At 31.5% G+C, this 42,051-nt stretch carries 36 protein-coding genes, 6 tRNA genes, 2 pseudogenes and 1 riboswitch (1 of these 45 running past the window's edge); of the genes and pseudogenes, 26 read left to right on the plus strand and 18 right to left on the minus strand.

Annotation, left to right across the window (positions count from 1 at the left end; all coding sequences use genetic code 11):
• A protein-coding gene (locus tag G0Q09_RS01195) for a serine hydrolase domain-containing protein (protein WP_219033709.1) crosses the window boundary here: on the minus strand, positions 1-1,261 show its 5' portion. The gene continues 8 nt to the left of window position 1, outside the view; 1,261 of the gene's 1,269 nt are visible here — the first part of the coding sequence; its start codon is at positions 1,259-1,261; its stop codon lies beyond the left edge, outside the window.
• A gap of 88 nt (positions 1,262-1,349) precedes the next feature.
• Positions 1,350-2,093 carry a TrmH family RNA methyltransferase gene (locus G0Q09_RS01200; protein WP_219033710.1) on the minus strand — a complete coding sequence of 248 codons (744 nt, stop codon included), beginning with the start codon at positions 2,091-2,093 and terminating at the stop codon, positions 1,350-1,352.
• 4 nt (positions 2,094-2,097) lie between these two features.
• Between G0Q09_RS01200 and tamL the strand changes: the two genes are divergently transcribed.
• The 6 genes from tamL to G0Q09_RS01230 all read left to right on the plus strand — a co-directional run bounded on the left by tamL (position 2,098) and on the right by G0Q09_RS01230 (position 7,080).
• Positions 2,098-4,701 (plus strand): translocation and assembly module lipoprotein TamL, encoded by a 2,604-nt coding sequence (gene tamL / locus G0Q09_RS01205; RefSeq protein WP_219033711.1) that lies wholly within the window; start codon positions 2,098-2,100, stop codon positions 4,699-4,701.
• A gap of 37 nt (positions 4,702-4,738) precedes the next feature.
• The gene (gene fbaA, locus G0Q09_RS01210; protein WP_219033712.1) at positions 4,739-5,806 is read left to right on the plus strand and encodes a class II fructose-bisphosphate aldolase; all 1,068 of its coding nucleotides are present in this window, start codon (positions 4,739-4,741) and stop codon (positions 5,804-5,806) included.
• Positions 5,807-5,849: 43 nt separating this feature from the next.
• Positions 5,850-6,698, plus strand: coding sequence for an acetyl-CoA carboxylase, carboxyltransferase subunit beta (gene accD, locus G0Q09_RS01215; RefSeq protein WP_219033713.1), 849 nt, complete (start codon positions 5,850-5,852; stop codon positions 6,696-6,698).
• 87 nt (positions 6,699-6,785) lie between these two features.
• Positions 6,786-6,858: transfer RNA gene (locus tag G0Q09_RS01220), tRNA-Gly, on the plus strand.
• A gap of 35 nt (positions 6,859-6,893) precedes the next feature.
• Positions 6,894-6,977: transfer RNA gene (locus G0Q09_RS01225), tRNA-Leu, on the plus strand.
• A 30-nt stretch (positions 6,978-7,007) separates the two neighbouring features.
• Positions 7,008-7,080: transfer RNA gene (locus G0Q09_RS01230), tRNA-Gly, on the plus strand.
• A gap of 191 nt (positions 7,081-7,271) precedes the next feature.
• Here the strand turns inward: G0Q09_RS01230 and G0Q09_RS01235 are convergent.
• The 8 genes and pseudogenes from G0Q09_RS01235 to G0Q09_RS01265 all read right to left on the minus strand — a co-directional run bounded on the left by G0Q09_RS01235 (position 7,272) and on the right by G0Q09_RS01265 (position 17,107).
• Entirely contained in the window at positions 7,272-7,583 is a 312-nt protein-coding gene (locus tag G0Q09_RS01235; protein ID WP_219033714.1) for a DUF3817 domain-containing protein, read from the minus strand.
• A 655-nt stretch (positions 7,584-8,238) separates the two neighbouring features.
• Positions 8,239-9,336 (minus strand): glycerol dehydrogenase, encoded by a 1,098-nt coding sequence (locus tag G0Q09_RS01240; protein ID WP_219033715.1) that lies wholly within the window; start codon positions 9,334-9,336, stop codon positions 8,239-8,241.
• Between the two features lie 284 nt (positions 9,337-9,620).
• A pseudogene (locus G0Q09_RS01245) lies at positions 9,621-11,111 on the minus strand (DHA2 family efflux MFS transporter permease subunit); the annotation flags it as partial.
• Positions 11,112-11,162: 51 nt separating this feature from the next.
• Positions 11,163-11,744, minus strand: a pseudogene (locus G0Q09_RS14910) (glycosyltransferase family 2 protein); the annotation flags it as partial.
• 2 nt (positions 11,745-11,746) lie between these two features.
• Positions 11,747-12,262 carry a HEAT repeat domain-containing protein gene (locus G0Q09_RS01250; RefSeq protein ID WP_219033717.1) on the minus strand — a complete coding sequence of 172 codons (516 nt, stop codon included), beginning with the start codon at positions 12,260-12,262 and terminating at the stop codon, positions 11,747-11,749.
• 3 nt (positions 12,263-12,265) lie between these two features.
• Complete coding sequence (locus G0Q09_RS01255; RefSeq protein WP_219033718.1) at positions 12,266-12,811, minus strand: hypothetical protein; 546 nt, start codon at positions 12,809-12,811, stop codon at positions 12,266-12,268.
• Between the two features lie 4 nt (positions 12,812-12,815).
• The gene (locus G0Q09_RS01260) at positions 12,816-13,172 is read right to left on the minus strand and encodes a response regulator transcription factor (RefSeq protein ID WP_180905097.1); all 357 of its coding nucleotides are present in this window, start codon (positions 13,170-13,172) and stop codon (positions 12,816-12,818) included.
• Positions 13,173-13,183: 11 nt separating this feature from the next.
• A complete protein-coding gene (locus tag G0Q09_RS01265; RefSeq protein WP_219033719.1) occupies positions 13,184-17,107 on the minus strand; it encodes a response regulator in 3,924 nt (1,307 codons plus the stop codon).
• A gap of 146 nt (positions 17,108-17,253) precedes the next feature.
• Here G0Q09_RS01265 and G0Q09_RS01270 point away from each other — a divergent pair, with 146 nt between their 5' ends.
• From G0Q09_RS01270 to cobC, 4 genes are all read left to right on the plus strand, one after another.
• Complete coding sequence (locus tag G0Q09_RS01270; RefSeq protein ID WP_185144211.1) at positions 17,254-17,877, plus strand: hypothetical protein; 624 nt, start codon at positions 17,254-17,256, stop codon at positions 17,875-17,877.
• Positions 17,873-17,986, plus strand: a riboswitch (cobalamin riboswitch). It overlaps the preceding gene by 5 nt.
• A 102-nt stretch (positions 17,987-18,088) precedes the next feature.
• Entirely contained in the window at positions 18,089-19,108 is a 1,020-nt protein-coding gene (gene cobT, locus G0Q09_RS01275) for a nicotinate-nucleotide--dimethylbenzimidazole phosphoribosyltransferase (protein WP_038333038.1), read from the plus strand.
• A complete protein-coding gene (locus G0Q09_RS01280) occupies positions 19,102-19,878 on the plus strand; it encodes an adenosylcobinamide-GDP ribazoletransferase (RefSeq protein ID WP_038333036.1) in 777 nt (258 codons plus the stop codon). The genes cobT and G0Q09_RS01280 overlap by 7 nt, the downstream gene beginning before the upstream one ends.
• Positions 19,863-20,423 carry an alpha-ribazole phosphatase gene (gene cobC, locus G0Q09_RS01285; RefSeq protein ID WP_219033720.1) on the plus strand — a complete coding sequence of 187 codons (561 nt, stop codon included), beginning with the start codon at positions 19,863-19,865 and terminating at the stop codon, positions 20,421-20,423. Before G0Q09_RS01280 ends, cobC begins: the two co-directional genes overlap by 16 nt.
• 1 nt (position 20,424) lies before the next feature.
• On the opposite strand, the gene G0Q09_RS01290 is transcribed toward cobC, so the two are convergent.
• Both G0Q09_RS01290 and G0Q09_RS01295 read right to left on the minus strand, forming a co-directional pair.
• Positions 20,425-21,141, minus strand: a complete 717-nt coding sequence (locus G0Q09_RS01290) for a DUF2071 domain-containing protein (RefSeq protein ID WP_038333029.1) — start codon at positions 21,139-21,141, stop codon at positions 20,425-20,427.
• Entirely contained in the window at positions 21,138-21,470 is a 333-nt protein-coding gene (locus G0Q09_RS01295; protein WP_219033721.1) for a hypothetical protein, read from the minus strand. Before G0Q09_RS01295 ends, G0Q09_RS01290 begins: the two co-directional genes overlap by 4 nt.
• 143 nt (positions 21,471-21,613) lie before the next feature.
• Here G0Q09_RS01295 and G0Q09_RS01300 point away from each other — a divergent pair.
• From G0Q09_RS01300 to G0Q09_RS01310, 3 genes are all read left to right on the plus strand, one after another.
• Positions 21,614-21,686 (plus strand) — tRNA-Gly (locus G0Q09_RS01300).
• Between the two features lie 32 nt (positions 21,687-21,718).
• A tRNA-Leu gene (locus tag G0Q09_RS01305) sits at positions 21,719-21,802 on the plus strand.
• 26 nt (positions 21,803-21,828) lie between these two features.
• Positions 21,829-21,901: transfer RNA gene (locus G0Q09_RS01310), tRNA-Gly, on the plus strand.
• 118 nt (positions 21,902-22,019) lie between these two features.
• Here the strand turns inward: G0Q09_RS01310 and G0Q09_RS01315 are convergent.
• Positions 22,020-22,331 (minus strand): DUF3817 domain-containing protein, encoded by a 312-nt coding sequence (locus G0Q09_RS01315; protein ID WP_219033722.1) that lies wholly within the window; start codon positions 22,329-22,331, stop codon positions 22,020-22,022.
• A gap of 138 nt (positions 22,332-22,469) precedes the next feature.
• Here G0Q09_RS01315 and G0Q09_RS01320 point away from each other — a divergent pair, with 138 nt between their 5' ends.
• The 6 genes from G0Q09_RS01320 (at position 22,470) to G0Q09_RS01345 (ending at position 30,816) form a co-directional block, all read left to right on the plus strand.
• Complete coding sequence (locus tag G0Q09_RS01320; RefSeq protein ID WP_257467997.1) at positions 22,470-24,068, plus strand: BamA/TamA family outer membrane protein; 1,599 nt, start codon at positions 22,470-22,472, stop codon at positions 24,066-24,068.
• Between the two features lie 234 nt (positions 24,069-24,302).
• Positions 24,303-25,496, plus strand: a complete 1,194-nt coding sequence (locus tag G0Q09_RS01325) for a C1 family peptidase (protein ID WP_219033724.1) — start codon at positions 24,303-24,305, stop codon at positions 25,494-25,496.
• Between the two features lie 113 nt (positions 25,497-25,609).
• The gene (locus G0Q09_RS01330; protein WP_219033725.1) at positions 25,610-27,178 is read left to right on the plus strand and encodes an NAD(P)/FAD-dependent oxidoreductase; all 1,569 of its coding nucleotides are present in this window, start codon (positions 25,610-25,612) and stop codon (positions 27,176-27,178) included.
• Between the two features lie 70 nt (positions 27,179-27,248).
• Positions 27,249-27,455, plus strand: coding sequence for a hypothetical protein (locus G0Q09_RS01335; RefSeq protein ID WP_125349604.1), 207 nt, complete (start codon positions 27,249-27,251; stop codon positions 27,453-27,455).
• On the plus strand, positions 27,455-27,832 hold the full coding sequence (gene crcB / locus G0Q09_RS01340; protein ID WP_125349605.1) for a fluoride efflux transporter CrcB: 378 nt from the start codon (positions 27,455-27,457) through the stop codon (positions 27,830-27,832). The genes G0Q09_RS01335 and crcB overlap by 1 nt, the downstream gene beginning before the upstream one ends.
• A gap of 71 nt (positions 27,833-27,903) precedes the next feature.
• Entirely contained in the window at positions 27,904-30,816 is a 2,913-nt protein-coding gene (locus G0Q09_RS01345; RefSeq protein ID WP_219033726.1) for a M16 family metallopeptidase, read from the plus strand.
• Between the two features lie 81 nt (positions 30,817-30,897).
• On the opposite strand, the gene G0Q09_RS01350 is transcribed toward G0Q09_RS01345, so the two are convergent.
• From G0Q09_RS01350 to G0Q09_RS01360, 3 genes are all read right to left on the minus strand, one after another.
• Positions 30,898-32,097 carry a ComEA family DNA-binding protein gene (locus G0Q09_RS01350; RefSeq protein ID WP_219033727.1) on the minus strand — a complete coding sequence of 400 codons (1,200 nt, stop codon included), beginning with the start codon at positions 32,095-32,097 and terminating at the stop codon, positions 30,898-30,900.
• A 133-nt stretch (positions 32,098-32,230) separates the two neighbouring features.
• A complete protein-coding gene (locus G0Q09_RS01355) occupies positions 32,231-32,452 on the minus strand; it encodes a PspC family transcriptional regulator (protein ID WP_125349608.1) in 222 nt (73 codons plus the stop codon).
• The gene (locus tag G0Q09_RS01360; protein WP_125349609.1) at positions 32,453-33,724 is read right to left on the minus strand and encodes a DUF2851 family protein; all 1,272 of its coding nucleotides are present in this window, start codon (positions 33,722-33,724) and stop codon (positions 32,453-32,455) included. It abuts the gene before it with no gap.
• A gap of 105 nt (positions 33,725-33,829) precedes the next feature.
• Between G0Q09_RS01360 and G0Q09_RS01365 the strand changes: the two genes are divergently transcribed.
• From G0Q09_RS01365 to G0Q09_RS01385, 5 genes are read left to right on the plus strand one after another with little or no spacing between them, the layout of a single operon-like run.
• Positions 33,830-34,459 (plus strand): TetR/AcrR family transcriptional regulator, encoded by a 630-nt coding sequence (locus G0Q09_RS01365; protein ID WP_219033728.1) that lies wholly within the window; start codon positions 33,830-33,832, stop codon positions 34,457-34,459.
• Positions 34,449-34,850 (plus strand): TolC family protein, encoded by a 402-nt coding sequence (locus G0Q09_RS15285; protein ID WP_219033729.1) that lies wholly within the window; start codon positions 34,449-34,451, stop codon positions 34,848-34,850. Before G0Q09_RS01365 ends, G0Q09_RS15285 begins: the two co-directional genes overlap by 11 nt.
• A gap of 21 nt (positions 34,851-34,871) precedes the next feature.
• Positions 34,872-35,744: a TolC family protein gene (locus G0Q09_RS01375; protein WP_219033730.1), complete on the plus strand. Its 873-nt coding sequence runs from the start codon at positions 34,872-34,874 to the stop codon at positions 35,742-35,744.
• 11 nt (positions 35,745-35,755) lie between these two features.
• Positions 35,756-36,949, plus strand: a complete 1,194-nt coding sequence (locus G0Q09_RS01380) for an HlyD family secretion protein (protein ID WP_038332984.1) — start codon at positions 35,756-35,758, stop codon at positions 36,947-36,949.
• A 21-nt stretch (positions 36,950-36,970) separates the two neighbouring features.
• Entirely contained in the window at positions 36,971-38,542 is a 1,572-nt protein-coding gene (locus G0Q09_RS01385; protein ID WP_219033731.1) for a DHA2 family efflux MFS transporter permease subunit, read from the plus strand.
• Positions 38,543-38,773: 231 nt separating this feature from the next.
• On the opposite strand, the gene G0Q09_RS01390 is transcribed toward G0Q09_RS01385, so the two are convergent.
• Entirely contained in the window at positions 38,774-39,475 is a 702-nt protein-coding gene (locus G0Q09_RS01390) for a DUF6261 family protein (RefSeq protein ID WP_219033732.1), read from the minus strand.
• 18 nt (positions 39,476-39,493) lie between these two features.
• Positions 39,494-39,811 (minus strand): hypothetical protein, encoded by a 318-nt coding sequence (locus G0Q09_RS01395; protein WP_219033733.1) that lies wholly within the window; start codon positions 39,809-39,811, stop codon positions 39,494-39,496.
• A gap of 158 nt (positions 39,812-39,969) precedes the next feature.
• Here G0Q09_RS01395 and G0Q09_RS01400 point away from each other — a divergent pair, with 158 nt between their 5' ends.
• Positions 39,970-41,664 carry an AAA family ATPase gene (locus tag G0Q09_RS01400; protein ID WP_219033734.1) on the plus strand — a complete coding sequence of 565 codons (1,695 nt, stop codon included), beginning with the start codon at positions 39,970-39,972 and terminating at the stop codon, positions 41,662-41,664.
• On the plus strand, positions 41,553-42,051 hold a 499-nt coding region (locus G0Q09_RS01405), incomplete at its 3' end, for a transposase (protein ID WP_219033735.1). The genes G0Q09_RS01400 and G0Q09_RS01405, both read left to right, overlap by 112 nt.

The following is a 42,051-nucleotide window of genomic DNA, read 5'->3' on the forward strand; positions in this document are numbered from 1 at the left end:
AAACTTTGGTCGAAAGTTTTGCTGTTGTTTTTGGTACAATTGGTTTTTGATGCAATCTCATCGAATCTTTATTTGGTGCTTTTAGCGGATAAGTTCCTGTAAGTCCAGCCAATTTAAATGCACTATATATATTCTTATTCTGCTTGTTTCCTAATGCAATTACCGTAAATTGATTGTTAACATCGTGTACAAAAACTGTGTTATTCCCGTGCCACCAACCATTGTGATACAATAATTTTTTACCATTGTCATATTCTAACAAGCGCATTCCAAGCCCATAATTTTTGAAACCTTTCTGCTCGTAACTATATCCTTTGAAAGCTTCTTTCTTGATCTTCTTCGGTAAAAAATCGTCTGAATACATGGCAACATCTAACTTGTAAAGATCTCTTGGCGTTGAGTAGATATTTTTGTCTCCATATGTGCGGTCAAAATCATCCCAAGCCCACTCGTAACCATTGTATTTGTAAGAACGAGCTACTGTATCTTTATCGCGATCATACTCAAAAACAAAGGTGTTATTCATCTCAAGAGGGTCAAAAACCATGTATTTCATTGCTTTCGGATAAGGTATTTTCATAATCTTTTCGATTACTAAAGCAAGGAAAGCGAAGTTGGTGTTCGAGTAATAAAACCCTTTGTCTGCGGGACGAATTTGTTTAACGTCAAATTCTCTAAAGATATCTAACACATCTTGATTAGAAATTGGTTTCTCGCGATCCATCATTACCTTCTTGTTATTCCACAAAACGTTGGCATAATTTGGCAAACCACTGCGGTGATTTAGCAAATTACGAACCGTGATATCATCGTAAGGAAAACCTTCTAATATTGTATTTACTTTTTGATCTAATTTGATTTTACCTTTCTCGACCAGCTTAAGTATCGCCATAGATGTAAAGACTTTCGAGATAGATGCTATATGAATTGGCGTTTCGGCAGTGATTGGACGCTTATGTCTTTCGTCTGCCATCCCTTGATATTGCTCTAAAAGTACTTGCCCGTTCTTCACAACCAACAAACCTCCGCTCACTTTCCCGTTAACCCAAAAGTCTTTATAATAGGTGTTTAGTTTATTTCTGTAATCATTAAGTTCTGCTTGTGTGTACTTCATTGGCTTGAAATCTGCTTTCCAATCCAACGAATCATAGCGCAAAGCATGAGGATCCTTCTTTCTAACTTCTTCTTTTTGTTCGTTTTTCTTGCTACAGCTTCCCATAAACAGCATTGCAGAAGCAAGAACAACCGCTACATATTTCATGTGTTTTTTCTTAATCTTATTGTTTGTTTCTACTAAAGTATATATTTATTTGTGGAATAGTTACCCGTTTAGAAACATTAAGTTTTTTTTATGATTTGTGCGAAAGTTGAGACTTAAACTCGCCTAAGATGACACTTGTTGCAACAGCTACGTTGAGACTTTCGGTAGAACCATTTTTCCCAAAGAACGGAATACTTAGTTTGTTTGTCGTTAACTTCTCGATTTCTGGAGAAATTCCATTCGCTTCGTTCCCCATTACCAAGATACCTTCTTGTGGAAGTATTTGTTCATAAATAGATTCTCCTTCCATAAAAGTCCCGAAAATGTTTCCTTTATAGTCAGACAAGTATTTCTCCAAATCGATATAATGAACTTTCACTCGTGTAAAAGAGCCCATTGTCGACATCACAACTTTTGGGTTGTACATATCAACAGATTCTTTGGTACACAAAATATCCTCTACACCAAACCAATCAGCCAAGCGGATAATTGTTCCTAAATTACCTGGATCTCGAATATCATCCAACGCAATCGACAAACCTTTTAATTGGATATTTTCATCATAATTTGGTAATTCACAAAGTGCAAGACCAACATTAGGAGTTGTTAAGAAACTGATCTTTTTCAACTCTTTTTCTTCTATAAATGTCTTTTTTATGTGTGTTGCTTCGGGCCAAAAGTCTTCAATTATAAATAATTCTTTAATATTTATAGAACTTTTTATAACTTCCCCAATATTTTTAACACCTTCTACGACAAACAAATTATATTTTTGTCTATATTTTTTAGAACCCAGAGAAGTTATTATCTTAATAACGTTATTTGATAACATATTTATGCAAAAAAAAATTACAACAAATATAACACTTATCTCTTGTTTAGGTTTACTTTTTTATAGCTGTAGTACAACTAAAAAAGTACCTGAAGGAGAATATTTGTTTGTAAAGAACAAATTTATCTACGATAAAGAAGATCCCGATATTAAGAAGAAAAAAACTATAATCAACAAAGATTTAAGTGATTATGTGAAACAAAAACCAGCTGGTAAGTTCCTTGGTTTTTTCCCTCTTTGGCAATGGGTTTATAATTGGTCTCCTGCAAAATTTGATGAAACTTTTCAGGAATATTATCGACAAGATGCTTCGGTTCGTAACCAAAAATTATTGGACAGTTTACTAACGAAGAATAATCTTAGCGAATATGTTGGGCACAGTTTATGGAAAGAACGTCTTTATTATAGTCAAGGTGAGGCTCCAGTTTTGTTGGATGAACAACAATCAGAATTTTCGGCAAAGAACTTAAATAGATTATTTCATGACAAAGGTTATTTCGATTCGAAAGTAGCTGTTTCTTATGACAAAGATTCTGTTGCGAAAAAAGCAGAAACTATTTATGATATTAAGTTAGGGGAACCTTCTTATATCGAAACATATGATCAAAAAATATCTGATCAAAAAATAGAAGAATATCTTAATTCTTCTATTGGAAAACAAACTGTTTTGCATGCTGGAGATCAATATAATTTTGACAAATTTGAAGAAGAACGCGATCGTATCATCGATTTGTTAAAGAATAGAGGTTACTATGATTTTAATGATTTGGGCGAAGATTTATATTTTGAAGCGGATACATTAAAAAGTAATAAACGCCTTGATGTGACGATGTTTATTGATAAATATATTCAAGATTCGTTGAAAACGGATAGTATTACACCTTTTACACAATATCGTTTTGGAAAGATAAATATTTATGCAGATTCTCGCAGTTTTGTTGATGATGAAAGTAAATTAATCAAAGAAGAATATAAAGATTATAACGTTTTATATACAAAAGAGCCAGAATATCGACCAAGATATTTTACAGATGCATTTGTAATTCGTCCTGGTCAACTGTATCGTCAACGACAAGAAATTCAGACAAAACGTAATATTTTCAAGAAAGAGAACATTAACTTACATGGATTTCGAATTAATAAACAAGATTCTATACTAAATGTAGACGTTTTCTTTACGCCAAAAAAGAAATATGACTTGAATCTCTTTGTCGAAAGTTATGCTTCTCGCTACATGAACTTTGCAATTTCTCCCGGGATGACTTTAACTTCGAGAAATTTATTTGGAGGAGGAGAAAATTTAGAAACAACTTTGAAAGGAACTTTAGGTTCTGTCAACAAAGATTTCTCAATGAATAAAGCATTCTTAAATGCTTACGAAATCGCTATCGAAACAAAGTTGAAATTTCCTTATTTATTAACACCAATTAATCTTGATAATATTTTACCAAAACGTTTTACTGCCGAATCTGCTATTCGAATGAATGCAAGTACGCAGAAAAATGTAGGTTTAGACAAAACGACTTATGGTTTTGGTTTTGATATGGATATTTCGAGTTCGGAGTTTCAACACAAAGTTTCTTTGTTTAACACAGAATTTATTAGTAACCGAAAAAAAGATCGCTATTATGAAGTGTTTACAAAAGATAATAATACAAAAAACGAAGTAAAAGATTTATACTACGCATACAATCCTAATGCACCAATTTATCTAACGGACGATGAATTAACAGACGCAATCGAGGCTGACAAAGGATTCCAAAGTTCATTAACTGGAGAAAACGCAAAGTTGTATGTTGATTTTGAGAATATGTTATATAGAAAAGCTAATATTTCCCAAAATGTATTAATCAACTCTTTTATCTATCAATTTACATTTAATCAAGAAAATTCATTTCGACCAAAAAGTAATCCTTGGTTTATTCAAGCGAGAATTGAATTAGCCGGAAATGTATTAAGAGGTTTAGACAAAGCTTTTGGCTTTAATAAAGCTGAACCTGATCGAGACGGAAATCAAGCAGGTTTGATCTTTGGAATTCCTTATTCTCAATTCGTAAAATTTGATGTGGATGTTAGACGAAAATTCAAATTAAATTCAAATTCTAGCGTAGCGGGACGTTTCTTATTCGGAATCATTCAACCATATGGAAACTCAGATGTTGCACCCTTCGTAAGAAGTTATTCGGCTGGAGGAGCAAATGATGTTCGTGGTTGGGCACCGTTAACTTTAGGTCCTGGAAGTAAACCACGTATCGATTCTAAAAATCAAAGTTTAGAATTTGAAAGCATGAAATTATTATTCAATGCTGAATATCGCTTCAATCTTTTTGGAAGTTTGGAAGGTGCTTATTTTCTTGATGCTGGTAATATTTGGGGTGTTAATAAAAATCGTCCAGAAACATTATTTAAGTTCAAAGATTTTTACAAAGAATTCGGAATTGGTTCTGGATTAGGTTTCCGTTATCACATTGGTACGTTTGCAATTGTAAGATTTGATTTGGGTTACAAAATTTATGACCCTTCTTATGAATTAGGTGATCGCTGGCAATTTGACAATTTTAATTTGCTTAAACCAAGAATCCACTTCGGAATTAATTATCCTTTCTAAAAAAACATCTATATTTGTTTCACAAAATACTAACATAATGAGCAGAAAATTTCCTGCCGGTGTTGCTACCGGTTCATTAGTTCAAGACATTATCAATGATGCAAAAGCAAATCAATACGCTTTACCAGCGTGTAATGTCATCGGTTCAGATACTATTAACGCTGCAATGGAAGCTGCAGTTGAAGTAAACTCTCCGGTTATTATTCAATTTTCTAACGGAGGTGCTGCTTTTAATGCCGGAAAAGGATTAAAAGGAGAAAATCAACTTTCTGCTATCAAAGGTGCTATTGCGGGAGCAAAACATATTCACACTTTAGCTGAGTCTTACGGAGCTACTGTAATTTTACATACAGACCACTGTGCAAAAAAATTATTGCCTTGGATTGATGGAATTATGGACGCTAACGAAGAACATTTTAATAAATTCGGAAAGACTTTATTTAGTTCTCACATGTTAGATTTATCTGAAGAGCCTTTAGAAGAAAACGTAGAAAAGTGCAAAAGATACTTAGAAAGAATGTCTAAAGTTGGAATGACTTTGGAGATGGAATTAGGTATTACAGGTGGAGAAGAAGATGGTGTTGACAATTCTAATGTTGACAATTCTTTATTATACACTCAACCAGAAGAAGTTGCTTACGTTTACGAAAACTTAAAATCTATTTCTGATAATTTCTGGATTGCAGCAGCATTTGGTAATGTACACGGTGTTTACAAACCAGGAAATGTTGTATTGACTCCAAAAATTTTAGATAACTCTCAAAAATACATCAACGAAAAGTATGGTGTAGACAACGCTGTAAACTTCGTATTCCACGGAGGTTCTGGTTCTACGTTAGAAGAAATTAGAGAAGCAATTAGCTACGGAGTTATCAAAATGAACATTGATACAGATTTACAATATGCATTTATGGAAGGAATTCGTAAATATTTTGACGAAAATGCAGCTTATTTACAAGGACAAATTGGAAATCCTGAAGGTCCAGAATCTCCTAACAAAAAATATTATGATCCACGCGTGTGGTTAAGAGCTGGAGAAGTTACTTTCAAAGACAGATTAATTCAAGCTTTTCACGATTTAAATAATGTTAATACTTTAGGATAATCTTTTCACTAAGATTATTCTTACCCAAATAAAAACAGAGAATATGCCTTGGTTTATTAGAAGCAAGAAAAATATTACAACGCCTACAGAGTCTAAAAAAGACGTTAAAAAAGGCTTATGGTACAAAACACCATCAGGAAAAATTATTGAAACTGAAGAACTAAAAGCAAATGCGTATGTAAGTCCAGAGGATGATCATCACGTACAAATTGGTTCTCAAGAATACTTCGATATCTTATTTGATGATAGTAAATTCACAGAATTAGATACAAAAGTAGAAAGTAAAGACCCATTAAATTGGACAGATACAAAACCTTATAAAGATCGTTTAAAAGAGATTAAAAAGAAAACAGGTCTTACAGATTCTGTACGCAATGCTACCGGAAAAATACACGGTAGAGACATCACGATTTCTTGTATGGATTTCAAATTTATTGGAGGGTCTTTAGGTTCTGTTATGGGAGAAAAAATTGCTCGTGCTATAGACTATTCTATCGAACATAAAACACCTTTTGTTATTATTTCTCAATCTGGTGGAGCTCGTATGATGGAAGCTGCTATTTCATTAATGCAATTGGCAAAAGTAGAAGCTAAATTAATACAATTAGCAGAACATAATATTCCATATATTACAATTCTAACAAACCCTTCTTTTGGAGGAATCACAGCCTCTTTTGGATCTATAGGAGATGTAATCATGGCAGAACCTGGTGCATTAATTGGATTTGCTGGACCTCGTGTTATCAAAGAAACTATTGGTAGAGATTTACCAGAAGGATTCCAAACCTCTGAATTTTTATTAGAGAAAGGATTTGTTGATATGATTGTTCATCGTAAAAAAATGAAAGATAAAATTAAAAACGTGGCAGATATGTTAATGCCTATCAATTAATTATAATGAGTGCAACTATATAAATTCAGCTTTTTTTAAAATAATTTTTATTTTTAGAATTTGATTTTATATATTTGCACTCCAATCGCGAGAATAGCTCAGCTGGTAGAGCACGACCTTGCCAAGGTCGGGGTCGCGGGTTCGAGTCCCGTTTCTCGCTCTTTGAAATATCAAAATTCAAAAAAATCAAATTTTGCCTTGGTGGTGGAATTGGTAGACACGCAGGACTTAAAATCCTGTGTCCATTAGGACGTGCGGGTTCAAGTCCCGCCTGAGGTACTTTTTAATTTGATTTTTTACAATTTTTACGCGGGAATAGCTCAATTGGTAGAGCGTCAGCCTTCCAAGCTGAATGTTGCGAGTTCGAGTCTCGTTTCCCGCTCATAAAAAAGCCGAAGAAAATTTTCTTCGGCTTTTTCTATTTAGAGTCTGTTTAAATTTATATTGCAAAAATGTTTATAAGTTATTTTTTAGTGAATAGAGGCAAATTTTGTAGTGATAGTGATTTACTATCGTTAAAAATTTAACGAATATGCAGCAAAAAAGAAGTATAAACAAATTATCAAATGAATTTTAATTCTCTTGCTCCTCTAATATTTTCTTATACTTCTTCCCTTCTATAAATTTTTTCTCAGCCCAAATTGTCCCACCTGGAACAACTCCAGCAAAAAAGAAAATAAGAAATATCGTCATATTCCAATTATACTTCTCCTTTACCAAATAAAGAACCGCAACATATAAAAGAAATAAAACACCATGTATTTTCCCTGCATAAGGAACCCAAGACGGATCATCAAAAATATATTTTAAAGGCATAGCTATAAAAAACAATACAACTGCAGATATAGCTTCTACATATCCAATAATCTTAAAGAATTTCAACATTACTTTTAAATTTTTAAAAACAAAAATAATTTTTAAATATTAGACTACTACTATACTTCCCAATAATTAAAAATACTCTAAATAACTTCACACATTATAACAAAACAATAAAACACTTTTTATTACCATATTATTTCTCATTTCTTTCTAAATATATTCTTGGGCAATCCCTACGGGTCGCGCTATTCATTTCAATCTTTTATAAATAAGCACGAAAATGATAACAAAGTACAGTTTGTTACCTATTTAAAAAAGGATTTACATTACTATCGCTATTGCATGTTTAGATTTTGAAAAATTAAGAGCTTATTTAAAATTCATCTAATAATTTGTTTATACTATTTTTTGATAAAAATGAATAGAATATGAAGAAAAATAATTCCTTAAAATAGGAATATATATAAGATAAAGTTGTTTGCTTTTGTTAGTTCTAAATAGAACAATTCATAAACTTTTATAAGAATATTACTTGGATACAAATTCTTTGCCCATAAAACTTATTTTAAATTATTGAATATAAGTTATAAAACTTCGTATTTAACTGTATATAAGAGACACACTAAATATAAACTATTCTATTTACTTCCAAACGAAAAAATAAATAAGCTCGCTTGGTTCAAGCGAGCTTATCTAATTATAAAATATTAATAATTAATTATTTAATTGAAGTGCTTAAAAGATCAAGACCTATTAAAGCATTTGCGATTTGTTCTGCTGTAAAATTAGGGCTTAGATTATGCAATGTATCATTTTCATCATTTGCTTTTTCTCCTATTTTCACTAATTCCTTATAATCCAATTTATCAAGATGCATTTCCTTTAATGTAGTAGGCATATTAATTGAACGATAGAATTTAATATACTTTATAATTTCTTTATCCGAACGAGCTTCAAGAACCATTTGAGTAAGTGTACCATAGGCAACTTTTTCTCCATGTGTTAACTCATGTATCTTTCCAGAAACAGCAGTAAAACCATTATGAATAGCATGAGCTGCTGCTAGTCCTGCGTTTTCAAATCCCAATCCCGAAAGTAAAGTATTTGCTTCTATTACAGCTTCTACAGCAGGTGTCACTATTTTCTTTTCAACTGCTTTATAAGCGCTATATCCATATTCTAATAATGTTTCTTCACAAACTTTAGCAATAGCTAAACCTGCTATACTTTGTTGTCCACCAACCATAGATTGTGAATTTGTACGATTTACAGCTTTTGCTTCTACATATGTTGCTAATCCATCTGCTATACCCGATGCAAAAAAGCGAACAGGAGCTTGCGCACAGATATAGCTATCTACAAACACTAAATCAGGGTTTTTTCTGTAAAAACGATAATCTTCAAAAATACCTTTATCAGAATAAATAACGGACAATCCACTAGTAGGAGCATCTGTAGATGCTAACGTTGGAACGATAATAACAGGTAATTTCAAATCATCAGCAATAGCTTTGGCAGAATCAAGTGTTTTTCCTCCACCTAATCCTATAATCATATTGACATTTTTTTCTTTTGCAATATCTGAAAGTCTAGAAATTTCCTTTTTTGAAGATTCTCCTCCAAAAATTTCATAATGGTATTCTACTTTTTCTTTGTCTAACGATGAAGCGATACTCTTTTTAACAAGTTTCCAAACAACATCATCCGCAATTAAAAATGCTTTTTTACCAAATGGAACAATATGTTCACCTAATTCTTCAATAATGTTCATTCCCTGAATATATTTACCTGGGGAAGAAAAAATTATTTTGTTCATATTTTTAAGTTTTCAACAAAGTTAAAAAAAATAATGTTAAAACACAGTTAAAACACAGTTAAAACACAGTTAAATCCTTTAGTGTTTTCAATATAAAAACACACAATATCAGTTATTTAGAAAATAATAATTTGATAAAATCATAGATAATAGAAGTAAATAAAGGTGTCATCTACATTAATAAAAATTCAAGATAACAATAACAGTGATATTCTATTTTGTATAAAAAAGTCACAAAGGACATAACATCCTTTGTGACTTTTTTATATGAATATTAATATTTTTTAGTGTCCTGCACTAATTACTCTTCCTGCTCCTTTTTTAATAAAGAACAAAATGAATGGAATACACACAAGAAAAATAATTCCTAAAAATAGGAATACATCCATATATGTAAGTACAGTTGCTTGTTTTGTTACTTGTAAATCTAACAATTCATAAGCTTTGGCAAGTGCATCGTTGGGTGCAAAACCTTTACTTATGAAACTCATTTTTAATTGCTGAATATAAGTTTGAACTTCATATTTAGTTGTATCTAGATGAGATACTAAATTTAAGCGATGTCCTACTGTCCAACGAGAAATAAACGTTGTTATGATTGCAATACCAAATGAACCTCCTAATTGACGCATCATTCCAGTAAATGCTGCACCTTCACCTATTTGTTGCCCTTTTAAACTAGACAACGACAATGTTGTAATTGGTACAAATAGTAATCCTAAACCAACTCCACGAACTACTAATGGCCAAAAGAAATGTTCTGAGCCTGTGTCTGGTGTAAGAATGTTATATGACCAAAAACTATAACAAAAAAAGATAAAAAATCCTCCTGCAACAAGATATTTTGGTTCTACACCTTTTTGTAACATGGTTGCTATAATTGGCATCATAAAGGCTGTCATAAGCGAAGATGGTATCAATAACAATCCTGCATCTGTTGCTGTCCATCCAAGGATAGATTGTGTATAAATTGGAATAACAAACGTAGAACCGTATAATCCGAAACCTAAAATAAAAGACAAAATAGTACCTATTGCAAGATTACTATCTTTTAATACTTTTAGGTTTACAATTGGGTATTTAAATACTAATTGACGCCATATAAATAATATAAATCCAAAGAAACAAGTTATAGTCAATATCAAAATTGTACTATTGGAAAACCAATCGTCTTGCTGACCATGTTCTAATACATACTGTAAAGAACCTACAGAAACAGCTAACAAAATGATTCCAATAAAATCTACTTGATTCAATTTAGATTTCTCTGCATATTTTGGACTTTTAACATACGAAAGTGTTAGTAATGTTGCTATAATACCAATTGGAATATTGATATAGAATATGTAGGGCCAAGACCAATTATCTACTATATATCCCCCTAATGGAGGACCAAGTGTAGGGCCAACAATTACTCCCATACCATATATAGCTTGTGCTAACCCACGTTTTTCTGGTGGGTAACTTTCTGTAATAATTGTTTGAGACGTTACTAATAATGCTCCACCTCCAAGACCTTGAATAAAACGAAAAAGAATAATTTCCCACATTGTTGATGCATTTCCACAAAGAAATGATGCAACAGTAAAGATAATGATAGATGTAGCAAAGTAATTTCTTCTTCCGAATTGTTGGGATAGCCAACTTGTCATAGGAACTACAATAACATTGGCAATTGCGTAAGCTGTTACAACCCAGGCAATATCGGTTAATGACACACCTAAACTACCTTTCATATCATTCATAGCAACGTTAACAATTGTAGTATCTACAATTGTACAATTATTCGCCAAACGAATTACGCCTCCACATGCAATTACTTTTGCTTTTGCTTCATCCATAAACGGTTTTGCTAGCTTCAGAATCGCATCTTGTTCTAAAATACAATCGACATCAATACAAACAATATAATCGTTTGCTGCAATATTAATTCCGACATTTAGCGCATCCGATTTTCCTCCATTTACTTTGTCAACAATAATTAATTTCTTGAAAACAGGATTTGTACTTTTATAAATTGCATTAATTGGTTTCGTTTCTATATTTCCTTCAACGAAATAATCAATTTTAATCAAATCATACGCTTCAATTAATCGTTGCAACGAATCATCTTTGGAACCATCATTTACAATAATAATTTCGAGTTGATTGTAATACAACGACAACAAAGAACGCACGTTCTCCACAATCGTTGCACCTTCATTATAAGCGGGCGCAATAAGGCTAAAAGTTGGCGCATTTGGCGATGTTGCAATAAGCGAATAATCTGTAAAACTGTTTTTTCGTATATAAGATTTTATCGCTCCTTTTGCATAAAAACCTATCCATCCATAGACTAAAATTAATAGGATTGAATAAAAAAGGAAGCCGTAAATAAAAAAATCGAAAGCCGTTTCTAGCCAATTCATGATTAGTTTTCTTGGATAATTTGATTAATAATTTGTTTTAATTCAGGAGAGTTTGATTGATGTGCAAGTTTTTGTAAATTGGTTTTTGAACAACAATTATTTAACGCTCTTACACTTGCTTTTTTGACAGAAAATGATGGATTTTCCTTTGCTTGAGTTTCTAAAAATGTGTTATTTTCTGGATTTGAGATTTTTTCTAAAGCTTTTAAAATTTGAATTTGAAACTTTTCGTTACACGTTTCATATTGCTCAATCAATAATTTTGATGTTGAATCATCTTCGATTCTGACTAATGTTTTAATCGTTTCTTCCACAACTTTTTCATCAGAATCGTGCAAATTATCTGCAACCAAATCGTGCATTTGCAACAATTGAAACTTGCGAATTAATTTCATTGTTAGAATTTTCACACTTTGATTAGGTGATTTCAACCAATTCGAAATTATGACATAAACCTCATCAAGATTTGGTAAAATTGTAATTGCATCCAACAATTTCAACTGTTGCCAATCCGTCAATTGCTATTGTAAATTATCCAAAAAATATAAACCTTCGAAACCAGCAAATTTCGTTAAACCATATTGCGCTTCAGATCGTACTAAATCATTTTTATGTTGTAACATACTTTTGATTTTTGGTAAAGTTTCAACATGATTCATCGTCGTAACTTCTTGTATTGCCTCGGCTATTTCATGATTTTTTTGACTATTTAATTTCTGTAAGGATATTTTTTTTAATTGATAATGGTCAAATAAATTTTGAATACTTTCTTTTGAATTTCCAGAAAAATTTTGTTCCGCTTTTAATAATTTTTTGATAAAATAATGTTTGAATGAACTTGATTTCAAATAATCCGTAAAATCAGTATTCGAATTGGATTGCTCATCCAAAATTGTTTCATAAATTTCTTGATCAATAATAGCATTCCACTTATTTTTCTTTGTAATGGTTTTATATTCAATTATACTTGTCAATAACGTATAAATAATTGTCAAAAAAAGTAAAATAAGTAGAACGTAGATTCCTACGATTAACTCGGTATAGGTTATAATTTGTAGGATAATCATGCTTTTATTTTAGTAATTTCTTCACGCGAACAGACAATTCAATAGGGCTAAATGGTTTCACCATAAAATCATTTGCACCCAAATTAAATGCTTCCACCACCACATCTTCTTGCCCTAAAGAAGACAAAATAATCATTGGTGTTTCGGAATTCTTACTTTTTCTAACAGCACTAATAATCTCCAAACCAGACGCAAAAGGCATCATAATATCGGTAATAATCAAATCAATATCTTCAGTCTCAATCTTACTGATTGCTTCTTTTCCATTTCGTGTTAAAACAACTTTGTAACCTTCTTTTTTCAGTTTGTGCTCAATTGTTTTTAAAATCAATTCATCGTCTTCGGCAATTAAAATCTGCATAATATTGGTTTTTAAATATTTTTTAAATAGTTAATAACTAATTCTATTTCGGTTTTTACTTTAATAATCAGCTGGTTTTCTTGTAGGTAATTGATTGAAGTTGATTTTTCTATTTGTTCGGTTAAATCAGCCAAAATTGTTAGTCCAGCAGTTTTTGCTGTTCCTTTTACTTTATGACCTAATTGATTTAATCCTTCTAAATTTTGTTTGTTGAAATAAGTTTCAAATTCTTGTACAGATTTTTCTAACTCATTAATAATTATTTCTATAAACATTTTTCTAAACGATTCGTCGTCTTTCGTATAATTATTTATCATAGAAAGATCAAGGTGATTTCCAAAATCGTTGGTTTCATTCTTTTCTTTTTTAGAAAAATCTAACCATTTTTCTAGGACATCAAAAATATCTTTTTCTCGAATTGGTTTTGCTAAGAAATCATTCAATCCAGCATTAAGACATTTTTCCTTTTCGCCTTTTACATTTCCCGCTGTCACTGCAATAATCGGAGTTTCTTGAAAATTGTTTAATAAACGAATAACCTTAGTTGCTTCAATACCATTCATTTCTGGCATTTGAATATCCATCAAAATTAAATCAATCTTATTTTCTTGACAAATTGATACGGCTTCCGCTCCATTCGCAGCCGTATACAAAATAGAATTTGGTGCAATATTTTTGATAATCTGCTGATTTAAAGCCATATTAACTAAATTATCATCAGCAATTAAAATATGAAATTGTTTCGAAAAATCTTGCGAAATTTCTTCTTGATTTTCAATTTCTATGGTTTGAATTTCTTTCGAATCAATAATCGTTTTACGCAGCGTATCAAACAATTCTTCCGACTTAATTGGTTTCAATAATCGCGAAGTAATTCCCAATTCTTTTGCTTTCTGAATTAGATATTCATCCTCAGAAGAACTATGCAATAATACTAAAGGAATTTTTGTATTCTTAGTTACAAAATACTCTTTTATTTTCTGAATTGTTTCTAAACCATTTAAAACTGGCATGTGATAATCCATCAAAATAACATCGTAAACATTGCCATTCAAAACTTTCTGAAGCGCTTCCATTCCATTGTTCGCAATATCAGACGTTATATTTTTGAACTGCAACATATGCTGCAAAATCATTTGATTACTTTGATTATCATCTACAATCAACACATGATTTATTTCTTCCAAATGATCAAATTGTTGCTCAATATTATATTCGTAATCAACTTCTAAATCAAAGAAAAATGTAGAACCTTTATCTATTTCGCTTTGCAATTCTAGATGACTTCCGAAATAATTTAATAACTTATTCGAAATTGTTAAACCTAAACCAGTTCCTCCGAAACGTTTACTAACAGTACTATCCTCTTGAGTAAATGCATCAAAAATCTTGACTTGTTTTTCTGGTTTTATACCAATTCCTGTATCACGAACAGAGAATCTCAATTTTGCTTTTTCTCCTTTCACAATTGGTTCAACTTGACTAATTTTTAGTTCTATTTCTCCACTATCCGTAAATTTCACAGCGTTTCCAAGTAGATTAATTAGCACTTGTTTCAATCGAGCTTCATCAATCCAAATAAATTGAGGTAAATTATTATCTATATTCAACAACAATTCAATTTTTTTGTTTTCGGCTTGATAAAGAATCACATTGATTACTTGATTTCCTAACTCGAACAAATTATTTTTTTCTATCGAAACATCCATTCGACCCGATTCAATTTTAGAGAAATCTAAAATATCATTTATTATTGACAACAATGAATTTGCAGAATCATTAATAAAATTCAAATATTGTTTTTGAGTCGGATTAAGTGGCGTTTTCAACAATAAATCAGAGAAACCAATCACACCATTTAAAGGTGTTCGAATCTCGTGACTCATATTGGCTAAAAACTCAGACTTTGCCTTACTAGCGATATCCGCATTCTTTTTGGCTTTTTTAAGTTCTTTATTTTTCTTGACAGATTCTGTTATATTTTGCGAAAACATAATCAGACCACCAATCTGTTTTTTGTTGATATACCACGGATGAATCGCCCACGAATAGTGTTGATCTGTATCATATTTTGGTGTACGATAAATCATATCTTCATTCGAATAATTTTCGCCTTGCAAACAAGCTTCATAAATCGCTTTTCTTTCTGCTGGAACATTGTACATTTCGTAATGAGATTTTCCGATCACATTTTTCTTTTTTATCACAAATTCATCACACCATTGATTACTCAAAGTCAGATAATTCATTTCATTATCAAACATAGCAACAGAAGCAGGTACGTGATTAATAAATGTTTCGAAAATAGCTTTTTGTCGAGCCAACTCTAACGTATAACGTTTTCTCTCATTAATATCCTGAAAAATTCCAAAAACGCTAACACATTCACCATTTACAAATTCTGGAATTCCTTTGCATCTTACCCAAATTGTTTTTCCATTTTGCGTAACGATTTGCAATTCCATATCATATTCAATCCCTTTTTCTACGGCATCTCTAAAGGCTTTCTTGATTTTTGGATAACTACTTTTAGCTTCATAAAAATGAAGTGCAGTTTCTACATTTGGTTCATAATCTGGTTCAACTTCGTGGATTTTTTTCGTCGTATCTGCCCAAATTAATTTTTGTTGAATCAAATCATATTTCCAACCTCCAACATTTGCAACTTCGTATGTATGATCTAACAATTGACGAACACGATTAAGATCTCTTTCCAACAAAGTTCTTTGCGTCATATCCACCGCAGTGCTCATTACAACAGGATTTCCTTCGTTATCTTTGTCCAAAATATTGCTGTATAACCAATATGTCAACGAACCATCTTTCTTAATCAAACTCATCAATCCAGAATCTTGCTTTTTACTCAAAATTGTTTCGATATAGGTTTGATATTCTTTTTGATTAGCTTTTGGAATTAAATTTTTCAGATTCAAATCTTTTGCTTCACTTTCTGAATAGCCCATAGATTCTAATCCCGTCTTATTTATCGACAAAATATTTCCATCCAAATCGTGAATCGTCATCAAACCAAGCGAAGAATTGAAGAAATTTCTAAACTTACGTTCGCTGTTTTCTAATTCTACTTTTTTCGAATTTTCTAGCGTGATATCTCGACCAAAGAAAAAGATTTCGTTATCAATTTTTAAATTCGATTTTGTGTACCATTCCACCAACTTCTCTTCTTGAGATTCAGGAGAACACATCAAACATTTAAAATTGATAGAATCTGTATTATTTTTAAGATTTGATAAATAGGTATTGACTTTCGTTTTATCCTTTTCAGCAACAAAATCTATAAAATTTCTTTCTACAATAGGAAATTCTTTTTTCATCCCCAAAACCTCTTTGAAAGCAGGATTTATAGATTTTAAAACACCATTAATATCAGCAACTCCAATCAGATTATTAGATATTTTATAGATATTTTGAAAGTAAGCCGCATCTTTTTTGCGCTTTTTACTCACCAATAATTTGGTAATATTTTTCCCAAGTTGAATCAATAAATTACGTTGTTTTTCGTCCAACGTTCTTGGATAATGGTCGTTTACACATAATGTTCCCAACGCATTCCCATTGTCATCAATCAACGGAACACCAGCATAGAACTGAATATTTGCAGCTTTTACACCAGCAATATTTTTTGCAGGTTCAAATTTCGTCACATCATCAATCACCAAAATTTCATTTTCTACCAAAGAAAATTGACATATTGTTTGTTGACGCGGAACAATATCTACCTCGATTCCACAATTTGCTTTAATCACTTGATAGTTTTCATCAAAAACAGAAACTAACGCAATTGGCGCATTACAAATCAAACTCGCAGCATTTGCAAAAACCTCTAATTCTTCGTCTTTATCATGTTCTTGTAAATTATAATCGTAAACCGCTTGCAATCTTTGCTTTTCGTTCGTTGGGATGGGAAAATTTTTCATTAAAAATTGATCTTATTTAATAGGAAAGTAGAGGTGGTTAAAGATATTACATAAATCCAAATATTCTAAATCAATTATTTCTAAAAATAAAACCAACCTTTTTATTCATAAAATCATCTCTATTATAAATCTAAACTTTAAAAAATATGAAAATCACAATTCCAATTCCTTGCAAAGAGAAATTAACAAACGAAAATTTCTGTGCAAAATGTCAACATAAAATCACTGACTTTTCTAATTTGACAAATGACGAAATTTCGAATGAATTTCAGAAAAGCAACGTTCATTGTGATATTTTTCATCCAAGTCAATTAGGTCAAAATCTTTTTAAGAAAACGATTTCTAATGTCATGATTTTTTCTGCTTTTGGGTTATTAAATTCATGTACAAATGGACAGGATAAACCAAATTGTAAAGAACCTTTAGTTGCAAAAAATGATTCAATTCACAAAGAAAAAATAAAATTCAAAATAAAAGTTAATTTTGGAAATTCTAACTTAGAAATCAAAACATATCGTTTGTTAATTAATGATGAATTAGTAGAAAGTAAATTAAACGTTGGCGAGGAATATACAATACAATTTGAGACTTTAAAAAATACTGAACTTAACCTAAGATTAGCTTCAAATGAAATAAATTCAGAAGTTTATAAATCTTATTCATTTAAAAAATTTCCGAATAAAGTTAATTTAAACACTTCTGATTTTGAAGAGCAAGTCGTTTTGATGGGAGATATAGTGATTGATGAAAATTTTGTCCCAGAAAAATAATTTATTACCTTGCTTGCACAAAAGGGAATCGAGTGCAAATCTCGAGCTGTCGCGCAACTGTAAGTAGAGAAAAACTATAAGCCAGACCACTTTTTAGATGATGCTTTCGCGATTGAAGCTCAATCAAAACTACATATATTTTTATTATTTGTTGAATTGATTGCACTTGATTTCGAAAGCATTTTTTTATTAAAATTTAGTTTAGTATAAAATGCAAAAAGAAGAAATTCAACACATTATTGATCTTAAAACAAAACCGCTTGGAGCTTTAGGTTTATTAGAAAAAATCGCACTTAAAATTGGTTTGGTTCAGCAAAAAAATCATTTAGAATTAATAAAACCTCATCTAATCGTTTTCGCAAGCGATCACGGAATTGCACAATCTGGTGTTAGTGCGTATCCAGCAGAAGTTACGCCTCAAATGGTTTTAAATTTCCTAAATAATGGAGCAGCTATTAATGTTTTTTGTAATCAAAATGAGATTAATTTAACGATTGTTGACGCTGGTGTAAATTATGATTTCGAGGATTATTCGGTTTTGAAAAATTGTAAAGTAGCCAAATCAACCAAAAATTTCTTGCACGAACCTGCAATGACCTTAGATCAATTGGAACAATGTTTTGATTATTCGAAGACAATTGTGAACGAAATCGCTCAAAATGGAACAAATATTATTGGTTTTGGCGAAATGGGAATTGGGAATACCTCTTCTGCATCGATGCTTGTACATTATTTGACCGATTTACCGCTTGAACAATGTGTAGGACGTGGAACAGGTTTGAATGATGAGCAATTACAAAATAAAATCAATATTCTAAATCAGGTTAAAAATACACATAGGAAAATTACTGATCCAAAAGAAATTTTAGCCACTTTTGGAGGTTTTGAAGTTGCTCAAATGACAGCTGCAATGTTATCTGCTTATGAACATAATATGTTGTTGATGATTGATGGATATATTGCTTCGTCTGCGATTTTGGTTGCGTCTAAATTAAACCCAGAAATTTTAAACAATACAATTTTCTGTCATCAAAGTGATGAATCTGGACATCAATATTTATTAAATTATTTCAACGAAGAACCAATTCTGAACATCAATTTGCGAGTTGGTGAAGGAACGGGGTGTGCGTTGGCTTATCCAATTATCAAAAGTGCGGTAAATTTCTACAATGATATGGCGAGTTTCGAATCTGCAGGCGTGAGTAACAAAGAAACTGAAGTGAAATGCTAAAAAAAGAAATCGCTTATTTTTTAACCGCATTGATGTTTTTTACGCGAATTCCGATTCCGTTCAAAATTCCATATAGCAACGAAATCATGAATCAATCACAAAAATACTATGCAGCGATTGGTTTATTGGTTGGCGCTTTTAATGCATTGATTTATACAATTTGTCAATTTATTTTACCTATTGATATTGCTATTATTATCACAATGATTACAAGCGTTTTACTGACAGGAGCTTTTCATGAAGATGGTTTCACCGATGTTTGCGATAGTTTTGGAGGCGGTTATGGCAAAGAAAAAATCTTGACAATTATGAAAGATAGCCGAATTGGAGCTTATGGTGTAATTGGTGTTATCTTATTGTTGTTATTGAAATTCACATCACTTCAACATATTGCAGAAAATAATTTTTGGTTGATGATTTTCAGCTTGATTGCAGCACATTCGGTTAGTCGCTTTTTTTCTGGAATGATGATTTATACACACGAATATGTGACAGATATCGACAAAAGTAAATCAAAACCGATGGCAAATAAAGCACTTCCAATAAAAAATCTTATCATTAGTTTTCTTTTCTGTCTTGTGCCTTTTATTGTTTTTGGCGAATGGAAATTCTTGTTGATATTACCACTTTGTTACATAGGAAAAGTTTATTTGGGCTGGTATTTCAAAAAATATATTGGTGGATATACAGGCGATTGCTTGGGAACTGTGCAACAAGTTACCGAAGTTTTGTTTTATCTTGGCGTTTTAATTCTATGCAAGTTTCTGTAATTCGACATACAAAAGTTAATGTTCCTTCATCGGTTTGTTACGGACAAACTGATGTGGAATTAGCTGATACTTTTCATCAAGAAGTAGTACAAATTCATACTAAGATCGAAAACGACTTTGAGATAATTTTTTCAAGTCCACTGAGTCGCTGTCAACGATTAGCAGAAACTTTCTCGAATGAAATTATTTTTGATGAACGATTAAAAGAATTCAATTTTGGAGATTGGGAAATGAAATCGTGGAACGAAATTCCTTCGGAAGAAATAGAACCTTGGTACGCCGATTTTGTCGAAACTAAAACACCAAACGGCGAATCAATGCAAGATATGTCTACGCGACTTTTTGATTTTATGGAAGAGTTACGAAATACTCAACACGAAAAAGTGCTGATTGTTGCACATGGTGGAATCATCCGTTTGATGTGGTGTTATTTGTTGCAAATACCAATCAAAAATGCATTCAAAATACCTATAAATTATGGTGAAATGTTTCAGTTTAATTTAGGAAAAACAAATGAGGAAGATTTTATTTTAAGGAAAGAATAAACTACAAACATTTTATCTTTTCTAACGACTTCCATTCATGTTCGATATTGGTCATCAAAATTGCGTTATCAAACTGAACAGAACCTTTTGGAAAGATTGTTTCATCTTCAAAAAAACTTGATTTCACATGTAAAACTTCCAAAGGTTCTACTCCCCAATTATAGGTTTCGAGTTTTAGACCTTCAAAATTATTTCCATTTGGAGAATAACCGACAGAACCATTCTCGAAGAATTTTGAAACTTCATCCAACGTTTCGAAAATCGAATTAGAATTAAATTCAACAGATTTTTTAGCATCAATTTCAATTCGTGTATCGTCAGAACTCGTGAAATCTAAATGATAATTATCGTTTTCTTCTATAACATTAAACTTCGCAAAATAATGTTTACCAGGAAAAACTCGACCACCAACAAGTGTATTCAATTTTAGAGAAGTATCTCTCCTCGGGATATATACACCTTCTTTTGTCACGCCATTTTCTTCCCATTCAACCGCGATTCGATGCGCTGCATTTTCAGAATTCACTCCTACAAAATCAGGTAAACCTTTTGGTTTTATATCTTTTAATCGAATCAAACAGATTCCAGCAATTGCTTTTCCTTTGTACAATTTTGGGCGAAAAGGTTGAGGTAAAATCTTCTCAATATAGTGTAGTTCTACACAAAAATTGATTAACATTCTACGTTCTATAATACCATGAATTTTGGGGATTTTCATAACTCTATTTTATTATTTTCAATAAATTCATTAATAATTGATTTGAAATTTCTTGTTATATCAAGCTCTAAAATATCTTTTACTGACATCAAGCTTTCTATTTTCCAAGCATTATTTATAGAATTATATGAATCTAACTTAAAAACTAAATTTTGATAAAAAATATCGTCTCCAATTTCCATTTCAACTTTATTTATAAAATCATTTATTGTAATTGATTCCACAGGCCAATCATTTTCCGCATCAAAAAGTTTAATTGCAATCGTAAAATCTACTTTTGACTTGAAATTATTTCTTTCAATTAGTATAGATAACTCATCAAATGTCATTCAAATTATATTTCCCCCTAATTTCTCAAAAAAAATCAACAAGTCAAATATTTCAAAATTAATTTATTAGAAAAAAGTTGTAAAATTTATTCGAAAAACACTTGCAAAAGTAATATTAATGACCTTATATTTGCACTCACAACGCGGGAATAGCTCAATTGGTAGAGCGTCAGCCTTCCAAGCTGAATGTTGCGAGTTCGAGTCTCGTTTCCCGCTCTTTGAAATATTAAATTCAAAAATCAAATTTTGCCTTGGTGGTGGAATTGGTAGACACGCAGGACTTAAAATCCTGTGTCCATTAGGACGTGCGGGTTCAAGTCCCGCCTGAGGTACTTTTTAATTTGATTTGAAAATTTACGCGGGAATAGCTCAATTGGTAGAGCGTCAGCCTTCCAAGCTGAATGTTGCGAGTTCGAGTCTCGTTTCCCGCTCTGTAAAAGCCGAAGATTAATCTTCGGCTTTTTTTATTTAGAAAAATTTGATTCCTAAAACATAAAAAAACCTCAAACAATCACGTTTAAGGTTTTACTTTTTTATCTAATCGTTGTCTTATTTCGCTTCTTCAGCCAACATTTGTTTATATTTTTTGCCTTCGATTAATCTTTTTTCTGCCCAAATTGTTCCTCCAGGAATAACTGCTGCGATAAAAAAGATCATAAAAATTTTCCAAGACCAATTGTATTTTTCTTTCAATAAATAAACCAATATAATATAAGCTATAAACAATCCTCCGTGTACGCGTCCTGCGTATGTTACCCATGTCGGATCTTCCCAAATATATTTCATTGGCATTGCGATAAAAAACAAAACTATCGCAGAAATAGCTTCTAAATATCCAGTAATTTTAAATAATTTCAACATTCATCTTAAATTTGAAGTCAAAAATAATTTTTAATTTCCACATGAACACTAATAGATATCAGTAAAACAAATACTTAACATCTATTTTACACGTTATTATAAGCAACAATGCGATTTTTAGGCTACATATTCTTCTTTTTGATCCAAACTATTTTACTTTTTGGACAAGAAAAAACATATCATTTTTTACGATATAATGATGATACAAAATCGTATACAAAAGATTTCGAAAGCAAAAATCTTGATTCATCTTTAGATTCGCTTCAAAAAACAGGTTATTATACTTTGACGATTGATTCGATAAAAAATGAAAAAGTTTATCTAAATAAAGGAAAATTGTACCAAACAATTTGGGTGAAAAACAATGAATTGTTCGAAAATAAAAATAATTATTTCCCAACAAATAATTTAGATTCTATTCTAAATAAAATAGCAACAACCAACACTAATCAAGGTTATCCGTTTGCGCAAATAAAACTTGTTCCAAATGGTTTTGAACAAAATGAACAGAAAATTGAATTGGTTTTAGACAAAGGAAATCTGCGAACAATAGATGGTGTAAAATTGGTTGGTTACGAAAAATTATCCAAAGGTTATTTGCGTCATGGACTCAATATAAAAACTGGCGAAGTATACAATGAACAGAAGTTGGCAACAATTTCGACATTAATGCAACAAACCAATTATATTGCAGAAGCGCAATTACCACAAACTTTATTTAAGCCTGATTCTACGATTTTATATTTGTATCCTCGCAAAGTAAATTCAAATTATTTTGATGGTGTTTTAGGTTTTGGAACAGATGATAACGGCGATTTTAGATTGAACGGAAATGTACAACTTTCGTTGAACAACGTGTTCAATAGTTTGGAAGAAATCAGGTTAAATTGGATTGGAACAGCAAATAAAAATACGTCGTTGAATATTGGTGTTAAAGTACCTTATTTGTTCAAATCTGCGATTGGTTCGGAAACGAATTTCAAGCTTTTCAAACAAGATTCTGTTTTTGTGAATTTAGATTTTTCGGAGCGATTATTTTATCAACTCAACCTCAACTCGAATATTGGTGTAAGCGGAATTATACAATCGTCTAACTTTTTGTTGGAAGATGATTCCTATCTAAAATCGAGCTACGACGATTATTCGAAAATTGGTTTTGGTTTGAGTTATCACTATTTCCTGAAACATCCTTTTCGTTTGATGGAAGGAAAATCTATGTTGAATGTTGTGGTAAATTCGATTCGTAAAAAGGAAAAGAATTTTTCGTGGACAGAAGATTTGGAAAATAAAACCGTCAATCAAATTGAAGTTGGTCTAAAAACATTTCGTTTATTCGAATTGTCCAAAAAACATTTCTTAAAAGCTGGTGCAGAATTTAGAGGTTTGCTCACGAAAGACGATGATTTCTCCGAAAACGAATTGTACAGAATTGGTGGTTTCGGAAGTTTTAGAGGTTTTAACGAAGAAAGTATTACAACAAATATGTACGGATTTTTGAGTGCAGATTATCGTTTTGTTCCAAGCGAAGCATTCTATATTGGACTTTTCGCCGATTATGGTTTTATAGATAACAAACGCGCAAATCTGAATACGTCTTTGTTAAGTTTAGGAACTGGAATTTCTTTTTTAACTAAAATGGGAATTTTCAATTTGAGTTATGCAGTTGGTAAAACAGACGAAACTTCATTCGATTTTAAAGAATCTAAAATCCACTTTGGGATATTAAGCCAGTTTTAAAAAAACATTACAAAGTTTATTTATCTGTAACCTACATTTATTTAAATCATATCTGTTTGTAATGTCCGTAAAGAAACTTTTATCACAAACAAGTCTGTTTTAATTTACCAAACGTACTGTGTGAATGAATACTAAGAATTTTTATTAAAAAAACTTTAAATTTTTATAGGTTTATTGTTAACATTTTCGTGAAATTAGCTACTTATAAAATACTCACACAAAATAAATTTAAAAATGCGTAAAATTTTTTATCCAGTTTTAGCTTCAGCTTTATTTTTAGCTTCAGCTCAATTGGTGTCTGCACAAGACAATTTAGTTAATTCTTTGAACAAAAATGTTAGTGAAAATAGTAAAGAAGCTTTCAAATTTACTGACGTTATCAATTTAGCTAAAACTCCAGTAGAAAACCAAGGTTCATCAGGAACTTGTTGGTCATATTCAGGAAATTCTTTCTTCGAATCAGAAATGTTAAGAATGGGAAAACAACCTATTCAATTGTCTCCAATTTTCAATGCGAGAAATACATATGTTGAGAAAGGAAAACAATATGTTCGCATGCACGGTGCAACAACTTTAGGTGACGGAGGTTCTTTCTATGATGTTTTGAATACAATCAAAAAATACGGAGCTGTTCCAACTGAAACTTACACAGGTTTGAATTACGGAACAAAAACAAATCAATTTGGTGAAATGGCTGCAATTCAAGAAGGAGTTTTGAAAGCGGTTGTTGCAAATCCAAATGGTAAATTAACTCCAAACTGGGAGAAAGCCTATACAGCTGTTTTGGATAGCTATTTAGGAGAATATCCAAAAGAATTCACATACAACGGAAAAAAATACACACCACGTACATTTGCTGATCAAGTGATAGGAATTAATCCAAACGATTATGTTGCGATTACATCTTTTAAAGATCACGACTATTACAAACCGTTTGTATTAGCGATTCCTGATAACTGGGCGTACGAATCTTTCTACAATGTTCCGATGACAGAGATGACTGATAACATTGATTATGCTTTGAAAAACGGATTTACAGTTGCTTGGGCAACAGACGTTTCTGAAAAAGGATTTAGCTGGAAAAATGGTGTAGCGTATGTACCAGAAGTTGATTTTGCAGATATGAATGCGCAACAAAAAGCAGATATGTTCAAAGGTCCAAAACCAGAAAAAGTAATTACAGAAGATATGCGTCAGGCTGCTTTTGATGATTACCAAACGACTGATGACCACGGAATGCACATTGTTGGTATTGCAAAAGATCAAAACGGAAAAGATTACTACATCGTGAAAAACTCTTGGGGTTTAACTAACGATTACGAAGGATATCTTTATGTAACAAAAGCTTTTGTTCAGTACAAAACAACAAATATTTTAGTTCATAAAAACGGTGTTCAAAAACAAACGTTGAAAAAATTAGGATTATAATCTTAATTTATATAATAATGAAAAGCTGTCTTATGAGACAGCTTTTTTTGTTTAAAAACGAATATTTCAAATGGTTTGATGTACTTTTGCAGTCTAATTTTTAGTCAATAAATATGCCTCAAAATGTAACAATACGCATATCTCCTACAGAAGCTGCAAACGAGAAACTTCTGAAACAACGTTTAGCATCTGCTGTTAAAACAAAACCAGAGAATATCAATGCTTACCAAATTATTCGTCGCTCTTTAGATGCACGAAGCCGAAATATTATTTCCCAATTACAAGTCAATGTTTTTGTAAATGAAGAATTCTCTGATGCTTTCGAGTTTCATCCAAATCTTCAAAATGTAGAAAACAAACACGAAGTTTATATTGCTGGTGCTGGTCCTGCTGGATTATTTGCTGCGTTAGAATTAATAGAACAAGGTCTAAAACCAATTATCATCGAGCGTGGTAAAAATGTTCGTGATCGTCGTCGTGATTTAGCAGCAATGAATAAAGAAGGAAAAGTAAATCCTGAATCAAACTATTGTTATGGCGAAGGTGGCGCTGGAACTTATTCGGACGGAAAATTATATACGCGTTCTACAAAACGTGGAAACATTCTGAAATCATTGCAATGGTTTGTCCATTTCGGTGCAACAGAGCGTATTTTACAAGAAGCGCATCCACATATCGGAACAAATAAGTTACCTGGGATTATCGCCAACATGCGCGAAGCAATTATCGAATGTGGTGGTGAAGTTTGGTTTGATACAAAACTAACGGATATTATCATCGAGAATAATCAAATCAAAGGAATTGAAATTAATCATGATAAAAAAATTAAAACTTCTTCTTTGATCTTAGCAACGGGACATTCGGCTCGTGATATTTTCAGAATGTTAGATGAAAAGAAAGTTTTAATCGAAGCAAAACCTTTTGCATTAGGCGTTCGTGTAGAACATCACCAAAGTTTGATTGATTCTGCTCAATATCATTGTCCAATCGGAACAGAACGCAACGAATTTCTTCCGCCAGCCTCGTATTCATTAGTTTCTCAAGAAGCAGGTCGCGGCGTTTTCTCTTTTTGTATGTGTCCCGGTGGAATTATCGCGCCCGCATCTACAGACGAAGGAGAATTGGTAGTAAATGGTTGGTCACCTTCTAAACGTGACGGATTCTTTGCAAACTCGGGAATGGTTGTAACAGTTGATGAAAAAGATTTTGCTAAATATGGTTTTACTGGACCTTTGGGTGGAATGAAGTTTCAACAAATGGTCGAGCAAAAAGCGTGGCAAGTTGGTGAAGGTAAATTAAAAGCTCCCGCACAACGAATGACTGATTTTGTTTCAGGGAAATTATCCAATTCATTAAATGATTGCTCGTATTTACCAGGTTTAACATCAGGTTTATTGAGCGAAGTTTTACCAAAAGAAGTTCATCAATCTTTGAAATTAGGTTTCCAAACATTTGGTAAAAAAATGAATGGTTACTATACCGAAAATGCAAATATTGTGGCAACAGAATCAAGAACTTCTTCGCCTGTTCGTATTCCGAGAAATGAAGAAACCTTAGAACATACGCAAGTTGCTGGTTTATTTCCTTGCGCTGAAGGAGCTGGTTACGCTGGTGGAATTATTTCTGCCGCAATGGACGGAGCAAAAGTTGCAATTGCTGTGAAGAATTTTATCGGAAAATAGTTTTATATTTAATACTCAAAATAAAATACAGATGTCAAGCTGAACTTGTTTTAGCTTCACATCTTTAGGAATGATGAATTTAGAAAAAGTAAATAATTTCAAATTTTTATTGATTTCAGTAGTACTGATTTTGATAGGTTATTCAATCAACTTAATCGGTTGGAATATTGGAACAATTACAATTGCTTATTTTGGATTAGGTTTATTCTTTTTAGGAATTATTTCATTCATCATTTTACTATTTTTAGCTTTAATTAAAATTGTTAATAGAATTTAATGAATCTCTTAAAATCTATACTATTTGTCGGTTTAGGTGGCGCTTTTGGTAGTGTTGCAAGATTTTTAATTTCGTACGGAATCGGAAAATATTATTCACAACCTTTTCCATTTGCTACGTTTTTGACAAATATTATCGGTTGTTTTTTGATTGGCACTTTATATGGATATTCAATCAAAAATGGTTTAGGAAATACCTATTTCAATTTTTTACTGATAACTGGATTTTGTGGAGGTTTCACGACATTTTCAAGTTTTTCGTATGAAAATTTCAACTTAATTCAACAACAAAATTACATCACACCAATTATTTATATTTTTTTGAGTGTACTCATTGGTTTACTCTTTACAATGATTGGTTTTAGATTAACAAAATAACTCTATATCGAAAATAGTTTTCTCTTATTCGTTTTAATGTATTACTTTTAAGCAACTTAAAAAATTAATACATGAGGAAATCTATTTTGATCTGCGGAATCATTTTTGGTTCTGTATTTACTCACGCACAATTAAAAACAGTGAAAAAAACTGACAATAAAGGATATACCTACGAAATGGTAGAAAATGATCCTTCGAATACAAGAATTTATACGCTAAAAAATGGTTTGAAAATCTATTTGGCTCAAATAAAAGACGAACCAAGAATCCAAACTCATATAGCTGTAAAAACAGGTTCTAACAACGATCCAGAAGACAATACTGGTTTGGCTCACTACTTAGAGCATATGGTTTTTAAAGGAACTTCTAAAATTGGAACACAAAATTGGGCTGTTGAAAAACCTTTGATCCAACAAATTTCAGATTTATACGAACAGCACAAAGCAGAAAAAGATCCTGCAAAAAAAGTAGAAATCTATAAAAAAATTGATCAAGTTTCGCAAGAAGCATCCAAATATGCTGTGGCAAACGAATACGATAAATTAATTTCATCTTTGGGAGCATCAGGAACTAATGCACATACATCTTTAGAAGAAACAATTTATCATAATAATATTCCGAATAATGAATTAGAGAAATGGTTAACAGTAGAATCTGAGCGCTTTAGTGAATTAACTTTACGTCTTTTTCATACTGAATTAGAAGCCGTTTACGAAGAATTTAATCGTTCACAAGACAATGATGGACGTTTAGTTTTTTATAAAATGATGGAAACATTGTTTCCAAAATCGCATTACGGAACACAAACAACTATTGGAACTTCAGAACATTTAAAAAATCCATCAATGGTTGCAATTCATAATTATTTCGATAAATATTATGTAGCGAGCAATATGGCTGTGATGTTGATTGGTGATTTCGATTTTGATACGGCTGTTCCAATGATTGACAAATATTTTGGAAATTATGCTACAAAAGCAGCTCCTGCACAATATGTTGCAAAAGAAGAGTCGATTAAAACAATTGTAACAAGCGAAGTTTTTAGTCCATCTTCGGAACGTGTTCAGTTTGCTTACCGTTTTAACGGAGCAAAAAGTTCTGATGCAAAATATGTAACATTAATTGATTATATTTTAAGTAATTCTACAGCTGGATTAATCGACTTAAATATCAATCAACAGCAAAAAACATTAGGAGCAGGAAGCTCTTCTTCTTTCTTTAGAGATTATGGTATGCATTCTTTTTCTGGATCTCCAAAACAGGGACAAAGTTTAGAAGAAGTACGTGATTTATTAATTGCTCAGATTGAAAAAATCAAAAAAGGGGAATTTGATGATTGGATGATAGAAGCAGTTGTAAATGATTTAAGAAAATCTCGTATGAAAAGCTGGGAAAATACTCGTTCTTTAGCAGCAAGTTTGTACAAATCATATATCAATGATGTTCCTTGGGCAGAAGTTGTCGATCAATACGATGATATGGGTCGTGTAACAAAGCAAGAACTAATGGACTTTGCAAAGAATAATTATACGAATAATTATGTAATTGTTTACAAACGTCAAGGTGAAAACAAGGATTTGGTACGTGTTTCGAATCCTGGAATTACGCCAATTCAATTGAATCGTGATGCTGAATCTACTTGGTACAAAGATTTCATGAAGATTAAATCAAGTGAGATTAAACCAGTTTTTGTTGACTTCAAAAAAGAATTGAACGAAAGTAAAATCAAGAATGCAAAATTCACTTCGATTCAGAACAAGACAAACGATATTAGCTCTGTTTACTATATCGCGGATATGGGATCAGACAATAACAAAAAGCTTGGTTTAGCGATTAATTACTTAAATTATTTAGGAACGTCCAAATATTCGCCAGAAAACTTGAAAAAAGAGTTTTATAAAATTGGTGTTGATTATGGAGTTAATCCTGGTACAGAAAGAACTTCTGTTTATATCACAGGTTTACAAAAGAACTTAACAAGCGGAATCAAATTATTTGAACATCTTTTAAGTGATGCCGTTGCAAATAATGAATCTTACCAAGAATATGTGAAAACAATCTTGAAATCAAGAGAAAATTCAAAAAAGAACAAAAACGTGATTTCTTCTTTGTTGAACACTTATGCGCAATATGGACCAAATAATCGCTCGAGAGATATTATTTCTGAAGCTGATTTGAAAGCTATTGATCCAAAAGAATTAACGCAAATCATCAAAGATTTCTTTAATTACAAGCACCAGATTTTCTATTACGGAAATAATGAAGCGGAAACGAAAAAAGCAATTGAACAAAATCATAATTTCGGGAAAAATTTAGATTATCCTAAGAAAAAAGAATATCCACAACCAGCTACAGATGGCAAAGTATATTTTGCTCCTTACGATATGGTACAAGCGGAAATTAATTTCTTTGCTCGTGATACTAAATATGATCCAACTTTGTTGACATCTACAGGAATTTTCAATGAGTATTTTGGTGGAGGTTTGTCATCTATCGTTTTCCAAGAAATTCGCGAGTCTAAATCATTGGCTTATTCTGCTGGTTCTTATTACATTAATGCAAATAAAAAAGATAATTACAATTATGTAAGAGCTGTAATTGGAACACAAGCAAACAAATTGCCACAAGCTGTTGACGCAATGAAAGAATTAATGAATAATATGCCAAAAGCAGAAAATCAATTCAATAATTCTAAACAAGCAGCACTTAAGCAAATCGCTACAAGTCGTTATACAAAAGCAAATGTGTTCTTTTATTGGTTATCATTACAAGATAAAGGTCTAAATTATGATATCAATAAAGATATTTACGATCAAACATCTAAATTAACATTAGAACAATTGGATCAATTTTTCCAAAAACATATCAAAGGTCAAAACTTCAATGTTGGTTTAATTGGTAAGAAAGAAAACTTAGATTGGCCATCTGTTGAAAAACTTGGACAAGTAAAAGAATTAACGTTAGAAGAGTTGTTTAACTACTAATAATCAAACACATAAAAACAAATAAACGCGTTTAGGAAATCCTACAACGCGTTTATTTTAAAAACTAACCAATGAATGAAATCACTCAAACACCAAATAAGGCTCAATTTCCATAAACTTTTCTTCACTTATTGCATAACATCTTTTCAATGTTTTTGCATCTTTAAAACTCCCACCTAACGAACGTTTAAAATTAAGAATCGTATTTACTTGTTTCTCTGTGAAACCGAGTTTTATCCAATCCTCATGACTCAAATTATTTGGATTAAACTTACCTTTTATTTCTATTTTTTCTGCTACTTTATCTTCACTTTTTGACTGTTCAACTTTTGGCTGCTCAGCTTTATAAATTACATTTTCAGGTAAATCAATATAAGATTCCATTTCTGCATATTTTTCATCCGAAATCATATAACATTTTTTCAATTGTTCTTTCGATTTAAACTGACCTCCCAAAATATTTTTATATTTCATAATTGAAGCAGCTTGTTTAGACGAAAAACCTATTTTTTGCCAATCATTTTCAGAATAACTATTTGGATTAAATTTTACATATTGAATCTTTTTGCCACTTTGTTTTTTCTCATTTTTTTCATCTTCCTTTGATTTTTCTGGTAACAAAATATACGTTTTCATCTCTGCATATTTCGCATCATCAATCACAAAACATTTCCTCAATTGCTCTTTCGAGGTAAACTTTCCTCCAACAATCTGTTTATATTTCATGATTATTTCTGCCTGTTTTGGCGAAAAACCAAGTTTTTCCCAGCCTTGTTGTGGCAAATCATTTGGATTGAAATTTTTGTAAACTATTTTAGTTTTTGGTGATGAATAATCTATAAAACTCGATTTAGATTGTTCTGGTAAAAGAACAAAAGGAGCTAATTCATTATACTTTCCTTCATCGATAACATAACATTTCTTAAGCTGTTCTTTCGATGTAAATTCTCCGCCAACAATTCCTTTATATTTCAAAATGACTTCGGCTTGACGTTCCGAAAACCCTAAATTCATCCAATCTTCTAAAGATAATTCGTTTGGGTTAAAGGGTTTGATTGAATCTTTTACTTGTTTATTTGAAGTAGAATTAAATGTATAATTTTTCGGAGTTTTTTGATAATTTGCTAGCAAAGCTTTATCTGCTTCTGATAATTGATATGTTTCTTTTTCAACTGAAATATGTTGAAAAATCTCAAATAACAAAATCAAAACAAATAATAAATACAAGCCAAATCTTTGCGATTTATTCAGGTAAAAAGTAGATTTTTTTAAATATTTCATCTTGGTTGGAAAAGAAGTGAAAATAATATCCTTATCAAACACTCACGATATCGAAAACGACATAACCATCAAATATTTAACAAATTAAGAAATCTAAAATTAATAAAAGGTTTTAAGTATTTGTAAATATTTTTTACAAATCAAAAACCGATTTTCGTTTGATAACAAAACAATCTTTTACCCAAAAAAAGAATAACATAATAAAATAACCAATAAAGGTTAAACCGAAAGTTGCAAAGGTTAAATAAATGAAAATCAAACGTAATTTTGCAACGCGAATTCCCAATTTGTCTGCAAATCGCGAAATCACATTAAACCATTCTGTTTCGGTAAAATTCCTAATTTGATCTTTCATTTAACGTAAAATTTGTTGTCCGATAGCGCAATTTAAACATTTTTTTTCGGAGCAATATCTTTTTTTAAGTTGAATTAATTGTTGAGAATCTTTTGCGGTTTTATTTTCAAAACCAATTCGTTCAAATTCATCTAAAATCGAGTTATTTTCCGCTTCCATTTCATTTAATAAATCCAAATAAAAATCAATTTCTACCTCATCTTTTTGTCGCTCAAAAGCATAACGAATCGGAATAATAGAATTGATGAGCAAATTATTTATTTTATCTTTTGAAAGATTTTTGAGTTGAAATTTTGATTCGTTCTTAAATGTATAATGCGTTTCCCAAAAAGAATTTAATTCCAAATTTTCGAAGATTTTATAAAATTCTTTCAAATTTTTTGGCTGAATAATTTCAGAAAACAAACTTTGATAATTCACATAAATCGATGCTAATTGCGCCAAACGAATCGTCGGAAAACCAATTGGTCGCATTTTCGAAAATCGGAACAAACTATTTTCAATTGATTCTAATTGATATTTATTTTTCAGGAATTGATATTCGTTTTTTAATTGCTTAGAATAATCATTCTCATAGTTTTCTTCTAAAAAACTGGCTTGTCCAAAAAACAAGGCTTCAACTTTTTGGGCATTAAATTGTATTTTTTGCAAAACTTTGAACGGAAAAGAATTTGCCCAAATCTCAAAAGTTTCTACATTAACTTTTAATCCAAAATTCTTTGCCAAACTTTTGAACAATGTTTCTTCCCAATTGGAATTATTGTGTTCTAAAATTTGTACAATATCGTTTGTTTTTTCTTCGAAACGTTCGATTAAAATTCGTTCAAACCAAAAAGAAAATTGCTTCAAATCAATTGAATCTAAAAATTCTTCACAATAAATTTTATCCAACTTAGAATTAATAATATTTTGATAATTAAAAACAATTTCCGGTTTTACAAAATCTTGTAAAATCAAAGTTTGTACATTACGTTGACGCAAAATATCAACTTCACAATCGTGATTCCATACAACATGCAAAATCACATTTTGATACGATAAATCATTTGAATGTTGATGAAAATTCCAATCCGAAGAATTGACATGCATTTCGACACTTCCAATCCACAATTTATCGCCAATGATGATTTCTGCTTCCAAAAAATCTGGCCCAGCATGATGGTTTAACTTTCCAACTTTCACAATTTCAATGAAATCTCCATGAAAAGTTTGTAAGCTTTGATGTGAAAATTGATTCAATTTCCAAATATGATGTAGAAAAATTTCTTTCATAGACAAAAGTTAATCAATGAATTATAAAAAATCATTAAAATAAATACTTATTTTTTTTAAATTAATTAAACGTTTGTTTAACTTTGCGCGTTCAATTTTTATAAGATGAAATTAAGTGAGAAGCAAATAGAAATTTTGGGCGCGGCTGAACGAGTTTTTGGAAGACGAGGAATTGATGCTGCAAGTGTTCGAGAAATTGCAAAAGAAGCAAACATTAATATTGCGATGATTAGCTATTATTTTGGATCAAAAGATAAATTGGTCGAGAATTTATTTAGTTGGCGTATCACAACTTTCAATGAATCATTGGCCTCAATTTCACAAAATTCTACACTTTCTCCATTTGAAAAGTTACAGTCAATCCTAAAAGCTTATTTGAATAGAATTTTGGATAAACCTGAATTTCATGGAATTATGGCAAGAGAATATTCGAAAAGAGATTCAATTTTAGAAATTGATTGTAAAGTCAATGAGTTAAAAACGAAAAATTTAGAATATATCACTAACATTATTAGTGAAGGATATTCTGAAGGCGTTTTTAAACGAAAAGCTCCTGCCGAAGCTGTTGTAATGGTAGTTATTGGCGGAACATCTTATTTGATTTTGAACGAAAAAACATATATGAAACAATGGGGATTATCTTCTCATGAAGAGTTTACAGAACATATTCACGAAGAATATTACCCTTATTTAATAGATTCTTTAAAAGCAATTTTACTATACGATGAAAAATAAAATTTTCTTACCGATTTGTTTAGTTGTTGCTACTTTCGCTCATGCGCAGGAAACCAACGTTTCTTTGCAGGAAGTTATTCAACAAAGTTTGCAGAACAACAAATCTGTGAAAGTTGCCGAAGCTGCTAAAAATACAAGTGAGTATAAAGTACAAAGCGCGAAAAACAATCGTTTACCAGACATTTCGTTGAGTGGACAATACATGCATTTGTTTACGACAACAAATGTAGACATCAAACTTCCGATGCAATCTTCTGGTGGAGGAATGGGAGTTGAACCGAGCCAATTATTATTAGGACAAGCAAGTGCTTCTGTCCCTGTTTTTGCTGGATTTAAAATTAAAAATGCAATCAAAAGCAATGAATTAATGGTTGATTTATCAAACTTTTAAATCGAAGCAACAAAAGAAAATGTGGTTTGGCAAGCTATTAATTTATATTTTGGATTGTACAAAACGCAACGTTCTATCGATGTTTTGAATGAAAACTTAGTGAGAGCAAATCAACGTGTGAAAGATTTTCAAAACTTTTTGGATAACGGAATCATCGCGAGAAATGATTTGTTGAGAGCAAAATTACAAGCATCGAATGTGCAAGTTGCAATTGATGAAGCCGAAACGCAATACAAAAACATTAATTACCGATTGAATTTATTGACTGGACAAGACGAAAGTAAAATCGTTCATGTTGATAATGTAGAAACCTTGAAAACCATCAATCAAAATTCTCAAGATTACGTCAATCGTACAGATATTAAATCATATGATGTAAAAAATCAGATTGCTGATAGTCAAATCAAAATTGCGAAAGCAGCTTATTACCCTCAATTAGCAGTTTCAGCTGGATATATTGCGATGGATATTGATAAAGTTGCTTCGGTTACAAATGCAACAAATGTTGGTGTCGGATTGAAATATGATTTATCTTCTTTGTATAAAAATAAAGCAGAAGTTGAAATTGCAAAAGCTCAGAAATTAGAAAATGAGATGCAAAAAGAAACGACAATTGATAAAGCTAAAGTTGAAATGAACGAAGCTTTTCAAAAGTATGATTTAGCAAAAAAGAAAAATAATGTTTACAAAGAAGCTGTAGAACAAGCGAACGAAAACTACAGAATTGTAAAAGATAAAAATGACAACGGATTGGCTGATACAGACGATTTATTAGAAGCGGATGTACAACAATTGCAAGCAAAAATCAATCAAGTTGTCGGAGATGCTGACGAACAATTAGCGATCTACGAATATTACTATACTACAGGAATTTTATTAGAAAACGTACAATAACACCTCTCGATATGGAAGAAAATAATCAAGAAAAGAAAAAAATAAATTCAAAATTTATCATCGTTTTAGGAGCATTAATCATCCTTGGAGGTGGATATGGAGTTTATAAATATTTACACGGACAAGCGCACGAAATTACTGATGATGCACAAATTGAATCAAAAATAACACCTGTTATACCTAAAGTTTCAGGATACATTCAGAAGATTTTAGTAGAAGATAACCAAATGGTTCACAAAGGTGATACATTAGTTGTTTTGGATGGATCTGAATTTGCCTTGAAATTGCAACAATCGCAAGATGCTCTATTACAAGCAGAAGGTCAATTAGGAGTTGCTCACGCAGGTGTTTCTCAAGCTGGTGCAGCTATTGGAGTGACAGAAGCTGGTGCAGTTGCAGCAAATACAACAATCGAAACAGCTCAAGCAAGTGTTAATACAGCTCAAGCAAATGTAGAAGCAGCAAAAGTACAAGTTTGGAGAACGAAAAATGATTTTGATCGTTACAATAAATTATACCAAAATCAATCGATCACAAAACAACAATACGAGCAAGCTTTAGCAGCAAAAGAAACAGCTGAAAAGCAATTGCGAATTGTACAAGAACAATTAGGTGTTTCTCGTGCTCAATTAGCTTCTACAGCAAAACAAGCGCAAGCTACAGCAAAACAAGTGAACACTTCGAAAGCACAAGCTGATGCTTCAAAAGCACAAATTAAAGTTGCGGAAGCAGCAATTGGTCAAAGCAAAACAAACATCGATAATGCAAAATTATATTTGTCTTATACGTATGTAATTGCAGCTGAAGATGGACAAGTTTCTAAAATTAATTTACAACCAGGACAATTGGTTCAAGCTGGTCAATCTTTGTTTAATATTGTGACAACAAATAATATTTGGGTTGTGGCAAATTACAAAGAAACTCAATTAGAAAAAATTAGAGTTGGACAAGAAGCCATCATCAAAGTAGATGCATATCCAAACCACGAATTCAAAGCGAAAGTAACGTCTTTATCTCCTGCAACTGGTGCTAAATTTGCGTTATTACCTCCAGATAATGCGTCTGGTAACTTCGTAAAAACAGTTCAACGTCTTCCTATTAAAATCGAATTTATCGATCAAAAAGACGAAATGTTGAAAATGATTCGTCCAGGTATGAACGTGGAAGCTGATATTCTTTTAAAATCGAATACTTCTGCAAAGTAATAACACCTATTCAGAAAAATTATGGAAGAAAATAATTTAGTTGAATATGGTGCAAGACGTGTAATCATCACCATTACCGCCATCATGTGTGCATTGTTAGAGATTGTTGACACAACAATTGTTAACGTTGCGATGAATGACATGAAAGGTAGTTTGGGTGTCTCTTTAACTGATATTGCGTGGGTGGTTACCGCTTACGCAATTGCCAATGTAATTGTAGTACCGATGACCAGCTGGTTGTCGCAACAATTTGGACGACGCAATTATTTTGCGGCTTCGATTATCATTTTTACAGTTGCCTCATTTCTTTGTGGAAATGCAACAACGTTGTGGGAAATTATCTTGTTCCGATTTATTCAAGGACTTGGTGGTGGAGCACTGTTGGTAACTTCGCAAACCATCATTACCGAAAGTTATCCACCCGAAAAGCGTGGTTTAGCGCAGGCAATTTATGGAATGGGAGTTATTGTTGGTCCTACGCTTGGTCCGCCTTTAGGAGGTTATATTATTGATAATTGGTCTTGGCCATATATATTTTACATCAATATTCCGATCGGGATTATTGCCGTATTGTTAACGATATCATTTGTTCGTAGCCCAAAATATGCAGAGAAATCAAAACTAAGTCAAGTCGATTTCTTGGGAATTATTTTGTTAGCCATTGCAGTTGGATCGTTACAATATGTATTAGAACACGGACAACAAGACGACTGGTTCTCAGATTCGACAATTGTAACCTTGAGTATCGCAAGTTTCTTCGGATTCATTTTATTTGTTTGGCGAGAATTAGTTTTCAAACATCCAATTGTAAATTTACGTGTACTGAAAGATAGCAACTTAGCAGTTGGTACTATTTTATCCTTCATCTTAGGATTTGGATTATATGGATCGACATTCATTATTCCAATTTATACACAATCAATCTTAGGATGGACTGCAACTGATGCAGGTTTATTATTAATTCCTTCATCGTTGATGACTGCTTTCATGATGCCAATCATCGCAACAATGTTACAAAAAGGTGTACCACCAAAATACATGGTTGCAGGAGGATTCTTTATCTTTTTCTGTTACAGTTTTTGGTCATACAAAATCTTAACACCAGACACAGGTTCCGAGCATTTCTTTTGGCCATTAATTGTTCGTGGAGTTGGATTGGGATTATTATTCGTACCTGTTACCACACTTTCACTTTCAAGTTTGAGAGGGCAACAAATTGGTGAAGGAGCTGCCTTTACAGGAATGATGCGTCAGTTAGGAGGATCTTTTGGTATCGCGATTATTACAACATTTATTTCTCGTTGGACAGTTGGACACCGAACAAATTTAGTTTCGCATCTTGATACATCCGATTTTGATGTACAAAAACATATTCAGAATTTACAAATGAGCTTCATTAGTAAAGGTTTTGCCCCAAATGAAGCATTAAATAAAGCCTATAACCTACTCGATTTACAAGTTACCAAACAAGCAACTGTGTTAACTTATATGGATGTTTTCTTGTATTTGGGTGTAGTTTTCCTAATCTGTATTCCATTTATTCTGTTCTTTATCAAAAAAGGAGCAGGTAAAGTAATCAGTGCAGGACATTAAAAAAGAATAATTATTTTAATTTTCAGTTTTTTATAAATGTAAAATCCATCTCAGCTCTTGAGATGGATTTTTTGTTGCATATAATCTTAATTCTGAATAAAATTTCGTCGGTTCGAGTGATTTTTAGAAATGCATAAAAATCGTATCAAAACCTTAATTCTACACTCCCCTAACCCCTCTTAAGAGGGGAATATAATCCCTTCAAGGGATTATAGGGGTGTTTAAAATATCTTAATTTGGATTCTCCCCTTTACTTGCAGGCAACACACTATTTCTTGCAGCTTTCACAATTTCGTTCAAATCGTGGTACAAATTAGACCAATCCGGTACATCTTTCATTGCTGTAATTAGATTGAGGTAAGATCGCATCACTTGTTCCAATTCTTTTCGAGTAGATGAAGCACTAGCAATTTGGCGCAAATCTCCGTTTGCCTCTGCTTGTTGCGCAAATAATACCTCGAAATCTGTATGCTTTGTTTTCAGTTCAGTAAAAGCTGTTGCAAGCGCTAAATTTGTAAGACGTTGTGCGTTTTCGGGCTTTTCTAATTCTTCGATAAGCTTCTTCAATTGTGCTGTTTCAGCAGAATAACTCAATCGGTCCAAATCTAATCCAAACGTTTGGAAAACTTTGTATAAAGCTTCCGCATCTTGATAGTTTGCTACAGAAGTCAATTTGCGGTAACCATTCAGGAAAGCCTTCATGTTACTAAATGCAACATCGCGCTCTTTATCTGCTGTCGCCACCTCTTTTCCTTTTCCGCTGTAGGTCAACTTTGTGTATACCGTGTCGTAGTTTTGATAACTCGCAATAAGAGACAACAGCAAAGGATGGTTCTCTACAATGGTATAATTTCTGGCTTGAGAAGAGTTGATAGTTCGCTGCGCTAATGTCGCCAGATTTTTTGTAGATAATTTTGATAAATTTACTTTCATAATAGGTAGATTAAGTATTTATAATTCATTCATTGTTAATGCTTTATAAATATAATCAATAAATATTATAATTAATAATGAGAAAACATTACAAACAGATTTGTTTGTAATAAAATCTTCTTGACAAACATTACAAACAGACTTGTTTGTAATTAAATCTTCTTGGCGAACATTACAAACACACTTGTTTGTAATAAAATCTTCTTGGCAAACATTATAAACAGACTTGTTTGTAATAAAATCTTCTTGGCGAACATTATAAACAGACTTGTTTATAATTAAATCTTCTTGGCGAACATTATAAACAGACTTGTTTATAATTAAATCTTCTTGCAAACATTACAAAAAATGAAACTTTAACTATTATTGTTAATGTTTATATTTGTGAAAAATTTAAAAAAAATGCTGACATTTTTTTTACAAAACTAAGCGATGTTTTGTTTCGCAATAAATAATGTTAGCGGCAATTATAAACCATTTATAGAAATAATATAATGCCTAGAAAAAAGATTAACCCAAATAGAGATAAAAATAGTATTGACAATTTAGACTTGACAGTTGAAAATAATTTTCCGAAATTTCTTAAATCCATTAAATTAGAACCTTTTAGACATATACCCTCTTTAACAGTTAATTTTAATCATCCAATTTCTGTTATCTCTGGTACAAATAGGTCTGGTAAATCAACTATATTAATGGCGATTGCTTGTAGTCATTTTAATTTCATTAAAAGAAATCCTCAAAATGGAAATCTTGACAGACATACTTGGAGTTCTTTGATGCAGATAACGAATAAGGATATACAGTCAGAAGATTGGACTTATTACATAACATATAAAACAGGAAATAAAATTGAAACTAAGAGAGGACAAAGAAAACATACAACAAAAAAATGGAATGGAATTGGAAAAAAAGAAAGTCAATTTAAATTTCGAGATGTTGTATTCATAGACTTAGATCGTATATTACCTGCTAGAAATTTTAGCAAAGTAATCTTTAACAAAACTAAGTCTGTTAATGAGCATACTATTTCTTTAAATAATTCTGAAATAATAGAAGAATATTTGTCTTATATTTTAGAAGAATCTTTTGAATTAAATAAACTTGCTACTTATCAAGATAAAGATATATTTAAATACAAAAATTCCAATCAATATTCGAGTTACAATGCAGCAACAGGTGAAGAAGTATTAACTAAAATTATTATTGATGTTGTTGAAGCTAATAAAAACTCTTTAATTTTGATAGATGAGATAGAAATTGGCTTACATCCAAAAGTTCAAAGAAGATTGATTGAAGTTTTATATAATATTTCTTGGAATGATAATAAGCAATTCATTTTATCCTCGCATTCGCAAACAATTCTTTCAAGCCTTCCAGATATTTCAAGAATTTTCATAGAAAAAGACTACTCAAATAACTTTAAAAGCATTCAAAATATTAGTGTTAATGCCGCATTATCTAAGATGGACTCTGTTTCTTATCCACTAATTGACTTATATTGTGAGGATGATATTGCTGAAAAAATAATTAAAAAAATTCTTTCAAGTTTGCAAACTAATAGTAACCTAACCAATCTTTCAGATCTAATAAATATTATAATATCAGGATCTGCAGATAAAACATATAACTACTTCACTGTACATAAAGAAACATATCAGTATAAAAAAATAAAAACTGGTTTCGCTTGTATTCTGGATGGAGATATGAAAACTAGATTTTCATCAGAAGAAAGTTTATTTTATCTCTACTCAGACAAAAGTCCTGAACTTTTTTTAGCAGAAAAATACCAAGAGGTAAATCCTAATGGAACATTAGAATACCACATTAATAATTCTGATAATCATTGCCTATTTGATAAAATGAATGAATTAGGAATTGGAAGTTCTAAAGATGAGGCTTTTAATTTATGTTGGGATGTATTCAAAGACTCGACCGAGGGTATCGAACATATAAACGAGTTAGAAAATTTTGTAAAACAAATGTTGACACTGTACCAAAAACTGTGTAAGTATAAAATTCTGCTTGGGTTAAAATCGAGCAGAATTTTTTTTATACATTTAATATTTACATATTTATGGAAACAAAAGACCTATTTCCGGATGATTTTTTCAAACAGTTTAAAACTGGCGATGAACTCCAAAACTTTCTCAAAGACTTACAAAAGCGAGGGATTGAAAAAATGTTAGAAGGTGAGTTAGATGCTCACCTGGATTACGACAAGTATGATTTACGCAAGCAAGAAAATGCGCGTAATGGTTATTCTAGCAAAAAGATAAAAACGAGTTATGGCGAAGAAGAAATAAAGGTCCCTAGAGATCGTGATGCTAGTTTTAATCCGATGCTGATACCTAAACGAAAAAGCATGGTAGAAGGCTTAGAAAACGTTATTGTATCGCTTTACGCCAAGGGAATGTCCGTTTCTGATATTGAAGAACAGATCAGAGAGGTCTACAATTTTGACGTTTCTCAATCCACGATTTCTCGTATAACAGATGCTATCACCTCTGACATTATAGCTTGGCAAAATCGTCCATTAGAACCTGTTTATTTAATCGTTTGGATGGACGGAATTG

The sequence above is a fragment of the Empedobacter falsenii genome (assembly GCF_019308355.1).
Lineage (GTDB): Bacteria > Bacteroidota > Bacteroidia > Flavobacteriales > Weeksellaceae > Empedobacter > Empedobacter falsenii_B.

Bases quoted from the DNA above. Each gene is read 5' to 3' on its own strand.
- cobT (WP_038333038.1), top strand. From the start codon at position 18,089: ATGCAAAAAGAAGAAATTCAACACATTATTGATCTTAAAACAAAACCG.
- G0Q09_RS01345 (WP_219033726.1), top strand. From the start codon at position 27,904: ATGAGGAAATCTATTTTGATCTGCGGAATCATTTTTGGTTCTGTATTT.
- G0Q09_RS01325 (WP_219033724.1), top strand. From the start codon at position 24,303: ATGCGTAAAATTTTTTATCCAGTTTTAGCTTCAGCTTTATTTTTAGCT.
- G0Q09_RS01390 (WP_219033732.1), bottom strand. From the start codon at position 39,475: ATGAAAGTAAATTTATCAAAATTATCTACAAAAAATCTGGCGACATTA.
- G0Q09_RS01270 (WP_185144211.1), top strand. From the start codon at position 17,254: ATGAAAATCACAATTCCAATTCCTTGCAAAGAGAAATTAACAAACGAA.
- fbaA (WP_219033712.1), top strand. From the start codon at position 4,739: ATGAGCAGAAAATTTCCTGCCGGTGTTGCTACCGGTTCATTAGTTCAA.
- G0Q09_RS01350 (WP_219033727.1), bottom strand. From the start codon at position 32,097: ATGAAATATTTAAAAAAATCTACTTTTTACCTGAATAAATCGCAAAGA.
- G0Q09_RS01380 (WP_038332984.1), top strand. From the start codon at position 35,756: ATGGAAGAAAATAATCAAGAAAAGAAAAAAATAAATTCAAAATTTATC.
- cobC (WP_219033720.1), top strand. From the start codon at position 19,863: ATGCAAGTTTCTGTAATTCGACATACAAAAGTTAATGTTCCTTCATCG.
- G0Q09_RS01400 (WP_219033734.1), top strand. From the start codon at position 39,970: ATGCCTAGAAAAAAGATTAACCCAAATAGAGATAAAAATAGTATTGAC.
- G0Q09_RS01200 (WP_219033710.1), bottom strand. From the start codon at position 2,093: ATGTTATCAAATAACGTTATTAAGATAATAACTTCTCTGGGTTCTAAA.
- G0Q09_RS01240 (WP_219033715.1), bottom strand. From the start codon at position 9,336: ATGAACAAAATAATTTTTTCTTCCCCAGGTAAATATATTCAGGGAATG.
- G0Q09_RS01260 (WP_180905097.1), bottom strand. From the start codon at position 13,172: ATGCAGATTTTAATTGCCGAAGACGATGAATTGATTTTAAAAACAATT.
- G0Q09_RS01335 (WP_125349604.1), top strand. From the start codon at position 27,249: ATGATGAATTTAGAAAAAGTAAATAATTTCAAATTTTTATTGATTTCA.
- tamL (WP_219033711.1), top strand. From the start codon at position 2,098: ATGCAAAAAAAAATTACAACAAATATAACACTTATCTCTTGTTTAGGT.
- G0Q09_RS01255 (WP_219033718.1), bottom strand. From the start codon at position 12,811: ATGATTATCCTACAAATTATAACCTATACCGAGTTAATCGTAGGAATC.
- G0Q09_RS01330 (WP_219033725.1), top strand. From the start codon at position 25,610: ATGCCTCAAAATGTAACAATACGCATATCTCCTACAGAAGCTGCAAAC.
- crcB (WP_125349605.1), top strand. From the start codon at position 27,455: ATGAATCTCTTAAAATCTATACTATTTGTCGGTTTAGGTGGCGCTTTT.
- G0Q09_RS01385 (WP_219033731.1), top strand. From the start codon at position 36,971: ATGGAAGAAAATAATTTAGTTGAATATGGTGCAAGACGTGTAATCATC.
- G0Q09_RS01235 (WP_219033714.1), bottom strand. From the start codon at position 7,583: ATGTTGAAATTCTTTAAGATTATTGGATATGTAGAAGCTATATCTGCA.
- G0Q09_RS15285 (WP_219033729.1), top strand. From the start codon at position 34,449: ATGAAAAATAAAATTTTCTTACCGATTTGTTTAGTTGTTGCTACTTTC.
- G0Q09_RS01295 (WP_219033721.1), bottom strand. From the start codon at position 21,470: ATGACATTTGATGAGTTATCTATACTAATTGAAAGAAATAATTTCAAG.
- G0Q09_RS01290 (WP_038333029.1), bottom strand. From the start codon at position 21,141: ATGAAAATCCCCAAAATTCATGGTATTATAGAACGTAGAATGTTAATC.
- G0Q09_RS01280 (WP_038333036.1), top strand. From the start codon at position 19,102: ATGCTAAAAAAAGAAATCGCTTATTTTTTAACCGCATTGATGTTTTTT.
- G0Q09_RS01360 (WP_125349609.1), bottom strand. From the start codon at position 33,724: ATGAAAGAAATTTTTCTACATCATATTTGGAAATTGAATCAATTTTCA.
- G0Q09_RS01365 (WP_219033728.1), top strand. From the start codon at position 33,830: ATGAAATTAAGTGAGAAGCAAATAGAAATTTTGGGCGCGGCTGAACGA.
- G0Q09_RS01355 (WP_125349608.1), bottom strand. From the start codon at position 32,452: ATGAAAGATCAAATTAGGAATTTTACCGAAACAGAATGGTTTAATGTG.
- G0Q09_RS01315 (WP_219033722.1), bottom strand. From the start codon at position 22,331: ATGTTGAAATTATTTAAAATTACTGGATATTTAGAAGCTATTTCTGCG.
- G0Q09_RS01265 (WP_219033719.1), bottom strand. From the start codon at position 17,107: ATGAAAAATTTTCCCATCCCAACGAACGAAAAGCAAAGATTGCAAGCG.
- accD (WP_219033713.1), top strand. From the start codon at position 5,850: ATGCCTTGGTTTATTAGAAGCAAGAAAAATATTACAACGCCTACAGAG.